This is a genomic window from Clostridiales bacterium, assembly GCA_015243575.1.
GTDB lineage: Bacteria > Bacillota > Clostridia > Peptostreptococcales > Anaerovoracaceae > Anoxybacterium > Anoxybacterium hadale.
The window spans coordinates 3,575,217-3,632,887 of the sequence record CP042469.1; the positions used below are offsets into that span (position 1 = coordinate 3,575,217).

Annotated in this window: 45 protein-coding genes (2 of these 45 cut by a window edge); 4 read left to right on the forward strand and 41 right to left on the reverse strand. The window is 46.3% G+C overall.

Going from position 1 to position 57,671, the window contains the following annotated elements:
* The 6 genes from FRZ06_15775 to FRZ06_15800 form a co-directional block, all read right to left on the reverse strand.
* Nucleotides 1–118, reverse strand: the beginning of a protein-coding gene (locus tag FRZ06_15775; protein ID QOX64698.1) for a 4Fe-4S dicluster domain-containing protein. The gene continues 497 nt to the left of window position 1, outside the view; only the first 118 of its 615 coding nucleotides appear in the window; it begins with the start codon at nt 116–118; the stop codon falls past the left edge of the window.
* A complete protein-coding gene (locus FRZ06_15780; protein ID QOX64699.1) occupies nt 115–2,247 on the reverse strand; it encodes an FAD-dependent oxidoreductase in 2,133 nt (710 codons plus the stop codon). Before FRZ06_15780 ends, FRZ06_15775 begins: the two co-directional genes overlap by 4 nt.
* Nucleotides 2,248–2,258: 11 nt before the next feature.
* Nucleotides 2,259–3,491, reverse strand: a complete 1,233-nt coding sequence (locus FRZ06_15785) for an OFA family MFS transporter (protein ID QOX64700.1) — start codon at nt 3,489–3,491, stop codon at nt 2,259–2,261.
* A 109-nt stretch (nt 3,492–3,600) separates the two neighbouring features.
* Nucleotides 3,601–4,236 carry a 3-oxoacid CoA-transferase subunit B gene (locus tag FRZ06_15790; protein QOX64701.1) on the reverse strand — a complete coding sequence of 212 codons (636 nt, stop codon included), beginning with the start codon at nt 4,234–4,236 and terminating at the stop codon, nt 3,601–3,603.
* Nucleotides 4,223–4,897: a CoA transferase subunit A gene (locus FRZ06_15795; GenBank protein QOX64702.1), complete on the reverse strand. Its 675-nt coding sequence runs from the start codon at nt 4,895–4,897 to the stop codon at nt 4,223–4,225. Before FRZ06_15795 ends, FRZ06_15790 begins: the two co-directional genes overlap by 14 nt.
* A gap of 10 nt (nt 4,898–4,907) precedes the next feature.
* Nucleotides 4,908–6,083: a thiolase family protein gene (locus FRZ06_15800; GenBank protein ID QOX64703.1), complete on the reverse strand. Its 1,176-nt coding sequence runs from the start codon at nt 6,081–6,083 to the stop codon at nt 4,908–4,910.
* Between the two features lie 367 nt (nt 6,084–6,450).
* On the opposite strand from FRZ06_15800, the gene FRZ06_15805 reads away from it, so the two are divergent.
* Entirely contained in the window at nt 6,451–7,383 is a 933-nt protein-coding gene (locus FRZ06_15805) for a LysR family transcriptional regulator (protein QOX64704.1), read from the forward strand.
* A gap of 1 nt (nt 7,384) precedes the next feature.
* On the opposite strand, the gene FRZ06_15810 is transcribed toward FRZ06_15805, so the two are convergent.
* The 6 genes from FRZ06_15810 to FRZ06_15835 all read right to left on the reverse strand — a co-directional run bounded on the left by FRZ06_15810 (nt 7,385) and on the right by FRZ06_15835 (nt 16,990).
* Entirely contained in the window at nt 7,385–8,278 is an 894-nt protein-coding gene (locus FRZ06_15810; GenBank protein QOX64705.1) for a 3-keto-5-aminohexanoate cleavage protein, read from the reverse strand.
* 121 nt (nt 8,279–8,399) lie between these two features.
* The gene (locus tag FRZ06_15815) at nt 8,400–9,068 is read right to left on the reverse strand and encodes a YitT family protein (protein ID QOX64706.1); all 669 of its coding nucleotides are present in this window, start codon (nt 9,066–9,068) and stop codon (nt 8,400–8,402) included.
* 40 nt (nt 9,069–9,108) lie between these two features.
* Nucleotides 9,109–9,540: a MarR family transcriptional regulator gene (locus FRZ06_15820; protein QOX64707.1), complete on the reverse strand. Its 432-nt coding sequence runs from the start codon at nt 9,538–9,540 to the stop codon at nt 9,109–9,111.
* A gap of 348 nt (nt 9,541–9,888) precedes the next feature.
* Nucleotides 9,889–11,373 (reverse strand): glutamate synthase subunit beta, encoded by a 1,485-nt coding sequence (locus FRZ06_15825; GenBank protein QOX64708.1) that lies wholly within the window; start codon nt 11,371–11,373, stop codon nt 9,889–9,891.
* A 13-nt stretch (nt 11,374–11,386) separates the two neighbouring features.
* Nucleotides 11,387–16,033 carry a glutamate synthase large subunit gene (gene gltB, locus FRZ06_15830; protein ID QOX64709.1) on the reverse strand — a complete coding sequence of 1,549 codons (4,647 nt, stop codon included), beginning with the start codon at nt 16,031–16,033 and terminating at the stop codon, nt 11,387–11,389.
* Between the two features lie 285 nt (nt 16,034–16,318).
* Nucleotides 16,319–16,990 (reverse strand): hypothetical protein, encoded by a 672-nt coding sequence (locus FRZ06_15835; GenBank protein ID QOX64710.1) that lies wholly within the window; start codon nt 16,988–16,990, stop codon nt 16,319–16,321.
* Nucleotides 16,991–17,106: 116 nt separating this feature from the next.
* On the opposite strand from FRZ06_15835, the gene FRZ06_15840 reads away from it, so the two are divergent.
* On the forward strand, nt 17,107–17,442 hold the full coding sequence (locus tag FRZ06_15840; protein ID QOX64711.1) for a helix-turn-helix transcriptional regulator: 336 nt from the start codon (nt 17,107–17,109) through the stop codon (nt 17,440–17,442).
* A 144-nt stretch (nt 17,443–17,586) separates the two neighbouring features.
* Here FRZ06_15840 and FRZ06_15845 read toward each other — a convergent pair whose 3' ends face one another.
* The 6 genes from FRZ06_15845 to rpsA form a co-directional block, all read right to left on the reverse strand.
* Complete coding sequence (locus FRZ06_15845) at nt 17,587–19,335, reverse strand: hypothetical protein (GenBank protein ID QOX64712.1); 1,749 nt, start codon at nt 19,333–19,335, stop codon at nt 17,587–17,589.
* Nucleotides 19,336–19,475: 140 nt separating this feature from the next.
* Nucleotides 19,476–22,904 (reverse strand): HAMP domain-containing protein, encoded by a 3,429-nt coding sequence (locus tag FRZ06_15850; GenBank protein QOX64713.1) that lies wholly within the window; start codon nt 22,902–22,904, stop codon nt 19,476–19,478.
* Nucleotides 22,905–23,124: 220 nt separating this feature from the next.
* Nucleotides 23,125–23,724 (reverse strand): hypothetical protein, encoded by a 600-nt coding sequence (locus tag FRZ06_15855; protein ID QOX64714.1) that lies wholly within the window; start codon nt 23,722–23,724, stop codon nt 23,125–23,127.
* Nucleotides 23,725–23,829: 105 nt separating this feature from the next.
* Nucleotides 23,830–25,473, reverse strand: a complete 1,644-nt coding sequence (locus FRZ06_15860; GenBank protein QOX64715.1) for a hypothetical protein — start codon at nt 25,471–25,473, stop codon at nt 23,830–23,832.
* 6 nt (nt 25,474–25,479) lie between these two features.
* A complete protein-coding gene (locus FRZ06_15865) occupies nt 25,480–26,268 on the reverse strand; it encodes an ABC transporter ATP-binding protein (protein QOX64716.1) in 789 nt (262 codons plus the stop codon).
* A gap of 82 nt (nt 26,269–26,350) precedes the next feature.
* Nucleotides 26,351–27,496: a 30S ribosomal protein S1 gene (gene rpsA, locus FRZ06_15870; protein QOX64717.1), complete on the reverse strand. Its 1,146-nt coding sequence runs from the start codon at nt 27,494–27,496 to the stop codon at nt 26,351–26,353.
* 237 nt (nt 27,497–27,733) lie between these two features.
* Between rpsA and FRZ06_15875 the strand changes: the two genes are divergently transcribed.
* The gene (locus FRZ06_15875) at nt 27,734–28,759 is read left to right on the forward strand and encodes a nucleoid-associated protein (GenBank protein QOX64718.1); all 1,026 of its coding nucleotides are present in this window, start codon (nt 27,734–27,736) and stop codon (nt 28,757–28,759) included.
* Between the two features lie 98 nt (nt 28,760–28,857).
* On the opposite strand, the gene xylB is transcribed toward FRZ06_15875, so the two are convergent.
* From xylB to FRZ06_15950, 15 genes are all read right to left on the reverse strand, one after another.
* On the reverse strand, nt 28,858–30,321 hold the full coding sequence (gene xylB, locus FRZ06_15880) for a xylulokinase (GenBank protein QOX64719.1): 1,464 nt from the start codon (nt 30,319–30,321) through the stop codon (nt 28,858–28,860).
* A 13-nt stretch (nt 30,322–30,334) separates the two neighbouring features.
* Nucleotides 30,335–31,648: a xylose isomerase gene (gene xylA, locus FRZ06_15885; protein ID QOX64720.1), complete on the reverse strand. Its 1,314-nt coding sequence runs from the start codon at nt 31,646–31,648 to the stop codon at nt 30,335–30,337.
* A gap of 18 nt (nt 31,649–31,666) precedes the next feature.
* Complete coding sequence (locus tag FRZ06_15890; GenBank protein ID QOX65970.1) at nt 31,667–32,836, reverse strand: sugar ABC transporter permease; 1,170 nt, start codon at nt 32,834–32,836, stop codon at nt 31,667–31,669.
* Entirely contained in the window at nt 32,823–34,385 is a 1,563-nt protein-coding gene (locus FRZ06_15895; GenBank protein ID QOX64721.1) for a sugar ABC transporter ATP-binding protein, read from the reverse strand. The genes FRZ06_15890 and FRZ06_15895 overlap by 14 nt, the downstream gene beginning before the upstream one ends.
* A 149-nt stretch (nt 34,386–34,534) precedes the next feature.
* Nucleotides 34,535–35,632 (reverse strand): sugar ABC transporter substrate-binding protein, encoded by a 1,098-nt coding sequence (locus FRZ06_15900; GenBank protein ID QOX64722.1) that lies wholly within the window; start codon nt 35,630–35,632, stop codon nt 34,535–34,537.
* Between the two features lie 526 nt (nt 35,633–36,158).
* Nucleotides 36,159–37,289 (reverse strand): ROK family transcriptional regulator, encoded by a 1,131-nt coding sequence (locus FRZ06_15905; protein QOX64723.1) that lies wholly within the window; start codon nt 37,287–37,289, stop codon nt 36,159–36,161.
* 127 nt (nt 37,290–37,416) lie between these two features.
* Nucleotides 37,417–38,895, reverse strand: coding sequence for a YdiU family protein (locus tag FRZ06_15910; GenBank protein ID QOX65971.1), 1,479 nt, complete (start codon nt 38,893–38,895; stop codon nt 37,417–37,419).
* 183 nt (nt 38,896–39,078) lie between these two features.
* Nucleotides 39,079–39,387, reverse strand: a complete 309-nt coding sequence (locus FRZ06_15915) for a MarR family transcriptional regulator (GenBank protein ID QOX64724.1) — start codon at nt 39,385–39,387, stop codon at nt 39,079–39,081.
* A complete protein-coding gene (locus FRZ06_15920) occupies nt 39,387–40,406 on the reverse strand; it encodes a DMT family transporter (GenBank protein ID QOX65972.1) in 1,020 nt (339 codons plus the stop codon). Before FRZ06_15920 ends, FRZ06_15915 begins: the two co-directional genes overlap by 1 nt.
* A 211-nt stretch (nt 40,407–40,617) precedes the next feature.
* A complete protein-coding gene (locus tag FRZ06_15925) occupies nt 40,618–41,511 on the reverse strand; it encodes a DMT family transporter (GenBank protein ID QOX64725.1) in 894 nt (297 codons plus the stop codon).
* 188 nt (nt 41,512–41,699) lie between these two features.
* Nucleotides 41,700–43,265 (reverse strand): aldehyde dehydrogenase, encoded by a 1,566-nt coding sequence (locus tag FRZ06_15930; protein QOX64726.1) that lies wholly within the window; start codon nt 43,263–43,265, stop codon nt 41,700–41,702.
* Nucleotides 43,266–43,273: 8 nt separating this feature from the next.
* On the reverse strand, nt 43,274–44,671 hold the full coding sequence (locus FRZ06_15935) for an MFS transporter (GenBank protein QOX64727.1): 1,398 nt from the start codon (nt 44,669–44,671) through the stop codon (nt 43,274–43,276).
* Nucleotides 44,672–44,802: 131 nt separating this feature from the next.
* Nucleotides 44,803–46,014 carry a hypothetical protein gene (locus FRZ06_15940; protein ID QOX64728.1) on the reverse strand — a complete coding sequence of 404 codons (1,212 nt, stop codon included), beginning with the start codon at nt 46,012–46,014 and terminating at the stop codon, nt 44,803–44,805.
* Between the two features lie 284 nt (nt 46,015–46,298).
* Nucleotides 46,299–47,723, reverse strand: a complete 1,425-nt coding sequence (locus FRZ06_15945) for a PAS domain S-box protein (protein ID QOX64729.1) — start codon at nt 47,721–47,723, stop codon at nt 46,299–46,301.
* 258 nt (nt 47,724–47,981) lie between these two features.
* Nucleotides 47,982–48,446 carry a tryptophan-rich sensory protein gene (locus tag FRZ06_15950; protein ID QOX64730.1) on the reverse strand — a complete coding sequence of 155 codons (465 nt, stop codon included), beginning with the start codon at nt 48,444–48,446 and terminating at the stop codon, nt 47,982–47,984.
* A 124-nt stretch (nt 48,447–48,570) separates the two neighbouring features.
* Between FRZ06_15950 and FRZ06_15955 the strand changes: the two genes are divergently transcribed.
* Nucleotides 48,571–48,771: a hypothetical protein gene (locus FRZ06_15955; protein ID QOX64731.1), complete on the forward strand. Its 201-nt coding sequence runs from the start codon at nt 48,571–48,573 to the stop codon at nt 48,769–48,771.
* A gap of 94 nt (nt 48,772–48,865) precedes the next feature.
* Here the strand turns inward: FRZ06_15955 and FRZ06_15960 are convergent, their stop codons facing one another.
* From FRZ06_15960 to FRZ06_15995, 8 genes are all read right to left on the reverse strand, one after another.
* Nucleotides 48,866–49,858 (reverse strand): sugar phosphate isomerase/epimerase, encoded by a 993-nt coding sequence (locus tag FRZ06_15960; protein QOX64732.1) that lies wholly within the window; start codon nt 49,856–49,858, stop codon nt 48,866–48,868.
* Entirely contained in the window at nt 49,858–50,874 is a 1,017-nt protein-coding gene (locus tag FRZ06_15965; protein ID QOX65973.1) for an ABC transporter permease, read from the reverse strand. The genes FRZ06_15960 and FRZ06_15965 overlap by 1 nt, the downstream gene beginning before the upstream one ends.
* A gap of 1 nt (nt 50,875) precedes the next feature.
* Complete coding sequence (locus FRZ06_15970) at nt 50,876–52,381, reverse strand: sugar ABC transporter ATP-binding protein (protein ID QOX64733.1); 1,506 nt, start codon at nt 52,379–52,381, stop codon at nt 50,876–50,878.
* An 89-nt stretch (nt 52,382–52,470) separates the two neighbouring features.
* Nucleotides 52,471–53,502 (reverse strand): substrate-binding domain-containing protein, encoded by a 1,032-nt coding sequence (locus FRZ06_15975; protein QOX64734.1) that lies wholly within the window; start codon nt 53,500–53,502, stop codon nt 52,471–52,473.
* 158 nt (nt 53,503–53,660) lie between these two features.
* The gene (locus tag FRZ06_15980) at nt 53,661–54,707 is read right to left on the reverse strand and encodes a carbohydrate kinase (GenBank protein QOX64735.1); all 1,047 of its coding nucleotides are present in this window, start codon (nt 54,705–54,707) and stop codon (nt 53,661–53,663) included.
* Nucleotides 54,708–54,710: 3 nt separating this feature from the next.
* Nucleotides 54,711–55,694 carry a hypothetical protein gene (locus FRZ06_15985; protein ID QOX64736.1) on the reverse strand — a complete coding sequence of 328 codons (984 nt, stop codon included), beginning with the start codon at nt 55,692–55,694 and terminating at the stop codon, nt 54,711–54,713.
* Nucleotides 55,695–55,703: 9 nt separating this feature from the next.
* The gene (locus FRZ06_15990; GenBank protein ID QOX64737.1) at nt 55,704–57,071 is read right to left on the reverse strand and encodes an SIS domain-containing protein; all 1,368 of its coding nucleotides are present in this window, start codon (nt 57,069–57,071) and stop codon (nt 55,704–55,706) included.
* A 38-nt stretch (nt 57,072–57,109) separates the two neighbouring features.
* Nucleotides 57,110–57,671, reverse strand: partial view of a Gfo/Idh/MocA family oxidoreductase gene (locus FRZ06_15995; GenBank protein ID QOX64738.1) — the final stretch only. It continues 572 nt past the right edge of the window; only the last 562 of its 1,134 coding nucleotides appear in the window; its start codon lies off the right edge, out of view; the stop codon is at nt 57,110–57,112.

A 57,671-nucleotide genomic window follows, 5' to 3' on the forward strand; every position in this document is an offset into this window, starting at 1 on the left:
CATAGGCCTGCCACGTTCCTTCTCTGCACAGGACACACTTTCCGCAGGATTCCTTGCGTGCATCGTCCATCACTCTCTTTGCAGAATCGATGGCGCAAAAGGTTCCGGTGTCACTCATTCTGCTGCCTCCTTAACCTGTTTATAGTGGGCGTCCACCCAATACTTAACTTTTTGAATATCCAGACGCAGATCACATTGCAGGCAGCGCAGTGCTTCTCCGGCTGCATCACATTCGCCGCAAAGCTGCTCTGCTCTCTTTAGCGCTGCAAAATTCTCAACGGTTCCAATCCTCGGATTCTGCTTTTCTCTATCATAAAGAACTTCCTCGATGTTGCCGTCACCGCCCAGATAACTGTCAATACTCATGGCAGCTCTTCTTCCGGATTCAATGGCGTCCACCACCGACTTTGTTCCTGTAACCGCATCTCCGGCCGCAAAGACTCCTTCTTTGCCGGTCCCCAGTGCGTCATTTGTTTTTGCAACGCTGCCACGTTGAAGATCAATTCCGAACGCTTCGGTAAGACCAGGCTGCTGTCCTGTTGCAAACACCAGAGTATCAGTCTTTAGAACCGTTTCAGAACCTTCTTCGGTTTCCAGCTCAAGTCCTTTATCCCCAAAGCGAAAACTCACCACATTGATCAGCTTCAGTCCTGTGACTGCATCCAGCACGGTGTCTGCATTCAACCCGGTTTTCTTCCCTTCCGTGTCCGTACTCGTTTCTTCCAGCCCTAGCATGGATTTGCTGTTCAGGATTTCAATGCCTTCCGCTAAAGCGCAGGTCACTTCTTCCTTGTCCGCCAGCATCTTATCCCTCGGTTCCAGGCAAACAACCCGAACAGTGGAAACGCCTTTCATCTTTGCTGTTCTGGCGCAGTCGAAGGCGACATTTCCTCCTCCATACACTGTTAGGGTTTCACCCAGATCGGGTAGATTTCCCTCATTTGCCAGTCTGCAAAAGTCCACTGCGTCCAAAGCATTCTTCCAGTTTCCGCTGTAAGCTGGGGGCCGTTTCCCTTTTTGAGCTCCCACTGATACCAGTACCGCATCAAACCCTTTCGCGAATACTTCATCAACAGAAGCAACGTTGGTGTTTGGCACCATCTTAATTCCCACTTCTACAAGGGTTTCAAGCTCTTGATTGACAATATCCTGTGGGAGGCGATACTTGGGAATTCCGTAGGAAAGCATTCCCCCTGCCATAGGCTGCCGCTCAAAAACCGTTACTTCGTGACCCTTTTTCGCAAGGTAATAGGCAGCCGTCATTCCCGCTGCTCCGCCACCGATGACTGCGGCTTTTTTTCCAGTGGGCGGATTATGAAAGGCTCTTTTCTTCCAGCTTTCTTCTTTGTCATGCTCTACAGAAAAGCGCTTTAGCTCCCGTATGGAAACCGCCTCATTTACATGATTTCGTTTACATCCCGATTCGCAGGTATGGGTGCAGACGCAGCCCAATGAATGGGGGAATGTGAGTTTTTCTCGGAACACGCTTACTGCATCAGAATATTTTCCCTGCTGCGCAAGGCGCACGTACATCGGAATGTCCGTATGGGCAGGGCATTTGTCCGTACAAGGAATCAGAGCCAGGTTTCGAGGGGAATCCTTAGCGAAGACTCCTTTCACATCCTGAATGGCTCCTGTGGGGCAGACCTCCACACAGGCACCGCAAAAGCGGCAGTCTGTTTCGGACAAAGGAACATCGTCTTTCGTACCGATATAAGTTTCTCCGCCTCGTTTGTTATATTGTAGGGCGCCGATTCCGCGCAGTTCCTGACAGGCCCTAACGCAGCGACCGCATTGGATGCAGCGATACATCTCTCTTTTGATCAACTGATCCGATGGTATGATTCTCGTATTTTCCTTGTCGATTTCCCGAAGCCTAGAATGGGCCACTCCCATGTACTGCATCAAAGCCTGCAGTTCGCAGTTGAGGTATTTATCACAGGAGGTACAATCCTTTGGATGGCTGGCCAGCATGAGCTCCAATGCGACTGCACGGTGGTGCTTTACCTTCTCAGTCTTTGTTTTCACCTGCATCCCCTCAGCTACGATGGTTTCACACGACTGAACCGTACCCTCAACGCCTTCGATCTCCACGGTACAAAGTTTACAGCCTCCCTGCGGTGTGAGATCGGGATGATAGCAAAGATGAGGAATATAGATTCCCGCATCCAAAGCCGCCTGAAGGAGGTTCTGACCCTCCTCTGCCTCAATTGTGTATCCGTCTATATTGAAACGTATTTTTTTCATAACTGACCCCTTTATCGTTTCTTTCCAGCTGCGGCTTTTAAATAAAGTGTCAGTGCAAATCCCACGACACTCAATATCGCCACTGTCAGAAATGCAAGGTTATAACCGTCTCCCATAGCCTTTGTTCTGGCTGCAAGCTGCGGCCCGATTACGCCGGCGAATCCGTAGGCAACATATAGAAAGCTGTAGTTGACTGCCAGATTTTTTATCCCGAAATTGTCTACACAAATCGGTGAGAACATGGAAGTAAATCCGCCGTAGCAGGCACTGATTGCAAAGAGTGCAATAACGAACACCGTTCCTTCCGACTTAGTCAGCACCAGCATGGAGCCCCCGATCACAGTAAACAGCAGCAGCATGACGTTATATCTGCCCAGACGATCTGAGATAAAGCCGAAGCCCAAACGCCCAAACGCGTTAAAGATAGAAATAACACCGATGATCACTGCCGCCTTTTCCGGCGTAAAGCTTTGAACCTCCTGCAGGATTGTGGATGCATGACCCATGATCATGAGCCCGGCTGTGGCTCCCAAAGTCAGTGCGATGACGATAATATAATACCGAGAAGTTCTGAGCATTTCCTGCCAGGTGTAATCTTTCGCTGCTGATCCTACTTTCGGGGTCTTCTTCCCTGCGTGTTCGACTCCTGCAAGATCCTTCTTCCCTTCCGGTCTGAAATCCTCCGGAACCTCACCAATCATGAAGCTGGCAGGAATCATGACGATAGCAAAAATTGCTGCAAACAGGCCGAATACCGGCAGTGCGCCATGCTTTCCGATAAAATTTGCCGCAAGGGGCGCCCATATAATGGACCCTCCTCCATAGGAACAAGCCAGCAGCCCTGCAGCCATTCCTGTCTTTTCAGGAAAGAGCTTCCCGCTGTAAGCCATTAGACAGGGGTACAGCATGCTGATTCCGATTCCGACTACGACGCCGTAAATGATGTATAAATACCCGATCGAGCTCGTAAACATGGTGGCGATTAATCCAACCACATAAATTGCGATTCCGATCCTGAGATAATTTTTTACGCCAAGGGGCTTTTGAAATCTGCCAAGGTAAACCGGCGCCAGTGTTGAAATTAGAACCTGTATCGTAAAGGTAAGGGAAATGGTTTCAATTCCCCATTCAAAATGCTCCATAAGAGGCTTCTGAAAAACACTCCAGGTATATCCGATTCCTGCACAAAGTGCCATTATCATTGCGGCAATCATATGCCGCCATCGAACTTGCTTAAATTCCATTACTTTTCCTCTTCACAATGTCTAATAACGATTCGTTTTCTTTACTGCAGATTCTGCATCTTACTAAATAAAAATGTTCTGATAATGCCTAGTCTGCGGGTCTGTCATTTTATCGAAGTGCCTCAGAAACGATGAGATTCGCTCCGGTTTTTTCAAGAACCTCTTCCAACGTTACACCTTCCGTTAGTTCCTGCAAGACAAGTCCTTCCTCTGTCACCTGAATCACGCAGAGCTCTGTGACAATTTTTGTCACGACACCAACACCGGTCAGCGGCAGACTGCAAGACTCCAGAATCTTATGCTTGCCGCCTTTAGCGGTATGCTCCATGGCGATGATCACGTCTTTCGCTCCGTTGACCAGATCCATTGCTCCGCCCATACCAACAATAACGCCGGGTCTGCTCCAGTTTGCCAGATTTCCTTTCTCATCCACTTCCATCGCACCCAGAACCGTCGCGGTCAGATGGCCTCCACGGACAATGGCAAAGCTCGTCGCACTGTCAAATGCTGCCGCACCCGGATATGCAGTAATAAACTGGGCACCCGCTCCGGTAAGGAATTCGCTCTCTTGCCCCTTTTCCGGTGCAGGACCGTAACCAACAAGCCCATTTTCCGTATGAAGCCAGACTCCATCTTGTATGTAATTCCCCACCATTGTTGGAATGCCGATTCCAAGGTTGACTACGTCGCCGGGTTTGAAGAAGCCGGCAACTTTTTTCGCAATTTTTTCCTTAATATCTGACATGCCGCGAATCCTCCTTCCCGTTCCATACAAATGATACAAATACGCCTGGCGTGTGGATTTCATCCATATCCAGCACCCCCACCGGCACAATTTCATCTGCCTCAACAATGACTGTTTTCCCTGCCATTGCCACCAGTGGATTGAAGTTTCTCTGGGTTCCCTTGTAAACAAGATTACCCAGCGAATCTGCCTTGTGTGCCTTCACAAGAGCGACATCTGCCGTCAGTGGAAGCTCCAAAAGATAAGTCTGTCCATTTACCTCGATTTTCTGTTTTCCTTCTTCGATCACAGTACCAAGTCCCGTCTTGATCAGGACACCACCCATGCCGGCTCCGCCGCAGCGGACTCGCTCTGCAAGCGTACCCTGAGGGGAAAGCTCAAGCTCCATTCTTCCTTCCAGTACCGCCTGTCCCAGTTCTGGGTTCATTCCCACGTGGGAAGCGGTAAGCCTTCTGGCTTGCCTGCTTCGGATCAGCCTTCCGATGGTCAGATCCGGATCTCCGGCATCATTTGAGATAACGGATAGATTCTGCACACCTGATTCTACAACCATATCGATGAGCTTCTTTGGATTTCCCCGATTGGCAAATCCGCCGCACATCAGTGTCATCTCATCGTGAAACAGCTTCATGATTTCACTCTTACTCGCTAACTTATTCATGTTTCCTCCGTTATTCTCGTTCAATTAGTGCGGAGACACCCTGCCCCCCTCCGATGCAGAAGGTGATCAATCCGCGTTCCAGATCTCTTCTCTTCAGCTCGTAAAGCATTTTTGCAACAAGAACCGCTCCTGTCCCTCCCAGAGGATGGCCTAGCGCAATGGCTCCACCGTTGACATTCAGCTTAGTCGGATCGAGATTGAGTCCTTCAATACATGCGATTGACTGTGCAGCAAACGCTTCATTCATCTCAATCAGATCAATATCACTCATTGTCATACCCTTTTTCTTCAGAAGCTTTTTAGTAGCTTCTACAGGGCCATATCCCATATATTTCGGATCAAGACCGGCAGCTGCATATCCAGCAAACCGACCTAGAATTGGCAATCCCAAAGACTTAGCCTTACCCTTCTCCATGAGAACAGAGGCTCCTCCTCCATCGCTCATGGGAGAGCTGTTTCCTGCAGTGACCACGCCATCTTTCTTAAAAACGGGAGGCAGCTTGCCCAGCGTTTCCATGCTGCAATCGCTGCGAACAGACTCATCCTTGCTGATCAGAGCTGTTTTCCCTTTTCCCACAGATACTTCCACAGAAACGATCTGCTCATCAAAGTACCCGGCTTCCCAAGCTGCCGCAGCTTTCCTATGACTTTCTACTGAAAACGCGTCACAGGCTTTTCTCGTAATCCCATACTTTTCTGCCAGGTTTTCCGCGGTCAATCCCATACTGATGCTGTCCTCTTTCGTATAGGCAGACATGATGTTTGCCCATTGCGGAGGCATTACCTGGTAGGATGCTGTAGGCTTCTCCATCACATAGCTTCTTCTGGAATCACTTTCTACACCAGCCGACACCAGAACATCCGCATGGCCGCCTTCAATCATCATAGACGCAAGCCCGAAGGTAGTCAGGGAAGATCCGCATTGACGATCCATCATAACCGCCGGAACGGAGTAGGGAAGCCCTGCTCCCAGAGCTGCCACTCTTGCGATATTTGCATACTCATTTGCCATCAAATTACCAAAAAAAACATCCTCTATTTCAGCGGGATCGATTTGAGCCCTTCTGACTGCTTCTTTAATTGCTAAAGCGCCGAGATCTGCTGCAGGTACTCCTGCAAGCGTTCCTCTCGCTCTCCCCACTGGTGTACGAACCGCAGAGACAATTACTGCTTCTCTCACTGTCATTTCCCCTCTCTGTCTTACCTTTCATTGCTGTATTTTTTTTAACAAGCAAAAGCGTCTCCATTGCGATTCTGCGCTGAAGTCTGCCCGCCAGATTAGATCGGTTGATTTTACCTGTCAATTTACCTTTAGTTTAATTCACGATTTTGATGGTTGTCTAACGCAAAGGAAACATTTCAGTAATCTGTTTTGCGCATTAAAAGCGGCGCTTTATAGAAAAATTCGAAATCATCCAAAAAGTGGCGCTTTACAAAAAAAAGCCGAAGCCACCCATGTTGACCTCGACTGCAATTCAATGCTATTATGAAACTACTAACCACCTGTCACAAGATGTCTCTTATTTTGAAACAATCAGTTGTACCTGTAACAAATGAAAAGAATTGGTGATATTATGGAAATAAAAAATTTGGAAGCCTTTCTCCTGCTTGCGCGAAGTTTAAACTTTACGAAATCCGCAGAGCAGATGTTTCTTTCACAATCCGCTTTCAGCAGACAGATCATTCGCTTGGAAGAAGAAATCGGCTGTCAGCTGTTTACGCGAACAAAGCGCAGCGTAGAGTTGACCAATTACGGCAAGCGATTTCTCGAACATGCAGAAGTCATTGTTTCAGAGTACAACAAAAGCCTGATCAATCTCAAAGATTCTCAGAATAAGAACGAACATTTGCGTCTTGGACTTCTAAACGACCTGTTAGAGGACAACTTTCCCAAAATTATCAATCATTTTGTCACGTCATATCCGGAAGTGGATGTTATTTACAGCGATAACAGTATGTCTTCCTTGGTCAGCAATCTACTCCACGATGAAATCGACTGCGCATACACCCTCTCCCATGACGCGAAAAATGTACCCGGTATCTCTTCCTTTACCATATGGTCAAATTCTGTCTACATTGCAATGTCCTGCAACCATCCGCTTGCAGGAAAGTCATCCCTTGAAATTAAAGATCTCGCCGGCACTCCAGTGGTTATCCCAACGCCAGACACTTACAATCTAGGCGTTCTTCACATGAACTATCTCTGTAAAAATGCCGGATTTGAGCCAAACGTTGCGGCTATGGTTTCTAATATCAACAGCCTTCTGATGCTGGTAAGCAGCAATGTGGGTGTTGCTTTTACCGCACGTACCGCTCAGAATAACTGCCCACGGGGAGTTAAATTTCTTCCCATCGAATCTGATGAATACACCCCATTGGAAACAGATATTACTGTTCTTTGGAAAGCAACAAACACCAATCCGGCAATCAAAAAGTTTCTGGCTTCTGCTGAGCTTTTCGCTGTTAAACCGAATGAGAGCGTTTAGGTTATTCTATACCGAGCTTTGTACAAACCGCATCGCGATCAAAAGCAGGGATCCCCAAGATTTGACGGGCTTCCGCCGAAGTCGCTGGCTGGTTTCCGTATGCCTTTACAGCAGAAACCGCACGCTCTACCAGCATTTTGTTTGTAGCCATAATTTTATTGCCGCTCTCATCTTTTCCGTAAATAACATTATCCTCTAGACCAACTCGAATATGTCCGCCAAGAGCCAGGGTTGCAAACATGATCGGCAGATGCCCTGCACCGACACCAAAGGCTGACCAAGTGGACCCCTGAGGCAGGAGATTTTTCAGATATAGTAAATTGTCAACCGTGGCAGACATCGCCCCCAGCACGCCAAGGCAAAGCTGGTAATGATTCTGAGCAGGCAAGTGACCTTTCTTCACATAATAGTCAGCAACGCCCAGCATACCAGCATCAAAAATTTCTATTTCAGGCTTGATGCCGCGTTCCATATAAACATCCCCCAGCTCCTTAAGGAACTGTGGTGTATTCATAAAAACACCGCCTGGCATCCAATTAAACGACCCCGCATCATAGGAGCCCATCTCGATTCCGTCTATTTCTCTGTGGTGCTCCATGCGCTTTGCGTTTCCCGCAGGATCTCCACCGGACACTCTGTTGTCGCCAGAGGAGGTACAATTTATAATTACATCACAATCTTTATGTTCACGAATCAGACGGATCGATTCCCGAAACTTTTCTTTGTCCATCACGCCGAGGCCCTGTTCATCTCTCATATGAAGGTGCACCACTGCTGCCCCCAATTTCCAGGCCTCATATGCGTCTGCCGCAATCTGCTCCGGTGTCTCTGGAATATTGTAACCAGCGGGAGTAACCGCACCGGTCAATGCTGCTGTTATAATTGTTTTCGCCATCGTTTCGTTTCTCCTTTTATCTTTATCTTTCCTCTTCAACCAGTATTTTTAAATTCCTGTCTGGTTTCATGGTAACAATAATAAACGGTGAAATCTAACGCAAAATAAACATATCAGTAAATCACATCCTGCATATAACCGGCTCTTTCCCAGCGATAAGTTTCTCCAAAAATGACAGCTTTCTTTTCAGAAAACGTGCAATCAAACCCACAAGCAGCGCTGCAACTGCCGTGCCCTCTCGAACTCCCGCCAATTTGCCAAACAAAAGGAACCCAAGAGCAGCGGCAATGAGCGTCATAGATAGATCGACAGCCACCTTGGTCTTTCCAAAATCCTTTTGATAAGTAACCGCAATGGCATTCACAAAGGATTCCCCCGGCAGCATCACTACATCACCAAGAATCTCCAGATAAACACCAATGCCCAGAACCAGACAGCCTCCAATTAAGAGAATCCACTTCATTTCATAGCTCCCAGTTTCCTGAAAAGAGAGCCAATTCATCGTCAAATCGATAAACCACGACAAGAGAAACGATACCGGAATTTGCATCAGCGCCTGTTTTTTGAAATTTTTTCGAAGAATTAAAATCTGCGCCGCAATCAGCGCAATGCTGAGATAGAGCGTGAATAGTCCAAGGGTAGGGGAAAAGGCAAAGCTCAGGGTATAGGGAATGCTCGAAATCGGAGAAGTTCCCAGCTCCGCCTTTGTTATGAGGCTAATCCCTAAAGCTGCGGTAAACAGCCCCAACGTCAGGATAAAATATCGAAGTAGCAGTTCTTTCTTACTCATTGAAATCTCCTTATGTCTATTACGATAATGTTTGGGGTGTTCATTGGTTTACCTCTGGTTCAGTCATATTGCAGAAAATTTTATATAGTGTCCTGATCAATTGTGTTTGTTCCTCTTGTCCGATTCCCTGAAACAGTTCAGATTCCTGCTCCAAAAAAACCTGCTTGACTTTTTCACTTTTTACTCTGCCGGATTCAGTCAGATATACATAGCTGGAGCGACGATTACCTTCTTTTGCCTCTCGTTTTACAAGCCCCTTATCCTCCATTCGCTCCAGAATTCCTGTCAGAGTCGCAGGGTCGATCTGACACCCATGGGCGATGTCCTTCTGTATGCTGCCATCGTGATTGCTAAGGTAATCCAGTACCTTTGGCTGACCGGGTGTCAGCCCATCCTGCGCCAACGCATTCAAGACTCTTTTTTGCAATAAGGAATGATTTACCATGATTAAATTATGAAAATTCTGATCCATAGCGCCTCCTATATCAGTTTCAATTTCGCTTATGAACTTTTGATCAAGATTGTTTTTCTAAATTAGTTGCACTCCGTAACTATTTGTAAGCCAACTGTTTTTATGCTAACTATTTGTATGCTAACTGTTTGCACTATAGAAAGTATAATGACATTTTTCTTTGTCGTCAAGTGGCTGAAATCACCCCCTTTTCAAATTCACCTTATCAAAAAAGAAAAATGTAGACACATACTCTTTTTGTACATGTCTACATTCAGTTTTAAGATTCAGCTCAAAGTGAAGTACAGGTCATTTTTATTTCAATCTTTCAGTATCTGTCCGGTCGGATGACACATGAAAATCTGTAGATTATCTAATAACGCTCTTTCCTGTAAGGTATTTATCAACTGCTTTTGCGGCAAGCTTACCCTCCTGGATGGCCCAAACCACAAGGCTCTGTCCACGCCGCATGTCTCCGGCGCTGAAAACCTTATCCACATTGGTTTCAAAGACATCATACTCAGCCTTGATGTTGCTTCTTGCATCCCGTTCCAGCTTCAGTTCTGCTGGAATTTGATCCTCAGGCCCCAGAAATCCCATTGCAAGCAGGACCAGATCCGCCTTCCAGATCTTTTCACTCCCCGTTATTTCCTTTGGCACAAGTCTGCCCTGAGCATTTTTATCCCAGATCACTTCTACCGTGTGAACCTCTGTGACCTCGCCCTTATCATTCCCAACGATCCTCTTTGTGGACAGGCAGTAGTTTCTAGGATCTTTCCCATAGAGAGAAATTGCCTCCTCCTGCCCATAGTCCACCTTGACCTTCACAGGCCACTCCGGCCACGGATTCTTTACATCCTGCCTATGCTCTGGTGGTTTGGGCATGATTTCAAACTGAACAACGCTCTTGCAGCCGTGGCGTATGGACGTCCCTACGCAGTCCGTACCCGTATCTCCACCCCCAATGATTATGACGTCCTTGTCCTTCGCGCTGATATATGCTCCGTCCTGAAGACCGGAGTCCAGCAGGCTCTTGGTATTGGCTTTCAGGAAATCTACCGCATAATGGATTCCTTTCAGATCGTTTCCTTCGACCTCAATGCCCCTGGCCTTTGTTGCTCCGCCGCAAAGAACGACTGCGTCATACTCGTCGATGAGTCTCTGGGCTTTAAAGTTCTTGCCGATCTCTGTGTTCATTACAAACTGGATACCGGATTCTGAAAGGAGCGTCAGCCTTCTTTCCACCACATCCTTCTGCAGTTTCATACTTGGGATTCCATACATCAGAAGACCCCCAGCCCTGTCGGCTCTCTCGTAGACCGTAACCTGATGGCCGACGGAATTCAGATAGTAAGCTGCTGACAGCCCTGAAGGGCCCGATCCTACTACGGCAATCTTTTTCCCGGTGGACTTTGCCTTTTTCACCTTTACCCAACCTTCTTCAAAGGCCTTTTCTATAATGGCATATTCAAGGCTGTTGATGGCTACCGGCTCCATGATGTGACCTTCCGTACAAGAACCCTCACAAGGAGCGGGACATACTCTTGCTGTAAACTCTGGAAACGGATTGGTTCTGACCAGCCGCTTATAGGCTTCTTCCCAGCGTCCCTGATAAACCAGCTCGTTCCACTCGGGGATCAGGTTGTGCACCGGGCAGCCTGCCGCCATTCCGGCAAGAAGGATGCCGCCGTGACAGAAGGGTACCCCGCAGTTCATGCACCTTGCTCCCTGTATTTTTAATTCTTCCTCTGGATGAGGAATTTTCAGTTCATCCCAGTCCTTGATGCGCTCCTTTACGGGACGCTTCTTCTGATCTGCTCTTTGATATTCTAAAAACCCTGTTGCTTTTCCCATTGCTTTGCACCCCCTAGTTCCCTACTGCCTTTGATACATCTCCATGATTCTTTTCAAATGCCATCATGATAGCTTCCTCACCGGACAGGCCGGCTTTGTAAGCTTTATCAATGTTTTCCAGCATTCTCTTGTAATCCTTCGGTATCACTTTGGTGAAGCGGTTTACGTAGGTTTTCCAGTTCTGCAGGATTTCCTTGCCAAGGGGGCTGCCCGTGTGCTCTACATGATTTTTGATCATATTCTTGACCTGATACATTTCATCCTCTGAGGTAATCTTCTCCAGCTTGACGATGGATTTGTTACAGTATACCTCATCAAAATCAAGAATATAAGCAATGCCTCCCGACATACCTGCGGCGAAGTTTCTTCCGGTCTTGCCCAGAATGACAACCTTGCCTCCCGTCATGTATTCACAACCATGATCTCCCACACCTTCTACAACGGCCTTCACACCGCTGTTTCTGACGCAGAACCGCTCACCGGCAATTCCGTTGATATAGGCTTCTCCGTCAGTTGCACCATAGAAAGCAACGTTTCCGATCAGAATATTATCCTGGGGCAGATAGCTGGCGGTCTTAGGAGGATAAACGATGATCTTTCCGCCGGAAAGACCTTTTCCGATATAGTCGTTGGAGTCTCCCTCCAGCTCCAGCGTCATGCCCTTGGGAGCAAAGGCGCCGAAGCTCTGACCAGCAGAACCAACAAAGGTCATTTTGATGGTGTCCTCTGGCAGGCCATGTTCTCCATACTTTTTTGTAATTTCGCTGCCCACAATGGTTCCCACAACACGGTTGACATTGTTGATCGCAAGCTTTGCTCTCATGGGCTTTTTACGCTCTAATGCCGGTTTGCACATTCTCAGAAGCTTACTCATATCCAGCGACTTTTCCAGAGAATGATTCTGCTTTGTGGTGCAGCATCTGCCTACGTCAGCACTGACATAGGGTTGATATAAAATCTGGGTCAGGTCAAGATGTCTTGCCTTCCAGTGCCTGATATTGTCCTTGCTGCGGATCATGTCTGCTCTGCCAACCATCTCGCTGATGGTGCGGAACCCAAGCTTCGCCATGATTTCTCGCATTTCCTGAGCGATGAACCGCATAAAGTTTTCCACATACTCAGGCTTTCCTGCAAAGTTTTTACGGAGCTCTTTATCCTGGGTTGCAATGCCTACCGGACATGTGTTGAGATTGCATACACGCATCATGACACAGCCCAGTACGATGAGGGGCGTTGTGGCAAAACCGAATTCCTCCGCACCAAGCATCGCTGCGATGACCACATCTCTGCCGGACAGCAGCTTACCGTCTGTTTCCAGTACAACTCTATCTCTCAGTTTGTTCAGCAGCAGGGTCTGATGTGCTTCCGCAAGCCCCAGTTCCCACGGGAGCCCCGCATTTTGGATACTGGTTCTGGGGGATGCGCCGGTTCCTCCATCGTATCCGCTGATCAGAATAACGTCGGCCTTTCCTTTGGCAACCCCTGCGGCGATGGTTCCTACTCCAACTTCTGATACCAGCTTTACGTTGATTCTGGCATCTCTGTTGACATTTTTTAAATCATGGATCAGTTCTGCAAGATCCTCAATGGAGTAAATATCATGATGAGGCGGCGGCGAAATCAAGCCTACACCGGGAGTGGAATGTCTGACCTTCGCAATCCATGGATAGACCTTTCTGCCAGGGAGCTGCCCCCCCTCTCCGGGTTTTGCACCCTGGGCCATCTTGATCTGGATTTCCTTTGCATTCACCAGATAGCTTGAGGTTACGCCGAACCGTCCGGAAGCCACTTGCTTGATTGCGCTGTTTTTGGTATCACCATTTTCCATAACTTTGAAGCGCTCTTTATCTTCTCCGCCTTCCCCGGTGTTGCTCTTTCCTCCGAGCCGGTTCATGGCAATCGCAAGAGCTTCATGGGCTTCCTTACTGATGGAGCCGTAGGACATAGCTCCTGTCTTGAATCGCTTCACGATGCTCTCTACAGATTCGACCTCTTCGATGGGAATGGTGTCACCGGAGTGATAGTTGAAGTCCATCAGACTTCTCAATGTATAGATTTCTTCGGAGTTGATCTTCTTGGAATACTCCTTGTAAAGAGAATAATCTCCTTCTCTGCACGCCTTTTGGAGCAAATAGATTGTTTCCGGATTGTACATGTGAATTTCACCGTCATCCTTGCACTGAAAATACCCGCCCACCTCATAAGTGTCACGGTAGGGTGACGCTTCGTTGAATGCACTTTCGTGACGCATTCTGTTTTCTGCTTCAATCTCTTCCAGGCCAATGCCTTCCAGTCTGGATGCGGTCATGGTAAAGTATTTATCGATGACAGCCTTTCTGATTCCAACGGACTCAAAGATCTGCGAACCGTGGTAGCTGCGCATCGTTGAAATGCCCATTTTGGTGAGAACCTTCATGATTCCTTTTACTGATCCTTTGATATAGTTCTTGACTCCCTCTTCTGGACTTAAGCCGGAAAGCTGGTCTTTCTTCGCCAGATCTTTGATGGTCTCATAGGCGATGTACGGATTGATGGCAGTTACGCCATAGCCAATCAGGGTGCAGAAGTGATGAACCTCTCTTGGTTCCCCGGATTCCAGCACGAGACCCATATTGGTTCTGATCTCTTTTCGAATCAGATGATGATGCAAACCCGCAGAAGCAAGAAGCGCAGGTATTGCTGCATGCTCTGCCGACACGCCACGGTCGGAAAGAATGATGATGTTGGCTCCTTCGTCGATGGCCTTGTCAGCCTGTCTGAAGATACGCTCAAGTGCCCGCTCCATAGATCTGACCCCATCGGAAACCTTATACAGTATCGAGAGGGTCACAGATTTAAACCTTGGACCACTGATATTTTTCAGTGCTGCAAGCTGGTCATTGGTCAGGATGGGGTGCTCCAGAAAAACGCTGGCTGACTTTTCATCATTGGGATCCAGCAAGTTTCCAGACACTCCAAGCAATACGCTGCTTGAGGTGATCATTTCCTCCCGGATTCCATCTATTGGAGGATTCGTAACTTGCGCAAAAAGCTGCTTGAAATACAGATAAAGCATCTGGGGCTTTTCTGACAATACTGCCAGCGGGGAGTCCACACCCATGGAGCCCAGGGGATCGTTTCCGTCTGCAGCAAGGGGCTGGATTGTCTTGGTGATATCCTCATAGGTATATCCGAACGCCTTTTGCTGTGTAAATAAATCATCCTTTAGCGGCGTTACGGTTTCTACGGGGACAGGAAGCTCTGACAGCTTTACGATATGGCGGTTGTTCCACTCTTTATATGGATATTCCGCTGCGATTTCCATTTTGATCTCTTCGTCGGAAATAATTTTCTTTTTCTTGGTATCCACCAGAAGCATCTTGCCCGGTTCCAGTCTGCCCTTATATTTGACCTTCTCAGGCTTGATATCGATGACGCCTACCTCTGATGCCAGAATCACCTTATCATCCGTCGTCACGTAATATCTGCCGGGCCTGAGACCGTTTCTGTCAAGAACGCCGCCGATGACGACACCGTCGGTAAAGCCTATGGCAGCAGGTCCGTCCCATGGCTCCATGATGAAGTTGTTGAACTTATAGAATTCCTTCTTTTCCCAGGACATAAGATCATTCTTTTCCCATGGCTCAGGAATCATCATCATGATGGAATGAGGAAGGGATCTCCCTGTCAGATAAAGAAACTCCAGGCTGTTGTCAAACATGGCTGAATCACTGCCGGTTTCATCTATGATCGGATAAACTTTACTGATATCTTCAAACAGAGGAGAGTTAATAATGCCTTTCTGTCTTGCTTTCATCCAGTTGACGTTTCCTCTGATGGTGTTGATTTCTCCGTTGTGGACAATATATCTGTTAGGATGCGCACGCTCCCAGCTGGGAAAGGTGTTTGTACTGAATCTGGAGTGGACCATAGCAAGAGCAGATACAAAATCCAGATCAGACAGATCGAGATAAAAATTTCTCAGCTGTTCTGCCGTGAGCATTCCTTTATAAACAATGGTTTTGGAAGACAGGCTGGAAACATAAAAGGTTCCTCCTTTGTCTTCACACATGGGAATAATGGTCTTCTCCGCCCTTTTTCTGATTATGTAGAGCTTTCGTTCAAAGTCCATGTCGTCCTTGATGTCAGGACTTTTTTCAATGAAGACTTGTATCAGTCTTGGGAGGGATGCCAGAGCAGTCTGCCCAATGGTAGTCAAATCGACGGGAACCTCTCTCCATCCAAGAACCTTCTGTCCTTCCTCAACGGCAATGGCTTCAAAAGCCTCCTGCTGAACAGTTCTGAAGTCGTCGTATTTGTGCGCAAAGATCATGCCCACCGCGTAGTTTCCCATTTCAGGAAGATCAAATCCGATCACTTCACATTCCCGTTTGAAAAAGTCGTGGGGAATCTGAACCAGAATTCCTGCACCGTCTCCGGAATTCTCATCGGCTCCGCTTGCCCCTCTGTGAGATAAGTTCTCCAGTACCGTCAGTGCTTCATCGATCACGTCGTGAGATAGTTCTCCATTGACATTTGCGACAAAACCCATACCGCAAGCGTCATGTTCAAATGCGGGATCATATAGTCCCTGTCTTTGCGGATATCCTCCGCCCTGCTGCAGATCAGCGCTCTGCTGTCGAGGCTCCTTACTCTGCTGCTGATAAGTTTCATTATCCATACTTTCACACCCTTTTCTTTCAGAATATTCAATCTAAAACTGTATTAAACTTTCAGAATATTCTTAAAATCAATCGTTTTAAATGAAATTTTATCACACTATGTCGGATGCGTCAATGGAAATAACTATAAAAAACCCCGCAAACCTTCGAAAACCAATATAAATTAAATGAATTTTCTTTTCTCCTCTGAATCCCATGATCAGTAAGTTCGTATGTTCGTACTTGATCATTTCTCAGGTTTATGAGACGGATTACCATTCAGTTCAAATGTCCGCTTACTCCTGTTACCGATAACAATGCATAAATTGCTCACTCGGTATGCGCTCACTGTTTGGCTGATTCATAATATGAGAATCATCAGCATATCCCAAACATATCCCCATAAAAAGAGAAATGTCCTCGGCAATATTTAATTCCTCATGTAAAATATCACCAAAATAAACTAAGCTAAACGCAGGTATGGATTGTATTCCCCTCTCTGCAGCAGCCAGCATTAAAGTTTGACTAAATGCGCCAATATCATAGAAAGAATATGCTCCGTGAGATTGGTGAAGTCCTAAATATATGCAAACTGGGGCATGATAGAAATCAAGCATCAGATCCATGCTATATTTATCATGTTGTTCGCTGGAAATATCCATTTCTTCAAGACGATGCTTTTTCCAACGAATTATATTTTCGCTGCATCTGGGCACCTTATCCCAATCCTTATGGCCGGGAGCAGCTATGTCAGGACGTGCCGGAGGAATCCCTTGAGAAAATTCTTTTCTCCAGCGCATTTTAAGGGTTGCCAATTTATCGCCTGTGACAACAGATACGTCCCAAGGCTGGCTATTTCCCCAGGATGGTGTCCTTCCGGCCAGTTCAATGAGTTCCTTTATCGTCACAGCTGAAATAGGGGTGGATAACATTGCACGGGTTGCCTTCCTTTTGCAAATCGCTTCATCAACATTCATTTCAATTATCTCCTTTATTTTTTCTGATTTTTTGATATATTCAGTATAGTACCGAGATAAAAAAATGACAGTACGCACATTTTTGTGCCCTAATTGATCGAAAGGAGATTTGCTGCATGAATATGACAAACTGGTATGATGGTTCCTGTGACGTTATTAATGCATTCACTATCATTAGCGGTCGGTGGAAACTCCCCATACTTTGGAGATTATCCTTCGGAAAAACGCGATATAATGAACTAAAAAGACAAGTATGCGGAATCACGAACATCATGCTTACTCGGTCTTTGCAAGAATTGGAACATCATGGACTGGTTGAACGAATCCAATATTCTGAAATTCCACCTCATGTTGAATATGGATTAACGGAACAAGGGAAAAAGCTCATACCCGGATTGACTGCTTTGAGAGATTGGGCAAAAGAGCAAGCGGAATTTGAACGAACACTTTAGTGAAATACTTTTATACTCCTGCTCTGTCCGTTTTGCTTAGCCAACTATTTAATAGATACAAAAAAACAAGTGCAGTCAGCCCCACAAGGGTTCATTGCACTTGTTCTTCTACCCACCCTCCTTAACAAAGAAAGGTATCATCCATTACACTTCGGGAACAGCCAGATAAGACCGGTACAGCACGATGTAGCCTTCCTCCGGAACCGTCACAGTGATTCTGCCGCTCACTTCCGTGTTGCTGCTGATTTTACCGCCCAGAACCGAGTAATATCTCCCCGGGGCCTTTCCTTTTTCCGGAAAGATTTCATATTCGCCCGGCGCGATATCTTTCCCGATTCGATACTTCCCGCTGATAAGAATCCCGCCGGTTATCTTGATAGGGTTGACGTTTTCCACCGATGTGAAACGATAATTACTGGATAAGGTTTCTCCGTCTGCCACCTGAACTGTCATACAATACAGGTCATCACTGAGTGCGGTTTCTCCGTTAATCTCGATGCTGTCCTTTCCAAGCATTTCTCCTGTCCAGAAGAAGTATTCTCCCGCAGGAAGATCTTGTCCTACCCGATAAAACCCTGGTTCGTATGCCTTCGGCTGACTCACAGCAAAGGAGATCATGGGTTCATGCTCCGCCGGATTAATATTTTCAGGATCCAGCTCTTGCGAGGAATCTGGCGTATCCTCCCCGTTCTGCGTTTGCTTGCCGTTCCCTGAATCATCCTGTTCCGGTCCGCCTTCGGCGGCAATCTCAGGGCCGCCCCCCTTCGGAGGTACCGTATCAGAATTTCCAAAACCAGCCTGCCCAATCCATGCTGCAAAGATCACTGCCGCTGTGAGCATTAAAACCACCGCAGCAAGCATTACCCGCTTAGGTCCTCCCTTAATTGAGAAGGGGCGTCTCTCAAAAAGCTTCTTCGCCACAGCATTGGCATCCGCTTCTGTCTCAACTCTTGTCTCAACTTCTTCAGCAAGTTCAATTTGGTCGGCTGCTGGCTCAGCTGCTTCCTCGGCTTCTTCCTCAGCAAGTTCAATTTGTTCGGCTGCTGGCTCAGCTTCTTCCTCAGCAAGTTCAATTTGTTCGGCTGCTGGCTCAGCTGCTTCCTCGGCTTCTTCCTCAGCAAGTTCAATTTGTTCAGTTGCTTCCTCGGCTTCTTCCTCAGCTTCTTCACCGGCTTCAGGCACCACCACTGCAACGCAGATATCACCCTGTGCTTCTTTAATAAAGTATTTTTCGATATTTTCTGTCAGCGCTTCGCTCACCGTTTCTCCGTCATACTCTTTGAGCCAAGCACCAAACGTCCCGCAAGCAGACGAGATTCCTTCTTCGCCGTAATTATAAAGGCTTGCGCAGGCCCCGCTGTTCATCAGAACCAATGTAAAATCCTGATCCATCAGGCCCATAGAGACCTTCAGGCTTTCTGCGCCCGGTTTCGCGGTTTCGAAACCAGCTTGCGGTTGATTGATAACAGACCAGCCTTTCTGCAGATCGCCTTCCCTCAGTCCCACGATGCCGTCTCCGCAGCAGCAGACAAGATATCGTCCGTTCTTCATTGCAGCCATAAGCAGTGGAACACCAACCCCTCTGCGGGCTGATCTTTGTTTCGTGTTTTGTGTGATCCCTTGTATCAGTTCCCGTCTCGCCTGCTCCTCTGTCATGGAATAGAGCTGTTCAAACCGCTCCGTTACGAATTGCAGCAAAACTTCCAAATCAGTCTCATGGTTTGATTTTGGGCTCTTTTTAGGAACTGTGATATTTTTTCCCTGAATCGCGCCCTCTATGGCAATGATAAAGATGCCGTTTTCTTCAGTAGTGACAACACTGCTTCTTAGCAGCGGCATCCCTCCCTGCTCGCTATTGCAGGGAACAGCCGCATACGCATATTTAAATTTCATTTTTACCCTCGTATCTTGTCAGAAATCATCTTTTTTAGATTATACCCCATCATTGCTGAATTTTCATACTGTTTTCAAATAAAACAAAGAACTATTTCAAAACAAAAAGACCGGGATAACCGGTCTTTTTGTCAAAAGGGCTAGTACTTATCTGATTCTCCCCCGAGTAAGATTGTCGGAGAATTTTGCCTGAATTGCGCTTCAGAAGCGGATGTGCCTTTACGATGCGCAGGAGCTGAAAGTTGCTTGTTCTGCGCAGGTGAAGCCAAACCCTTGATTTGGAAGGTTCCCACCATTTCTCTCAAATATTCGGACTGAGAAGATAATTCTTCACTCGCTGCAGCACTTTCCTCCGCCGTAGCCGAATTGTTCTGAATTACCATCGATACCTGTTCGATTCCCTTGTTGATCTGGGCGATTCCTGTGGCTTGTTCATTCGATGCCCCAGCAATATTGCTGACCAGGTCTGCAGCTTCGCCTACCTTGATGACAATTCCCTTCAGAGCTTCAGCTGTTTCCTTTGCAATCTTAGTTCCTGCTCCTGCTTTGGCGACAGAACCATCGATTAGTTCCGCTGTTTCCTTTACAGCTTTGGCACTCCTTGCCGCCAGATTGCGCACTTCCTCTGCAACAACAGCGAAGCCTTTGCCATGGAGGCCGGCCCTAGCTGCTTCCACAGCAGCATTCAGCGCAAGGATATTAGTCTGAAAAGCAATGTCGTCAATTACTTTTATGATTTGTGAGATATTAGCAGAGGATGCGTTGATTTCCTCCATGGAACGCAGCATCTCTTTCATATGCGCATTCCCCTTCTCTGCAAATTCCTTTGCCTCACTGGCGAGTTCATTTGCAAGATTGGCATTGACCGCATTTTGCTTTGTCTGTGAAGCAATTTCCGATATTGAGGCAGACAGTTCCTCCACAGAGCTGGCTTGCTCCGTAGATCCTTGGGACAGGGTCTGGCTTCCGTCGGACACCTGACGGGCGCCCGCATTTACCTGATTTGCCGCTTCACCGATATTCCCAAGTACTTCGCTCAAGGATGAAATAATACCGTTCAGCGAGTTTTTTATCTCCACAAAGTTCCCCTTGTATTCTGATTCAATTGCTAATTGGAGATTCCCCTCTCCGATCTGAGAAAGCACATGAGAAATTTCACCGATATATACCTGAAGATTTCCGATGGTAGCGTTCAGCGCCTCTTTAATCTTTGCGTAATCGCCCTGATAATTTCCTTCCATCAGTACATTCAAGTGACCTTCCGACATCTGCTCCAGGACAGCTGCGGCTTCATTGATCGGCTCGATGACAGCATCCATCGTTCGGTTAATTCCATCAATGATCTTCTCAAATTCTCCTTGGAATCTGCCTGTGTTTCCTCTGACTGTAAGCTGTCCTTTAACAGATGCTTCCGAAAGTGTGCCGGTTTCCTCCACCAGAGCTTCAATGTTCCTCATCATCGTAACCAGAGCCGGTACCAGCGTATCGTTGTCGCTTCGGCTTCCAATTGCCTTGAGTTCCGATAAATCTTCAAGATTTCCTATCGATACATTATTGATGATTCTGATGCTATTTTTTACCCGGTTTGACACTCCGTTTACAGAGCTTGCAATCTCCTCGAAAATGCCTTTATAATCTCCCTGCACCTGTACCGAATAATCGTTGACACTCATCTTCTTTAAGACATCCCTGGACTCCTTTAATCCGTCAAGTCCATCAATGCAAGCGTTAATACTCTCTTTGAGTTCGTTGAAATCTCCTTGGAACGTATCTGTAATCTTTTCTGGAATACTGCCGTTACCGATTTGCTGGATATAACCCGCTGTAATCGTCAAGGGGTTAATGACAGAATCCAGCGTTTCGTTAAAACCTTCTACAATCCTTCGGAAATCCCCGCCGTGCCTGGATCCGTCTGCCCGAGCCTGGAGCCGGCCTTCTTGGGCTGCTGATGCAAGCCCTCCCGCATCCTCGACCAATGCTTGAATTGCCTCGATGCACTTATTGATATCATTTCTAATCTCATTAAAGTCTCCGCGGTAATCCTCTTCAATCTTTTCCGGTATATCTCCCGTGCTGATTCGTTCAATATAGCTTGCAGAAAGCTTCAGCGGTTTGATCAGTGCATCAAGGGTACTGTTGATTCCTGAAATAATCTCCCGATACCCACCACTAAACCGAGTGATATCTCCTCTGGTTTCCAGCTTGCCGGAAGCCGCAGCTGCATTCAGCCCGCCTGCTTCTTCAATCAGATTTTTTAACGTGTCAATTACCGTAGCCATGCTAAATCCAAGAACATCCTTTTCTGATCTTGCCTGAATCTCCACCGACAAATCACCCGCTGCGATTCGCTCAGCAGCCTTTGACTGTTCCCGAATGTTATCCGCCATTGCAGCGAAAGCCCCAGCCAGCTCATCCAGCTCGTCGCTCATAACATTAACCCGATTTGTCTCAACGTCTACATCCCCCACTGCAAGCTTATGAGCAATAAAAGCCAGCTGCCTGATCGGTGTCACAATTCTTCTGGAAACAGCGACGATCATTACTCCTATGATAAGTAATACTGCAAATATGATTCCTAGGGTTACGCTCTGCAACGAATGATATGTACTGTGAAACTCCTGATTGGGCAGTGCCGTTGTTACAGTCCAGCCGGTATTTCCCACCTCCGAAAGGTACCCGTGAATTTCTTGGTTTCCATCGGTGTATTCAATACTTCCTGTCTGATGGCCTAAGATTGCATCCTTCACGTTATCGGACAAATCCGCATCCTTGACATTTGTATTTAGATAGTCTTTGCTCGGATGATAAATGATCTGGCCCGTACTGTCCGCAAGAATAAAGTATCCCGTATCTCCAAGCTGATAGCTCGCAATGGTCTCAGAAATTCCATCAAGCAGGAAATCAAGTCCTGCTGCACCGATAATTTCATTGGTACCCTCCCTGTAAATGGGAGTAACTGCGGTTACAACAAGCTTTCCGGTCAAAGCATCCAGATAGGGAGAGGTCATGGTCGGTGCATTCGCTTCAGCCATTTGAATAAACCAAGGTCTTTTTACCGCTACCCAATCAGGGCTTGAAAAATAACCGCTGGAAAGTACGAGCTGATTAGTATCCACATCAGCCACCCATGCTTCGATAATCGTGTCCGGCTCCATCGCCTTAACACTTGACAGCGAATTCTCAGCCTTTTTGAAGGAAGGTGCAAGATCCGCAGTCATACCTGGCTGCAGTTCCAGTACGATATCCTCCAGTTGACTGCTTTGCGCCATTGTCTCAGTAATTTTAAGGTATTCATTAAACCTTCCCCCGATGTCCTTGGCAGCCGCCTCTGATTCAGAAACCAGCTGTTTCGTCGTCAGATCCGTTATCGTTTTGTTCACCGTGTTTAGTGTAATGAATGATGATACTCCGTATGCCGCCAGAATAGGGACTCCGATATACAGCAGAATTTTTGTAAGCAGTGTCCCCTTGCTCTTGCCAATATTGCTGCTGTCTTTTACTTTTTTGCCGTTTTTTAGATTGAGGGTTTTTTCATTCATAGCAAGTCTCTCCTTTTTAGTAATTGGCATCCCCCTTGGACACCGGGCTCCTCCAAGTTGCCTTTCTCAGAAGAACCAATAAAGGTACCCGCTCTAACCCCCTTTTCAGAACGCATGTCCGCCATTTTTTTGAATAGACGAAGCAGCCCTTTCCGACACCCCTTGTGTAATTATAGATTAACTACCCTCAAAAAGATAGAGAAATCAGAATAATCAAAAATTTAACCAAAATTTAACACCGATTTCCTTTTTAGCAGCCTGTCTTTTGCAGTTCTCTGGCAATAACCCCCCTCGCCATATAGGAGCCCATAATGGAAGTCAGATCAAAAATCCGGTTTAAAAGGTCCATCTCCTTTTGATAGTCTTCCGTTGCGATTGACAAGATCATCTGGACTTTTAAATTTATATATTGGCTCAGCAGGAGATTCCACTGCCTGCTGTCCCAGAACAAATTGATGGTTCCCAGGAAGTTTGCAATGTGATCACCTGTCAGATACCAACCTCTTGTTGCTTGATCAACCATATCTTGGTTATTGGTTTTTATACCATCTACAACATGGGACCCTCTCGCCAGAAAGTCGGTAAACAGATTCGCATAGCGCTGCGAAACCTCTGCCCCGTAAAACATCTGAAACGAATCTTTAAATTCAACCGGCAGCTGGAAAAGCGCGTTCATCACAATTGGTTGATTGGAAAGTTCCAATAGGGAGGAATAAATGGAGCTTCTCATCAGCACTGCCAGCCTTGTCCATAGCCCCTGAAAAGTACTGTTGATATTCATCTGTTCAAAGCTGAAACAGAAATTATCCTGTACCGGCAAGGTTATCATCTCCTGGGTTTCGAAGTTCAAAAGTACCCCCCCTTCATTAAGCTCTGCATGATGCTTGTTTCCTATTGACATCCGATTCCTTCATTATATGAAAGAATTATCCAGACGTTCTATTTCCCGTAATGCTCAAAGAGGTTTCCTCTTTACAGCAAAGGCCTTTCTCCAAAGAACAACGTTGGCCGCTGCGGAAAGAAGGATTACCCCATAGATACCGCCTGACCCAAACCATGCAGAAATCAAGAAATAATGGGCACCTGCCAGCGCTCCAAGAATAAAGAGTGTTGGAATGGCAGCCAACGACCCCTTCTGACCACTGCCAAAGCCTTCTGAAAACGGCAATTTCTTTTCAAAAATATGAAAGCAAACAACGGAAAACAACATAATATTCAGGAAGATGCCAATCAGATTGGGAATGATTCCACTTCCCAGAAGCATGACAAAAATAATGCTTTCGAGGAAAAAAACCGGTAAAAAGAGTCTGACCAGGAGGGCCTTCATAGTGCCTTTGTAAATGGCACCCACATCCTTTACCGGAGCAGTTTTATAAATCCATGCAGCCCTATAGTTTGCTGAGCATTTCATCATTTGTATTACACTTGGCAAAAAAATTGCGCCAAAATACAGATGAAGGCAATAGTTTGGGCTCAAAGGAAGCGATGAAGAACCGTAAGCAATCTCGTTCATAATAAAGAGAAACGGAAAAACAATGGACAGGCCCAGAGAGGGATAAACCTGAAGTTTAAACTCTCTTTCGTTCCGCATCATATCCATTGCAAATCTGTAAAAAGTCCTTTCCTCACGGCTGAAACAAACCAGCCTCGCCATTTTTTCAGACAGCCTAAGGCGGCTCTTGCGTCTGCTTCCGCTGTAACTGGCAAGTTTTTGCAAATTTCTTTCAAAGACTGGCATAAGCCTGAGAAACATTAGAATTGAAATAATCGGCATCAAAAGAGCCAAAAGAGAAAATAACCCAAAATAGCCGTTCTTAGAACCGTTCAAAAGAATCTCAAAAGGTGCGCCAAACCATACAGGAACCACAAAACACTGCCACCATTTCGGTATGAATACAGCACTGAGTTCTGTAAATTGAAATAACCTTCCGATCAGCTGATATCCTATGGCAATCACAATAGCCAGCGCAATTTGAACATAGTTGATAATATCCTTTAGCTTCTCACCGTCAAATACCTTTAAAACCAGCAGATAAATCAATGCCGTAACGGCCACAATAAAAAGATCTGCCAGAATGATCTCACAGACAAAAACCAGCGCAAACAATATACCATGCCTGACCAGTGACACCAGGATGGGGATCCCCGCAAAAGCGACGGAAATAAAGCTCATATAAATAAGAACATGAACGGTTTTTGCCATACTGACAGTTTTCGCATCCACTGGTTTAGACAGCAGAACATTTTTATCCCTCAGATCCAGCAGTACCGAGGAGAAATCAGAAATCAGCGTGGACATAATCATAAACAGATAGATTCCAAACACGAGACTCATTTGGAAAATATAATGATCCCCCATGATGATAAAGGGGACGGTGATTGCCCCCATCAGCGTATAAACCCAAAGAGAGCTTAAGAAATGATTCTTTTCCTTGGTTGCCTCAGCCTCCTTGTTGTTATTTAAAACCGTTGGTATCCGTCTCCCGTCCATAATCAGTTTGATTTCCAGGATTTTTCTCATCAATATGTAGTCTGCACCCAGTATTTTAAAAAGGAACGCAACCCGATCCAGTAATTTTAATACCCGTAATTCTTTCATTTTATCCTACGCCCCCTGAACGACCGCAGTGAATTCTTCCGCAATAGACGCATGTTCCTTAAATCCGGTAAGCTGGTTGAAGATTTCCTCCAGACTCCCCTCCCGCAGCTGATTCTTCAGCTCATCAAAACTTCCATCGGCAGCCACAATGCCATCGTTCAAAAGAACAATCCTGTGGCTGATTTTTTCTACCACATCCATGATATGAGAAGAATAAAACACGGTTTTGCCCTGAGCCGCCAGGCGGGCCAGAATTTCTTTGACCACCAGCATACTGTTTGCGTCCAGGCCGCTTAGGGGCTCATCCAAGAACAGAATGTCCGGATTATGAAGCAGACTTGCGATGATCATTACCTTTTGCTTCATTCCTTTGGAGCATGCTGCGATTTTAGAATCAAACATGTCTTCGATGTCAAAGAGGCGCATCAGCTTCCGGGCCTTTATTTCTGTCGTTTCATACGCTAAGCCGTAAAGCGCTCCAATAAAGGTAAGATACTCTCTGGCGGTGAGAGTATCGTAAATTTCTGCGATTTCCGGTACGTATCCTATCCTGCGCTTGTATTCGATATCGCCCTCAGCAATATCCTTCCCCAGAATTTTTACGTTTCCAGTATATCCTGTGAGCAGGCCGAGCATGATTTTTACCGTGGTGCTCTTGCCTGCCCCGTTTGCCCCGATATATCCGATGATTTCCCCCGGATCAACGTCCAAATTGACACCCTTCAGTACCTCCTTGGCACCGAAATTCATTTTCAAATCCCTTATGGAAAGGACTCCACCTTCTCTACCAACCATAATGGTTCCCCCGTTTCCCTTTTTTGTTATAAGTAGAGCGGATACCCACTCTATGATCAGCTATATTGGTACGACGATCTATTTATTTCTTAAAAAAGTCTTTAAACTTATCTCCAAATAGATCGCCCAGGGTAGCAGACGATTCTTCTGTAACCAGCTCAACATCGTCGTGAACCTGTCCCTCTGCTTCCTTAATGCTGAGGCTCATCTTCTTATTTTCTTCATCTACTTTTAGGATCACCGCCTGCACAGCATCCCCAACTTTCAGAACATCGGAAGGTTTCCGAACACGATCGGAAGATATTTCTGAGATATGCACCAGTCCCTCAACCCCCTCTTCGACTTCAACGAAGGCACCGAAATCCAGAAGACGCACCACCTTGGCTTCAACGTAGTCTCCGACCTTGTAATAATCGGCAACGCCCTTCCATGGATCCTCATCAACATTTTTTAGCACTAGACTGATCTTTCCAGTTTTGTGTTCAATATTAGCCACATAGACGGTTACCTGATCGCCTTCTGAAACCACCTCTGAAGGATCATTGACCCTGTGCCATGCAAGGTCATCAAGATGAATCAGCCCTTCAGCACCGCCCAGATCGACAAAGGCACCAAATTTCATCAGCTTGGTTACTACACCCTGACGCATTTCACCAGCTTGCAGTTCCTTCATCAGCTGCTTTTTCTGCTGATCCCGTTCCGCGGACTCTACCGCTTTTCGAGAGAGAACCACCCGTTTTTTTTCTCTGTCAAAGTCCTCAACAACGACTTCGAGAGTTTTGCCTGCAAATGCAGAAAGATCCTCAACATACCGATAGGATAGGAGTGATGCAGGGATAAAGCAGCTCACATTCCGGTACGTTGCAGAAACCCCGCCTTTCACTGCCGCTGTCACCTTAGCCAGCAGCCTCTTCTTGCTCTTGAAGGCCTCTTCCAGGTCCTCCCAGCCGTCCAGCTCCTCAGCCTCTCTGTGGGTAAGAACCACGTTTCCTTCCGCATCATGGGGATCAAGTACGATGACAGGAATGACATCACCTTCTCGGTATTCAAAGTCTTCTGTCATCCCTTCCCTCCTGATAATACCATCCGATATATAGTTGATGTTAACAAGGACGGTCTCCTCATTAACTGAAATTACGGTGCCTTTTAGCAAATCCCCTTTATAAATTCGTTCCATGGACTTCTCTATCTCATCTAAAAAGTCCATCATGGTGTTTTTTTCTTCCATTAGTTTCTTTCTCCTTTGTTTTTTCTTTCCTGGCTTCAGATTGAAAAATATCAGATTAGATGTGCGCCTGGAATCATTTAGCTTTTCTTCTTATTATATCAAAATATCATCAGGATAAATAATAAAAACCGAAATAATAAAAATACTGAAACCAGGCGGCTGAGATGCTATAATTATGGAATACTGCCTAGCTTAAAAGGTGAATCAAGCCGGATCGTATCTGGCAAACCCCCTAGAATGATCGAAATCAGAGGTATTAAAATGAGTGAAATTATCATAGAAAAATCAATTCTTCATATCCTCGACCCCAATGCTGGAGTGCCGGTTCTTTCCGCAAAGGGTCTGCCCCAGGACGAGTCGCAGGAATTCTTTACAAAGCATATCGAACGTCTATGGAAGGACAGCGAGCTGAAAGAATGCGAGTTTGACGAAGGAGAAAATCCGGTACGGGATGTCCTGGATCAGTCGTCAGGAGAACACTTTGCGGCCTTTAGCCAGCAGCTGTCAGAGGTTCTGTTCAGCATCATGTCAGCCAATGTGGACATTCCTGCGGCAGATGTTTATTTCGCAGTCTTCAGAAAGGATCAGGGCCGTTATTTGGGTATTCTAAAGCTGAATTATAAGGAAGCTTATACTCACAGTCTTGTCAATATGGACGAAGCAAGCAGCACAAGCGTCATCAAATATAGAACGCTTTTTGCAGGAGAATCTCAGAAAATAGATGAATGTGTATTCATTGACCTTTCCAGCAAGAAGCTCTGGATCAAGGAAAGAAAGTATGAGATCAACGGACAAAAGGACTTTTATCTGTCCTCGCTCCTGCTTCGAACTTGTCCTGCCCGTTCTTATAAAGAACAGTACAAGCTGGTAGAAAAGTCCGCTGAGCAGGTTGTAAAGAAATTTTATTCTGGAGATTCACTCAAACAGGCTGAAGTAAAGATGGCAATCAAGAACAACGTAGATGAAAATCTTGAAATCGACGTTGAAGAACTGAGCAAAGCCGCTTTCGCAGACAGTCCGGATATGCAGCGTCAGTACCGAGAGGAACTGTCTCAGAAGGGATTTACAGAGAAAAAGATAAAAATCAACCAGCAGATCTATGAAGACCTGGAGAAGAACCACAAGCTGATCACTGATATCGGCATCAAGATGGAAATTCCCACCGCGCTGCTGAAAGATCCCAGTAAGGTGGAATTTATCGTGAATCGCGATGGAACTATGTCTATCCTGATTAAGAATGTAAACGAGGTTAAGAGCCGGTAAGTCCCAATATTTCCTGCACTAAAAAAAGAGAGCCTCCGGAGTACCGGAGACTCTCTTCTATTGAATGGAAGAATAAATGAAAAGCAAGTGTGTTCCTTTTACAGAACTCCTTTTATTGCAGGATATAATTCCCGGAATACCTGATATTTTCGTGCATAAGCTTCTGTCAATTCCGGCTGAGGCTTTATGGTTTCCTTAACCTTTACGATCGCTCTTGCGGCATCTTCTACAGAAGCATACTCTCCGCAAGCCACTGCCGCAAGGATGGCACCACCTAGAGCGGGGCCTTCTTCTGTCACCAAAAGCTCTACTTCGATATTCAGGATGTTTGCCAGAATCTGCTGCCATACAGGACTCTTTGCTCCGCCTCCGCACAGCTTCGTCTTCTTGATTTCAATACCGAGAGATTCTGCGATTTCGAGAGAATCCTTAAGTGCGAAGGAAACGCCTTCAAAAACAGCTTCTACCATCTGCGCTCGTGTGGTATCCATACCGAGCCCAAAAAACGCTCCACGGACATTTGGATCATTATGCGGTGACCGTTCCCCCATAAGATATGGCAGGAAGTATAGCGGATTATCTCCAAGTCCTTTGATTTCCTGCTGTTCTCCCTGGTAATCGGTAGTTTTTAAAATATCCTCAAGCCACCACTTCAAACAGGAAGCCGCACTGAGCATGCAACCCATCAGATGGTATTTGCCATTCGCATGCCCGAAGGAATGGATGGCGTTGTTTTCTCCGACCCGAAAGCTGTCGCTTGCGATGAATACCGTTCCTGAGGTTCCGATAGAAACATTGCAGCTTCCATCCTCCACGGTTCCTGTTCCAATTGCCGCAGCAGCGTTGTCACCGGCTCCTGCTACTACCGCCACAGATTCCGTAAGTCCCAGCTCACCCGCGAATTCTGGTTTCAGAAAGCCGGAGACGTCATAGCTTTCTTTGACCTCCGGAAGCATCTGCTCCTGAATTCCGCAGATTTCAATCATTTCCTTTGACCAGGCACGATTTTTTACATCCAGCAAAAGCATTCCCGACGCATCGGAAACGTCTGTGGTGAAAGCACCGGTAAGCTTATATACAAGATAATCCTTTGGAAGCATTATCTTTTGGATAGCCTGAAACTTCTCTGGCTCATTTTTCTGCATCCAGAGTATTTTCGGTGCTGTGAAACCTGCAAATGCGATGTTCGCCGTAAAATCAGACAGCTTATCCGTTCCGATTACGGTATTTAAGTACTCTGTCTCCTCTTCTGTTCGTCCGTCATTCCAAAGAATGGCAGGTCGGATCACCTGATCTTTCTCATCAAGCGCCACCAGTCCGTGCATTTGTCCGCCGATACCGATGCCCTTAATTTGATTCTGATCCGCTTCTTCCGAAGCCAGCAGTTCCTTGAGGCCCGCCAAAGTCTGACGGAGCCAATCCTCAGGATTTTGCTCCGACCAGCCCGTTTTCGGGTAGCTGACGGGATAATCTTTGGAAATGGAGGAAAGTATTGTCCCGTCAGCTTTCATGAGGAGAATTTTAACCGAAGAGGTTCCAAGATCTATTCCAATATATTGCATAGTACTTCTTCCTTTAACCAAACATTACTGTGTTCATGATGGCTTCCAGTTTTTCCTGGCGTCCGCTTTCCGGCAGCGCAGGAGCACCCATTTCTTCTGCATATGCAGACAGGCTTTCCAGTGTTGCTTTTCCGGCTCTGATCTCTGCGCCGATGCCGCTCTCAAAGCTGCTGTATCGATCCTTCAGGAAGCCGTCGATTCTACCGTCTTCAATAATCTTTGCTGCCTTCAAAAGACCCAGAGCAAAAGCGTCCATTCCCAGAATGAATCCATAGAACATATCTTCATCTGTATAGCTTGGACGTCTGTCCTTGGCATCGAAGTTCAGTCCCCCGGTGATTCCTCCGGCTTTGAGAACTTCATACATGCAAAGTGTCGTTTCATATACATTGGACGGGAACTGGTCTGTATCCCAGCCAAGGAGATTATCTCCCTGATTCGCATCGATGGAGCCCAGCATTCCGTTGATGGCTGCAATCCGCAAATCGTGCTGGAAGGTATGTCCTGCAAGCGTTGCATGGTTTGCTTCGATGTTCAGCTTGAAATCTTTATCAAGGCCGTACTGTCTCAGAAAGCCTACCGCTGTAGCCGCATCAAAGTCATACTGATGCTTCATAGGTTCTTTTGGTTTTGGTTCAATATAGAAGTCACCGGTGAAACCGATTTTTCTTCCGTATTCCACAGCCATTTTCATCAAATTAGCGATGTTTTCCACTTCAAATTTAACATCTGTGTTGAGCAAGGTTTCATAGCCCTCTCTGCCTCCCCAGAAAACATAGCCTTTTCCGCCAAGTTTAACGGTCAGATCTAAAGCCTTCTTGATCTGAGCTGCTGCAAAACAGTAAATGTCCGCTGAGTTGGAGCTTCCCGCACCATTCATAAACCTTGGATTGCTGAATAGATTTGCGGTCCCCCAAAGGCACTTGATATTTCTGCCCTTCATTTTTTCTGCCATATAGTCAGAAATCTCGTCCAGTCTTCTGTTTGTTTCCTTGATATCATCGGCTTCAGGAATCAGATCCACATCGTGGAAGCAGAAGTACTCGATTCCAAGCTTTTCCATCATTTCAAAACCGGCATCCACCTTCGCTTTGGCATGATCCATAGTGCTCTTTTCTGCGCCGAAGGATTTGTCTGCGGTTTCATCTCCGAAAATATCCTTACCTGCATTACAGAGATTGTGCCACCAAGCCATGGCGAAGGGAAGGTGTTCTTTCATCGGTTTTCCGAGAACGATCTGGTCCGGATTGTAAAATTTGAAAGCCAGATCATTGTTGCTGCCTGGTCCCTCATACTTGATTTTTTCAATATTAAAAAGTTCTGTCATAAGTCTTTCCTTTCTTTTCTAAGCCTTAACTTTTCTCTTGGAAATTACGTCAAACGCTACAGCAGCTACGAGTACAAAACCCTTTACTGCCTTCTGCCAGTTTGCGTCAATACCTAGAATTGACATTCCGTTATTCAGCACACCCATAAAGATCGCACCGATTACTGAACCTCCTACAGTTCCTGTTCCGCCGTATGCGGAAGCTCCGCCGATGAAGCAGGCACCGATGGCGTCCAGTTCATACCCGTCACCAAGGCTTGGTGCAGAAGAATTGAATCTGGCGATACAGACGAGTGCCGCAACAGCACACAGGAAGCCCATATTGGTATAAGCAAAGAACATCATTTTCTTTGTATTGACTCCGGAAAGTCTGGTGGCTTTCTCATTGCCGCCCATAGCGTAGAGATATCTGCCCGGTACGGTGTTGTTCGTAAAGTAGGAGTAAACCAATACGACAATGGCGATCAGAATCAGTACAACCGGGAATCCTTTATAATTACCCAGCAGGTATGCAAATGTCAGCATTACTGCACTGATGATGATCAGTTTTGTCAGCAGATACGGCATACTATCTACGGTATACCCTTTTTTAATTTTGTTTGCTCTTCCAGTAATCTCATAGGCGATATACGCGACGCATATAATTGCCGCCACTACCATGGTTACCGCCAGCAAAAACTCGGCGCTGTCTGTCTTGGGAAGAAAGCTTGTGAAATATTTGAGATATTCATCCGGATACGGTGCCAGCGTCATTCCTTGGAGAATTACTTGCGCAATACCACGCCATAGCAGCATGCCTCCCAAGGTAACGATAAACGGCGGTATTCCTACGTATGCGATGCAGTAGGCCTGTATCGCACCAATACCGGTACCGATTAACAGGCTGATTACTATTGCCAGATATACGTTTACGTGCATGTTAATGATCAGGGTTCCAGCCACTGCACCTGTAAGTGCTACAACGGCGCCGATGGAAAGGTCGATATTGCCGCCCGTTAGAATACAAAGAAGCATTCCTGTGGCCAGAATTACGACATAGCTGTTCTGAGCGATGATGTTTGATACATTCTGTGGTCTTAAAAGAGAACCTTTTCCGGCTGCAATAATCAGAACCTGGAACAGGATAACCACTACGATTAATGCAATCAGCATAGTGTTCTTCTTAAGGAAGTCCTTAAATCTTTGCATTGTCATTGTCATTCTCCATCTTTTTATTTTCTCGCATTATGCTTGACATGATCACTTCCTGACTTGCTTCTGCCCTCGGGAATTCAGCAATCATGCGGCCTTCATACATTACATAGATTCGGTCGCTCATTCCAAGGATCTCAGTCAGTTCAGAGCTGATCAGAACTACAGATTTTCCTTCGGCAACCAGCCGGTTAATAATCATATAAATCTCGTATTTTGCTCCCACATCGATTCCTCTTGTGGGCTCGTCTAGAATCATGATTTCCGGATCCGCAAACATCCACTTGCTCAGCAGCACCTTCTGCTGATTTCCCCCGGAAAGGTTTTCAACATTCTGCAGTACAGAGGGGCATTTTGTATTCAGTTTTTCTTTGAACTCTTTGGCAACCAGCAGTTCTTTATCTTTATCGATTACCAGTCTATGACTGACTTTATCCATTTTTGCCATTGAGTTGTTTATATAGATCGGATTGGATAGAACCAATCCATCGCCTTTACGGTCCTCGGTCACATAGGCCAGCCTTTCATTAATGGCCTGTTTCACGCTGCCTAGCTTGACTTCGCGGCCGTTGATTTTCAGAGTTCCGCTTATCTTTGTTCCATAGCTTTTCCCGAATATGCTCATGGCAAGTTCCGTTCTTCCGGATCCCATCAGGCCGCTTATGCCTACAACCTCTCCTTTTCTTACGTTGAAGTTCACCTGGTCGCAAACCTTGCGCTCTGAGTACAACGGATGGTAAACCGTCCAGTCCTGTACTTCCATGGTAACCTCTCCGATATGGGAGGTTCTCTTGGGGTAACGATCGGTAATTTCTCTGCCTACCATGCCTTTTACGATACGATCTTCATCAATATTGTCCTGGCCCTTGACCAGCGTTTCAATGGTTGAACCATCTCTGAGGATGGTGATCTTGTCCGCCACATATGATATTTCATTGAGCTTATGGGATATGATAATGGATGTGAGTCCATTCTTTTTAAATTCCAGCAGGAGATTCAGCAGATTTTTGCTGTCGTTTTCATTGAGGGATGCTGTGGGTTCGTCGAGAATGAGCAATTTTACGTTTTTGCCCAGCGCTTTGGCGATTTCCACCATCTGCTGCTTGCCTACACCGATATCCTTGATCAATGTCTGGCTGCGTTCCTGCAGTCCAACGGTACGAAGCAGCTCATCTGCTCTGGCATAGGTCTTATCCCAGTCAATGGCATATTTCTTTCCGTTTTCGTTGCCCAGGAACATGTTTTCTGCAATGCTGAGATAGGGTACAAGCGCCAACTCTTGATGGATGATGACAATGCCCTGCCTCTCGCTGTCTTTTATGGTCTTGTACTTGCTTATTTCACCGTCGTAGATAATGTCTCCGTCATAGCTTCCGTAAGGGTAGATTCCGCTCAGTATGTTCATGAGGGTTGACTTTCCTGCCCCGTTTTCTCCGACCAGTGCGTGAATCTCACCCTCTTCCACTGCAAGGTTCACATTGTCAAGTGCCTTGACCCCGGGAAAGGTCTTGGTGATATTCTTCATTTCCAGCAATATATTCGCCACGAAAAATCCTCCCTAAAAGCTAGTGTACTATCCGGTTGAGATTGAAATTTATAATAAAATAATGCCGAGTGAATGGCCGGAAGCACGCTATTTTGATAAAAATGGCAGGCGGTTTGCCGCCGCCCGCCAGAATCCTTAGTTGTTTTAGCTTACTGAATATCAGATTCTTTGTAATATCCGCTGTCGATCAGCAGTTCTTTGTAATTGTCAATTGTTCCAACAACTGGTGCACAGAGATAGGATGGGATAACTCCGGTGCCATTGTCATAAGTTTCTTTATCGTTGATATCAGGCTCGCTGCCTTTTACGATAGAGTCAACCATTCCAACAACCTTGTCGGCCAGAGTACGGGTATCCTTGAATACGGACATGCTCTGGAGTCCCTGTAACATGTTCTTTACGTTTGGTTTGTCGCAGTCCTGACCAGTAACGATAGGCATATCATCCTTGGTGTAACCTGCGGAAACCAGTGCATTTACTGCTCCCAGTGCGGTTGAGTCGTTGGAGCACATTACAGCGTCCAGCTTCTTGCCCTTGGGGCTGTATCCATTGGAAGTGATGAGGTTTTCCATACGGGACTGTGCATTTTCTGTTTTCCAATCCTGGGTGGAGACCTGAGCCTGTGTAGTCTGTCCGGAAGGTACTACCAGAACACCACTGTCGATGTAAGGCTTCAGAACGCTCATAGCTCCGTTGAAGAAGAACGTTGCGTTATTGTCGGCTGGGTCACCGGTGAAGAGTTCTACGTTGAAGGGACCTTTCTGGTTCTTAAGATCCAGAGCGGTCTCGATGTACTGGCCCTGCATTACGCCAACCTGATAGTTGTCGAACGTAGCATAGTAGGATACAGCGTCACTGTTCATGATCAGTCTGTCATAAGCAACAACTGGAATATTCTGTTCCTTGGCCTGTTTCAGAACTTCGGTCAGAGAGGATCCGTCGATGGCTGCGATTACCAGAACTTTGCAGCCTTCAGTGATCATATTTTCAATCTGGGCTACCTGAGTCGGGATGTCATTGTCACCGCCGTATTGGAGGTCAACTTTGTAGCCTGCTTCTTCAAGCTTGGCTTTCATGTTTGATCCGTCTTGGTTCCAACGCTGAAGGCTCTGTGTCGGCATGCTTACACCGATCATAGCTGCTTCATCAGTAGCGCCATCTTCTGGAGCGGGCTTTTCTCCGCCGCCACAGGCTGCCAATGAAAGAACAAGGGCAAGAACCATTAATAAGGCAATCAGTTTTTTCATTTTCTCTCTCCTTTTCTTTTACCAGTTTCTTAAATAACTTTTGAAAAACAGTTTTCTAAAAGTTGGTTTAATGATAGCATCGTGAATTATTCATGTCAACAGTGTTTTTTTAATGTCATCTTCACTTTTTTAATCTGTTTTTCGCTCCGGCATTGATTTTCAATGGCTGCGCAGAATGATAAATTTTTGAGAATTATTTGGATCAAGTTAGCAACCCGCTCGTTTGCTTCTTTCCGTTGCCAGGGAGGAGAGCTTCGCCTAAATTCGTTGAAATTTGAGCGTTATTTCCAAAACATCCAAAATTCCGACGGCAATATTTGTTATAATTTGTCCCAAAAAAAAGAAGACAGTATCAAATTAGATCCTACGTTTTCATTCTTCTCCCTAAACCGAAAAATTATTAAAAACTACCGGTGCTAGAAGCGAAATGTACCGCAATGATTTGTCGATATCGTCTTCGATGATTGCTAATGGAATTGTTGATTTATTTAAGTGTGCGTGCACGGAATGAATCAGCGTTTCCTTACTATACTGATTTAATAAACCGAACCGCAAAATGCAGTGCAGTTCCTATGCCGCTGGCATTGGATCTGTAATTGCTCAGATGGAGATAGTCTGCTGTGCTGTCAAAGACAGCGATTTTTATCAAACGCTCTTTGATGTCATCAAAGGAATCCCCAAGGTATCTTGCAAGTGTACCTCCTAAAATAATATCACAGTCGAAAATGGTACGGATATTATTAATTCCCATACAAAGAAATAACAAATAATCGTTCCAAAGCTCCGCGCAGCCATCGTCGCCCTCTTTCAATTTTTCAAAAAAGACATCGACGGGCTGATCCTTTTCTGAGGCCAAAACGGATGTGGAAATATATGCCTCCAGACAGCCTTTTTTCCCGCAGGCGCACGGCTTTCCTTCCCGGCTTACCACGGACATATGGCCGAATTCTGCACCCCGGTTATTCATGCCGATATAAGCGGAACCATTGTAAATCAGTGCTCCCCCTACGCCTTCTGATACGCTTAGGAAGGCCAGTGTCGTCAGATCCTTTCTGCTGTTCTGCTCTGCGAAAGCACTGGCGTTAGCATCATTTTCAATGTAGGTGTCGTATTTAATAAACTTTGTTAGGGACTCAATGGGCACATACCGGGCTTTCAAGGTAGGTGCGTTAATGATCTGCCCCTTATCCTCGCTTAGCACACCGGGAATGGAGATCCCTACACCAAGTATAATTTCAGGGTCCAGCCCCCGTTCCTCCACATAGCGGTCGATCTCCGCCGCAAGCAGCTCTCCATACCGATCATTGGCTTCGAATGCAATTTCAAGGCGTTTAATAGGAGAGGGATTCCCTTTTAGATCGATGTCCAAAAGGTTAATATGTGTCATTTTAATTTCTACACCGATGACCATCCTGGCATCGGAAATCACGGAAATCTTCTTTGCTTTCCTCCCGCCGCTGGATTCGAAGGTACCGGAATAGCACAAGAGTCCCATATCAAAAAGCTCAGTCAGATTTTGACTCACGGTGGGAAGACTCAGTCCCAGTGCCGCCACAAGATCCTGCTTTGATACTTTATCCTGCTCATAAATATACTGATACACCTTGTTTCGGTTGATCAGTTTTAGGTCTGTTGTTGTTGCCGTTGTTCTTTTCATTTTATTTGCTCTTTTCAAAGGATATGACCGAATGTTTTACAAAACACTTTTATAAAACTATCCCCATTATAGATGATGGCCATGAAAAAAACAAGTATTATTTATCGAGGGTTTCGTCAGGTGTTCATCACGTTCCGCAAAATGTTTGGTATTTGCATCCTGAGAGGTTCGGAACCTCAGCATATTCCTCTTGCGCAGGCGAATAGGCAAAGGGGTCTTTCAGGACATCCATAAGACCCTTAAGTACCTCCAGATCTCCAGACTCAGATGCGGCAGACAGTGCTTCCTCGACCCTATGATTCCGCGGAATGACTGCCGGGTTGCTCTTTTTCATAAGATCCTGTTGCTTTTTTTGTGTGCCCTGATTGTGTTCCTGCCGCTTTTTCCAGCGCTTTTTCCATTCCTCAAATACCGAGATGCTGTTCATGCTCAGCGCTTCGAACTGTTCCAGGGTTAACGCTCTGAAGGTGTTGGTAAAATCAGCTTTATTCTCCTTCATCATAGATAGAAGGTCTCCAATCAGCAGTTCGTCCTCTGTTTCCTCACCGATCAAACCAAGCTTGCTTCTCATTCCGGAAAGCCATTCGCTTCGGAATTTAGGACCAAACCCTTCGAGGACATCCATTGCCTGTTTCTTAGCTTTTTCCTGCTCATTGCTGATGAGGGGCAGGAGTGTCTCAGCAAACCGGGTTAGGTTCCACTGAGCAATGGCAGGCTGATTTCCATAAGCATATCGTCCCTGTGCGTCAATGGAACTGAATACAGTGGCAGGGTCATAGGCATCCATGAAAGCGCATGGTCCATAATCGATGGTTTCACCGCTGACAGCCATATTGTCTGTATTCATTACACCGTGGATAAACCCAATCAGCTGCCATTTGGCAATGAGCCGCGCCTGCCGGGAAGTTACTTCTCTCAGCAAGGATAAATAGCGATTGTCCTCTGCCTCAGCGTTTTTAAAATGCCGTTCCCAGGTATAATCCGCCAGGGCTTTCAGCCCTTCAAGCTTCGCCCATTTTGCCGCAAATTGAAAGGTTCCCACACGAATATGACTGGCCGCCACTCTGGTCAATACCGCACCGGGCAGCGGAGACTCCCTGTAAACCGGCTCTCCCGTAGAAACTACAGCCAGACTTCTGGTGGTAGGGACTCCAAGTCCATACATAGCTTCACTAATCACGTATTCTCTGAGCATAGGACCGAGGGCAGCCCTGCCATCGCCTCCCCTTGAGTATGGCGTGCGTCCCGAGCCCTTCAGCTGAATATCAAACCGGTGTCCTGATAACGTAATATGTTCTCCGAGAAGCACAGCTCTTCCATCTCCCAGCATGGTAAAATGTCCGAACTGATGGCCGGCGTAAGCCTGGGCAATGGGAATGGCGCCCTCTGGGATTTTATTGCCTGCCAGCATAGCGGCACCATTCTGACTTTGAAGCGCCTCAACATCAAGACCGAGCTCCTTCCCGTAATCGACGTTGAAAATAACCATTTCAGGTTGCTTCACTGGCGTTGGATCTGTCATGGAATAAAATATTTCCGGCAGTTTTTTGTAGCTGTTATCAAAGCGCCAACCTGCTTCTTTGATTTCTTCATGATCTCTATTCATTCTCATCCCCGCTTCCTAATGATCTATCAATTTAGGAAAGCGCTTCCGCATTTCCTAAGTATCATTATTATTCCACAATATCCTTGCCGTAATCAAAAAGCAGGGAAGATTCCCTGTTTCCGGAATCTTCCCTGCTGACCATTGCTTCTATTGCGATTCTAAAGGATTGAAGTCAGACCTGCATTACCGAGCCATGGCCTGCTGTGCTTTCCAACTCTTTGGCAGATATTTATTCAACAATCTTGTTCCCTCTTCGCTGATGCTGTAAGAGATACACAATTCGCCGTCTTGATCCAGCTCGGCTTTTGCGTCTTCAATTAGCCCATTTTCCTTCATCGAGACAAGAATATTGCTGACATTGGGTTTGCGGAACTGTTTCTCCGTGCCGTATTCGGTTCGCAGTTCCTGCATCAGCAGATCAACAGTTGCTTCTTTCACTGTCGATAGAAAATGCAGCATCCGGAAGGTCAGCGGTAAAATGCTATGTTTCATTAGGCTTCTCCTTTTTTCTTAAAGACTTCAAGCGGATTTACAACAACCAGCATCGCGCCCAATGTAACAGCAACCGCTCCGATAACCAAATTGGTCGAAAGGGAAACGCCGGTAACAAAGAATGCGAACACCAGACCCCAAAGAGAGTATGTGATGTTCAGCGCCATACCGGAGGCCACGCCGATCATAGCGTTTGCTTTATACCAAGTCAAAAACGAAATTGCTCCCGCAAGGCCTGCCGCAGCCACTACGAGAAGGGTCGCCGGAGTCTTTAGAAGTTCGCCATACATCCCGATACCGGAAATCAGCGGTACGACGATGAGGGTACTTGCCAGACCGGAAGTAATTTCCCGGATGGTAATTGCTACATCAGGGTTGACCATGGACATTCCAAACGTGGCAAGAGCACCTTCCGCTCCCCATCCCAGCGCTGACCCAAAGGCAAACAATAAACCTAAATAAAAGTGCGGAAAATTGCCCTCGGGCGGCGTGAAACTGATTAAAGCCGTTCCGACAATACAAATAAGCATGCCGATTCCTACTCTGGTTGACATCTTCTGCTTCATAAAGATCCTGGCCAGAATCGCCCCCACCACGGGGCAAAGTGCTGATATTGGCATGGTGTACGCGCTGCCGCAGAACTGGATGCCCAGCAGGTAGCAGCCCATTGCCACCGGCCCACCCAAAATTGCTGCAACACAAACCATTCTTCCGGGCGTAGTTTTAAGGCTCCGAACCAGTTCCTTAAAATTTCCCTTCCAGATGTTGTAGATGAGCAGCCACAGTGCGGTCATACTGTCGTTCATTGCAGCCGCAACAAGGGGTGCTACAAAGATTGCTCCCGAACCCAGTGTGAAGGGCTCTCTTGCCAGCGCGATCCCCAGGATAATGCTGTTCACCGCAAAGGTCATACCCGAGATCAAGCCGAACGCTGACCCCATCTTTGCAAAGCGAGACTGAACTTTATCCTGCTTCATTCTGATTGTGACCGCATCATTCCTGTAGACTTGTCCAATCATTTCTGTCATTCTTCATTCCTCCTATAAACAAAACCGCCCAAAAGCCCTGCTTGGAATTCCATCCATAATATTCCAAGAACGTTGATTCTACAACGTTTTAGCTCAAGGACAACATATCATATACTACTCTTATACTAGGAATTTTTATGGCAGAATCGATACTCTTTTCCTGCAAAATATCCCTATTCTTTTGAGAAAAATTGCAGAATCGTTACTTTTTTGCAGAATAGCTCTTTTTCTTTGGGAATCCGCTTTGATGCAAGGCGATTGCGCCCACAATGAGAAGGATGCCGATCCAAAGGGAAGGCGTAGAGGGTTCTTCTAAGATTAGAATTCCCAAGATTGCCGCAAATAGAGCCTCTGAAGAGAAAATGAGACCGGCAGCAGAGGAGGACACAAATTGAATACAGTGATTCATCAGCAGCTGGGCACCAATGGTTGCAAAGAAAATCAGATAGAGGAACTCGATGAAAACAAGACATGAAACCATACGAGGAATGGGTTCTAGCATCAACGCAAACACCGTTGAAATTATCGTAATCACATAAAACTGCAGCAAGGACATTACTTGCGAATCAGTCTGGGAGGAAAACCGTTCGATGGATATAATCGCACCGGTATAAAACAGAGCCCCCAAAAAGGTTAATATCTCACCGACGGAGAACGCCCACGTCTGCGCAGAAGCATCATAAGAGATAAATCCGATCCCGATGACAGCAATGAAAGCATACAAAAAAATCCGATACCCGGGGTTCTTACGAAACAGCAGCCATTCCGCAAGGGGAATGATCAGAATATACGAGGAGCAAAGCAGTGCATTCACGCCTGCCTCAATATAGCCAAGGCCCATGGTTTGAAAGGCAAATCCAAGGCCCGTAAAGCTGCCAGAAATAACGCCGCAGTGCAGATCGCCGCGTGTTATGGTTTTCAGCTTCTTTCTCATAAATAACGTGCAGAGGATGCTTGCTGCAAGGAAGCGGATGGCATTAGAATAATTGGCTCCCATGACAGAGAGAACATCCTTCTCCACGACAAATTCTGCCCCCCAGAAAAAGGAGGCAGTCAATAAACCCATGATACCGATGGTCTTTGAAGGTTGTGTCATCCCTCACCCGCAGTTCATTGAATGTTACAACTGGTTTGTCACGATTCACCAAGTTACGAATCACAGCCACATGGGTCATACTTTGTATGGCCTAAGCCTCCCGGCCCACATGATCGCAGTGAGCAGCACCTTCCTATTCATTGGCTGTGAAATCGCAACTCTATTTTAGCATAGTTTGATTATTGTGATTAATAGCATTTATCAAAATTTACAGTAATCGTCTTTAAGAAGGTGGTTTCTTCGATGGTGTACTTTCCGCCAATTCTGCCGTAGCCCGTTTCTGTTCCCGGTGCTCCGCCAAAGGGCTGATGGGGTTCCCAGAAGCCCGCGGACTCATTGATGCAGACGTTTCCGGCATTGAGTCTGCTGTGATAATAGAAGGCTTTTTTCATGCTGCTGGTATAAACCGACATCTGCAATCCGTAAGGCGTGCTGTTAGCCATCTTGATGGCCTCTTCATCGGTCTCAAACTCTATGATCGGAATTACTGGCCCGAAGGTCTCTTCATCGTGGAGCAGCATTCCGGGCGTTACGTTGTCGACGATGGTAGGCTCAAAGAAGAGGTTGGTATCAAAGCCCTTTGCTCTGCCACCGCCGCAAAGAATCTTGGCGCCCTTTGCGATGCCTTCGTTTACATGAAATTCAACTTTATCTGCTACCGGTGCGTTATTCAGCGGGCCCATGGTAGTTTTATCATCAAGAGGATCTCCCAAGACGATGTCATCTACCGTTTTCATGAGATGCTCAAGGAACTCTTTCTTGACGCTTTTATGTACCAAGACTCTCTGGGTTGAGCAGCATACCTGGCCTGCATTCATCCATGCGCCATAGGCAGCTCCTTCGGCAGCAGCTTTGATGTCTGCGTCTGCACAGACGATTTCTGGTCCCGATCCCCCCATCTCAAGAAGCATTCGCTTCAGTCCTGCAATCTGCGCAATTCTTTTTCCCGTTACGTTTTCACCGGTAAATGCAATGGCATTGACCAGCGGGTGGGAACACATCATTTCACCGATTGTCGGTCCCGGTCCCGTAACAAGGTTGAATACACCTTTGGGGCAGCCTGCACGTTCAATTGCTTCTGCAAAGAAGACTGCCGAGATCGGAGTATAGCTCGCAGGTTTCATGATCATCGTATTGCCTGCAACTAAAATGGGCGCAATGTGCTCTGCCGGCATGACCATGGGGAAGTTCCAAGGTGAGATTGCGGAATAAACGCCATTGGGTTCTCTTATGGTCATAATCTTTCTGTTCGGGTCCTTGGAGTAGAGGATCTCGCCATTCATGCGCTTGATATCCTCGTTGGCGTTTCTGAGATTTTCAGCGGACTCCGTCACTTCTCCTCTGGATTCTGTGGCAATGGGCTTTCCCTGCTCCATAGACATATATTTTGCAATCTTTTCCGTTTCCTTTTCTAGTTCATCGGCGATGCGGCACATGAGCTCTCCCCGCTCTACGATTCCCCAATGTTTAAACGCCTCCTTCTCCCGATCGGCGGCTTTGATGGCCCGTTCCAAATCCTCAGGCGCTGCCTTGGGAACCGTTCCGATCAATTCGCCCGTAGCGGGATTGGTAACCTCAATCACCTCTCCGCTGCTGCTGTCACACCACTCACCGTCAATATACATCTGAAACTTTTCTGCCATTTTTTTCTCCTTTCCTTGTTGCGTAATGTTACGCTTTCTGCTGCCTTCTAAACGGACAATGTTTTTTCTGATTCGCATTTGCTTTCTATTTACTTCACTTTTACTCTGCATCGATATATTTACATTAAATGCTGGAAGCCTTCTACCGAGTACGCTTCGCCCAGTGCTTTCTTTTCCTTCGCTTCAACAATAGTTCTGTATAAGGATTCTCTGATAGGATAGAGGAACTTTAGGATCACAACGCAAAGGATCAAAAGAACCGCGGGCATAATGGTCAGTAGGCTGTCGATTCTGCCGAGCACCTCAGCGTTCATATCCGAAGCACCGTCGTAACCGATGATGGTCAGTGCCAGCCCTAATGTAGCGGCAGAGATTGCCGCACCGAGTTTATATCCCAAAGTCGCAAAGCTGATGACGGAGCCTTCTACCTGTTCCTCTGTCTTCAGGCATGCAACATCGATGATTTGATAGAGCAGTCCGTAGGTAAATGCTGTTGCCAGTGCAAAAGTTCCGCCTGTAACTAGGCCATGGAAAATCATTACACCTGCACTGTTGACGCCAATCAGACCGCAGATCAGGAAGAGAACCGATCCTATCCCCATGGTAATCTGAAGGGATAAATAGGAACCCCATTTTCTGTTCATGGGCGTAACCAGAGGAATAAACAATGCACCAGAGAAGGTGTAGCACGCAACCACCACAGACTGCATCCCTGCATTTAACCCCAGCTTCCCATCGGCTACATAAAGAATGGACGCAAACATCAAGCACAGGTCAATGGTGCAGAGAATATAAACTACAACCACTGACATATAACCCTTCAGCCTGATAATCTTGAGATAGGTCTTAAATATGTTCTCCGATGGTCTGACGACTTTATCGAGAGGTGTTTCCATCCCCTTGGTTACGAAATAAGTGACTAGGAAACCACAGCCGCCGATAACGCCGAGGATTCCCATTACGGCAGACCACGCGGCCATTTCACTGACCCCCATGGCAATTACCGCAGATAATGCAAGGGGAACGATGGATACTGCCAGATTTCCAGCATTGCCGATGAAACCCATTGCAGCTCTCAGCCTCATTCTGTCATCATCATCCTGGGCAATTTCCGGAAGCAGTCCGTAGAAAGGGACCTGCTCCATGGTGAAGCAGAGCCAGAACGCAAGGCATACCACACAGAAGTACACGTACAGGCTCATGCCCTCCAGTCCCGGATTGATAAAGCAGAGGGCAAAAGTGATAATGAACGGTAGGTATGACTTGAGCATCATCGGCCGTCTCCGCCCTTTTGGATTTTTACTGATATCATTGATATAACCGACAACCGGGTCTGTAAAAGCATCCCAAATCATTGCAATAGACATGATGGTTCCTGCGACTGCTGCAGGTATAAGTACGTAGTCAGTCAGATAATACAGAAAATACGTATAAAACAGATAGTAGACGAAATATTCGCCGAGGGTTCCCACAGAGAACCCCCAGACTTTTCCGGTGGATAGCTTCTCCTTTGACATAGCTATTTTCTCCTTTCGAAAATTAAAATAATAACTGCCGTTTGATACAGAACCTCCCTCCAAAGAAATAAATGCTCCTACACTCTTATTTCCATTTCTGCTTATTTCCTGTCTTTTCTATCTTCTGTATTTTAGATTTCTTTCTGTTTGTTGATTGGTTCAAAGCTGTCTATAGAAACGGGATATTCCTGATTCACATAGACGTACATGTCTCTCTTGGCAAGTTCTTCGAAAAAGATCTCCGGATCTACACCCCGTTCTGCTCCAAAAGCTCCTCTTTCGGTGACATCTCCTCTAACGATCATCTGAGCAACGATGGACGGCGGCGCTCCGGTATTTAATTCTGTGGAGGAACACTTCAGTCTTTCGTTCTGTCTGGCAATGGAATCAACCGTATATTTAACCACCCTTCCATCCTTGGTTCCGATCACCTCTGCCCTCAGAATATCGCAGTCCTTCACTTCTGCATTCGCGTCTTTGGGCATGCTTCGGATGACGGCATCCAGCATATCCGCAGGTTTAAGCTTAATTCCCTCCCGGACTTCAATTTCCGTCTGTGAAGCAAAGCCGATGTCTGCCAGAAAGGCTACTTTGTCATGAAAATCCTGGGGAAGAGCAAGCTTAAAATACACATTTTTCAGCCCCTTCTCCTTCCATGCCGCAGGCATGGTAGCTGGCTCGGAATGAATGGTGTAGTGGGCATAAGCAGGACCCAGGGGCAAAGGAAAATTGATGAGCTCAAGCCCTGATCTGGGGTCCACATCCACATGTTTACCGCCTACATATTCCACAGGCCTTATGGTGAATTCCTCCATAATGGTCTTGATCGAATAAGGTACGCTGAATACCTCAGTAGTCTTGGTCCAGTCACCGCAGCCATTAAGAACATTAACCGTCTCGACCGTGTCCAGCCGGTCTACGGCGTATCTGGCCAGAACATTGATGGTTCCCGGCGTTCCCCCCATACTCAGCACAGCAGTAATCCCAGCCTCACGAAATGCCTGGTCCAGTTTCATTTGTTCCAGCGTTATGTAGAAAAGCCCTCCAAGATCGGTGTAATGGATTTTCTCCTTAAGACAGGCATCCATTACATAAAGATTTACTTTATAAGTGCAGCCGTTGATTACGCAATCATAGCCTCTTATGGTTTCTCTTACCTGTTCGGTGTTGTATGCATCGCAGAAGGCGGCTTTACATTTTGGCCCGTTTTCCTCCGCAACAGCTTTTGCTTTTTCAAAATTGAAATCTGCTACTAATATTTCCTTTACGTCGTCGCTATGAGCAAGGTCCCTAACGGTAAGGCTGCTCATCTGCCCGGCTCCGCCCAATACTACAATTTTCATTCTAATCACTCCTCCATTTCAGATGTTGTAATACATCTTCTTATGATAGCAACTTCTATGCCAACTCATATATCGTTGATATTTAAGCATTTATCATCGAGAGGAGATTCCACTCCGCAATATAGTTTCCAATCGGAAACTATATTTATTTAAATTTTCTGAATTATCGGACGAACCAGTTGGGTGAATTGCCTTCAATTAGAGCTTTTGCTGTTTTACCAAATCCATATTACATTTGTTTCTAAACGGAAACGCTTTGTTTCCAAATTGAAACGGATTCTCCTTTACGTTCGGTCGTTGCTGTACTCAATTCCGTATTTTTTTATTTTCTTAGAGATTGTAGATCGATTTACCTTTAGAATTTTCGATGCCTCATAGGCAGATTTGCTTTGGGATAAGACGGTCTCCAGAAGGTTTTTTTCAAAACGATCTACCTGCTGGGAAAGAGACATGGTATCATCAATTCCCGGAGCAGTAAATGCAGTCGAATCATGATATAGCTGGTTTTTAATCTGAGAAGCCGTGATTTCTTCCCCGTCAGAAGTGAGCATGATCCGCTCCGTAATATTCTTCAGCTCCCGGATGTTTCCCGGCCAGTCATATTCCAGCAGCACTTGAACTGCAGCCTTCTGTATCCTCCTTTTTTGTGCGTACTTCCCGTTAAACTGCTTGATAAAGTCCATCACCAATGGAGCAATATCCTCTTTACGACTACGGAGCGCTGGAATCTCAATCGGTATGATGTTGAGCCTGTAGTAGAGATCCTCCCTGAATTTCCCCTCAGTAATTGCCTTTCTTAGGTTGACATTGGTCGCGGCGATAATTCGTACATCGATGGGTATGTTCTGTGCTCCTCCAACTCTCATGATTTCTCTCTCCTGAATCACCCGCAGAAGCTTCGACTGCATGGCGAGAGAAAGCTCTCCAATCTCGTCCAAAAAAAGTGTGCCCTCATTTGCAAGCTCAAACAATCCCGACTTACCGTCGTTGCGGGCTCCTGTAAACGCTCCTTTTTCATAGCCAAAAAATTCTGATTCTACCAGGTTCTCCGGTATGGCGGAACAATTCACTTTTATAAAGGGCTTTTCATTTCTATGACTGTTTCGATAGATAAAACTTGCCATTACCTCTTTACCCGTACCCGACTCACCGGTGATCAGAACCGTGGTCTCCCACCTTGCAATGCGCAGCGCCATATCCACAAGATTGCTCATCGATCTGCTCCTGTAAATAAGCCCTTGATCCGCAGACAGACTTTGCTTTCTCAGGTACTCCAGCTCTCGTTCATATTTCTTATTAATTTTATCCTTTTCCTCCAGGATTTCTTTCAATCTCATGGTTTCAGTGATGTCACGCTCCGTACAGACCACCAGCTCCAGTTCACTATTTCTGATGAACGGAACCCCCGTTATGTATACCTGTCCATCCTCACGAAGCTGCTGAACAATACTTTCCTCAGTTCTGCTGGCAATTGCCTTCAAAGAGGCCGATTCTGTCACATATCCCTCCGCCACCAGGTCTGCCATATTTTTTCCAATCAGTTCATTCCTTCCCAATCCCCCAGTTTTCACAGACTCATCATTGACCAGCAAAGTTTTTCCGTTTTGATCTGTGATGTAAATCCCAACATTGATGCAGTTTATGATTTCCAGCAAGGCTTCATAGTTTTGCTGAATAAAGGCGGCTGCCATTTTACGTTTTCTCTCCATTTCCTTTAGCTTCCTTTCTTCCTACTTATTTCAAACAGCAAACATAATATTTTGTACGATACAAACAAACCGATACAAAAGCCTGTATCGGTTTAGACGCGTGTTTGTTCCGAGCCTTTTTCTTTAGGGTTCAGCATAACATAGGAACGCGTTAAATTCAATAAATTTGTACAGAATATTTTGAATATTTCAACATTAATCACAACATATTTTCAATATGATTCGAGACACCTTTTTTAAGAATATCTTCAGTCAATTCTACCGGTTCATCAAATAAATCGATAAATTCAGGTATCCTGCAAACAGCACCCAGATCAAGTAGGGAATTTGCAGGTAGGCTGCGGTCTTATTCACCTGATAGAAGCTCACAATCATGAGCACAATCATCCCTAACAGAAGGAGGAGCCAGATAAAAGCCAATAGATACATCTGCAGATTGAAGAAAATGATGGACCAGAAAAAATTCATCACCAGCTGAATGGCGTATATTCTAAGAGCTTGATTTCGGTAGGATGAGTCGGAAACATAGACAAGATAAGCGGATATGCCCATTAAAATATAAAGAATCGTCCAGACGATGGGAAACACCCAATTGGGCGGAACAAGGTCCGGCTTTGCGACAGCATCATAGGCCTGCATGCTGTCCATTGTGAGATATCCAGCCAGGGCTCCAACACCCACGCTGATCAGAACGCTGAGTATGAGGGCTTTTATATTTTTCATTAGATTCACCACCTTTCAAGGATAGTAATATCTTATGGCATCCTTTCATACTTATGCATCACAACTGCAGGAAACCTGTGTTGAAAAGGGTTTATTTGTCATAAATTTAAACGAGGTGATTTTTATGGATGCATATGAATTGACTGCACTGATAACGGCCTTTGCCATTGCCATTGCCAAAGCAACCCCCAATAATGAGGAGCTTGCCGTGATTTCCCTTGCCTACAGCCAACTCAGTGATGCCCTTGATTTCATCATTGCAGAACGTGCACTGCTCTCTACCCATCCCCAGAGCGAAATACCGCCGATTATAGCACTTCCATAAAAAAAAGATACCGTAGATGAGATACGGTATCTTTTGCTGTTTATTTATTGAAAAAGGGGGCTTACCTACTCCTTTTGACTCAAAAATCTGCACGCTAGACAGACGAACTCAAAGCCTTATCAAAAGCAAAGTTTGAAGTTGGGAAATTAAATTTTTCTAAATAGTTGATTGCATCCTCTGCCCCATAAAACCGATCCATCCCGCTGTCTTCCCACTCTATGGAGATATTTCCCCTGTACCCAGCCTGATTCAGTTCTCTTATAATGGATTCAAAATCCACGTCGCCGTGCCCCAGAGAAATAAAGTTCCAGCCTCTTCTGGTATCTCCAAATTCAATGTGAGACCCCAAAATACCCGCTTTTCCGTCGTGATTCAGCTTTACATCTTTCATATGTACATTATACACCCTGTGCATGAAGTCTCTCAGGAAGACTACCGGGTTAACCCCCTGCCATAACAGATGGCTGGGATCAAACGTAAGTCCCAAGGTTTCTCTATGTTGAAACTTTTCAAACAACTTGGCAGTAGAATAGTAGTCAAAGGCAATTTCCGTCGGATGCACCTCGAGGGCCAGCCTGACGTTATATTTATCGTACTCATCCATAATAGGGGACCACAGACGCAAAATTTCATCATAGCCCTCTTCAATCATTTCCGTTGTTGCTTGAGGGAAGGAGTAGAGATACCTCCAGATCGGAGAGCCAGTAAAAAAGGATACTACCGAAACGCCCATATTGGCCGCTGCTTTTGCCAGCAGCTTCATTTCTTCAATGGCCCATTCACGGATGGCAGGCCCGTTACCCGCAAGTTCCGGTGGCGCGAAGTTATCCAGCCTCGGGTCATAAAGATCTCCGATGCACTGCCCGATGAGATGGCCTGCGATGACCTTGCATTCCAATCCGTACTGACTCAGCAGCTCCCGTTTACGGTCACAGTACTCCTTACTTTCCGCTGCTTCTCTCACATGAAAATGATCCCCGAGGCACGCAAGCTCGATACCTCTGTAACCCCGCTCCCTCAGTTTCCCGCAGAGGTCTTCCAGGGGCAAATCTGCAAATTGTGCTGATATCAAAGCTACTTTTCTCATTAATGTTTTCTCTCCCTTCTGCTTTGGAATACAACGGCTATGATAATGATGATTCCTTTTACCAAACCATTTAAAAATACCGGTATCTGTGCTGCAATCAGGATTCCCTCAATCATTTGAAGCATGATTGCTCCAATAAAGGTTCCAAGGATTAAGCCGCTTCCGCCTGCCATGGCCGTTCCTCCGATTGCAACGGCTGCAATGGCATCCAGCTCATAGTTCACGCCAACATTGGGCGCTGTGATGGAAGTCAGCCTGGAAGCAAGAAGGAAGGAGGAAATACCCACCAGAAGGCCGGTTATAACAAAGCACAGCGTCTTGACCCGGTCTACATTGATCCCTGTAAGTTTCGCCGCAATCTGATTGGAGCCCACGGCATAGACGTATCTGCCGAATTTTGTCTTCGACATGATGAAGATCATGATGAGAGTGATGGCAATAAACCAAATCGCCATGTAAGGAATGCCTTTGAACCCGCCTCCCCGGAACAAGTAGCCCGCTGCAATCAATCTGAAATCATCGTAAACTTCAGCTTTAACATCAAAGGGCCCGCCCTGTCCCAGCTGAACGATAATGGAACGGAAGGCAACCATGGTTGCCAGCGTAACAATAAAGGGTGCAATTCTGGCTTTCGTAACCAAAAGTCCGTTAATGGTACCCAGGAAGGTGCCAAAGGCCACGCAAAACAGGAACATAATCCAGATGTTTTCCGTGGTGTTAAGGACAACGACCCCCAGACCCCCGACCAATGCCGCCATGGAGCCTACAGACAAGTCGATCATACCGGCAATAATCACCAAGGTCATGCCGCAAGCAATAATTCCCTTGATGGTGGACTGAAGCAGCAAAAGAGACAGATTTCCGTATGTAAGAAATTTCGGGTTGAAATAGGTGGCAATTATCACCAAAACCGCGAAGGAGAACAGGAATGTATAATTATAATAAAAGCGGATGAATTTATCCCTGAAGCTCTGGCCCTGAATGACGGGAGCTTCCTGAGGTTTTTCCTGTAACATCTTAATTTTCATTTCTCATACCCTCCGTATTACATCCTGTTGCATAGTACATAACATCCACTTCATTGAGCTGATCTCTGGAAAGCTCCGCAGTAACCCTGCCTTTATACATGACGAGACAGCGGTCAGCAACCTTATAGATCTCAGGAAACTCCGAGGAAAAGACGAGAATGCTCTTCCCCTGCTCCGCAAGGCTGTTGATGATCTTATAGACCTCAAACTTGGCGCCTACATCAATTCCCTGGGTCGGGTTATCCAATATGTACAGTTCCGAATCCACTTCCAGCCATCTTGAGATGATTACCTTCTGCTGGTTCCCACCGCTCAAAGAGGTGATCAGATCGTTTCTGTCTCCCACCTTGATCGCGGTTTTCTTCTGGTTTTCTTCAAAGATTCGGTCAGTATCTCTTTTACTAATGAAGAGTTTCTTATGTTTGGCTACAAAATAAGCTGTGGCCATGTTATTGACAATGCACATATCCTTTATAATGGAACGCTCTTTACGGTTTCTGGGAACCATGCCAATTCCCCTGCGAATGACCTCGCTGATATGCTTATAGTTAATTTTCTCCCCTTTGAAAGTTACCTGTCCGCTGTCCAGCTTTCTCGCTCCGAACAGCGCCTCCGCAAGCTCTCCTCTGCCGTCACCGTGGAGGCCTGTAATAGCCAGTACCTCGCCCCGCCTGACCATAAACGAAATATCTTTAAAGCAGCTATTACAGGTGATATCCTCGACCTTCATCACAACTTCCCCTGTAACCTCTTTTTTCTGAATCTCTTCTTCTACGAGAGACCGTCCCACCAGCAGCTGCGTTGCAATCTTTTCATCGATATCAGTGAAGTTGCCCGACTGGATGAACTTTCCGTCACGCAGAACCGTATATCGATCGCAGATGGCAAAGAGTTCCGGCATTTTATGAGAGATATAAATAATGGATACACCATCTTCTTTCAGCTTTCTCATAATGGAAAAAAGATTCTCAATTTCCCTGTTAGTCAGCGCCGTAGTGGGCTCATCCATAATGATAAGCTTACAGTCAAACAGAAGCGACCTGGCGATCTCTACCAGCTGCTTTAGGGAGGTATCCAGATAAGCAACCTGAAGGTCAGGATTGATCTCCAGATTCATTTTCTTTAGAATCTCTCTTGCCTTTTCCCTCATAAGAGGCTTGTTCAGCGTACCCCATTTATTTTTAATTTCTTCTCCGAGAAATAAATTTTCATACACTTTAAGATCGTTGATCAGGTTCAGCTCCTGATGTACAAAACCGATGCCCGATTGGAAGGCTTTTCTGGCATTCATGTCTGTCATCTGCGTCCCGTTCAGCCAAACCTCACCTGCGGTGGGCGGAAAAATTCCACCCAGAATGTTCATCAGGGTTGACTTCCCCGCCCCATTTTCTCCAAGCAGTCCATGAATTTCACCCTTCTCAACAAAAAAACTCACATCATCCAATGCGATTACCGGCCCAAACTTCTTGGTAATATTCTTCATTTCTAAAAACATAGCACTACCTACCTGTATCTTTATTGGTGAAGCAACAGCGATGCCGGCTGCTGTGCAGGCCGACATCGCAACAATTTTATTATTGTTTCTTATTTAGGCATTTCAATGCTGTATCTTGTCACATAGATATCGTTATTTCTGAAATCCTTTTCGTTGCTGTTATCCACTTCTACGGTTGGGATCAGAATCAGTCCGGATGGCTTTTCCTTTCCGAGAACAACATCAGCACCAAGTTCAACCGCATCTCTTACCATGGCCGGTGAGAATGCGTATGTAACCTGCATTACGCCTTTGTCTGCCCATGGAGCAAAGGTGTCCAGATTTTCTTTTCTCGCACCTACTCCGGAAACCAGCTTGATATCCAGTTTGGCCGGTCCGTCATAGTTTTCGATCGCATCAAGCACGCCGAGAACAACTTCGTCATCATGGGTGAAAACTGCCTTCAGTGCTTCTACGTCTTCCTTACTGGAGCTGGACAGCCAGGTTTCCATCTGTTCCATCGCTTTGGCTCTCTGCCAGTCTGTTGAGAACTGCTGTACAATATTGATGTTGGGATCTGCTGTTGACTTAAAGCCAGAGGATCTCTGCTCCGGAACGGTTGAATTGTCACCCTTGAATTCAAGGATATTCACTTTTCCTGCCTTCAGGTCTTCTGCAAAGAACTTGTTGAAGTATTCTCCTGTCATTTCTCCGATTGTTACGTTATCGCCCATTAATTCAGCTGTAGGTTTAAAATCATTGATGAGTCTGTCATAGATGATGAGAGGAATTCCTGCGTCCATTACATTCTGGGCGGATGATCTTACTTCATCACCGTTATGCGGCCACAGTACGATACAGTCAACTCCATCAGCAATAAGCTGATCAATCTGATTGTTCTGCTCTGAAGATTCAGCGGATGTCAGGAACTTGACGTCCATACCGGTTTCCGCAGCGATCGCTTCTGCTTCAGCCTTTGCATGTGCAATACTTTCACCCAAAAAGCCGTGGGTGGCGTTTGGCATAACAACGCCCAGAGTTCCTGCTTTTTCTTCTTTGTCCGCAGACCCTCCACCGGCGCCGCATGCAACCATTGAAAGAATTAATGCCATTACAAGGACTATCGCGAATACTTTTTTCATGATTCTCTCCTCCTGTTATTCGGCTGTTTTAACGTAGGCCCCAATTGATTCATCGGTGCCTTTCTCCTTAAAATTAGCATATTGTCAGATTAATGTCAATAGCCATAAACCCGATAATTTCAATATGTTAATCGTTTACAACAGTTTTCTGTAATCGTTTACAATTTTACTGAAAAAAAATGCTTTTTTTCATACATTCTTGCTTTTACCTGCTCTCTGGTAGCCGTTCCTGTTACGCCGATTTGCTCGATTGTAACGGATGCGACACAGGCTCCCAAAAATGCTGCTTCCTTTTTTCCAAGACCAAGGGTTAGTCCTAGCATAATGCCTGCATTGGTCGCGTCCCCCGCTCCGCATATATCAAGCGGCGGTTTAGCAGGGAAGCTTGGAATATGGGTCTTTTCATTTCCTTCGCAGAGCAAGATGCCCTTTTCCCCCATGGTGACAATCCTTAGTCCCGTAAGTTCTGTCCCGCCAAGCTCATGTTCGTTACATTTTCGGATCACATTTCGGTACTCGCTGATAAAGCCCCGGGAATCTGCATAAAAAAATACATCCGGATACTTTAATGCCAGCTCGGAAATTCCGTCCCTTACCCGGTCTGTGACCGCAGAACAATTTCGCTTTAGGAACTGATCGGTAATAATAACACCCTGTGATTGCTGCACTGCCTGTTCCAGATTCCTTAGCAGCCTGTCTTCCAATTCCCGGGGTGTCTCTTCAAAGTTTCGGAAGTCCAAACGATTCATTTCGGAAGCCGAACCTTTTGCCTCCCCTCTCATGGGTTTCAAATAGGTATTTGTGAGAAGCTGCTCGGATGGAATCATTAGGCGTGTATCCGCCCCTATTTTTTCCAGCTGTTCCATCAGCTCAAAGCCATGCCCGTCAATTCCCAGAAGTCCGATGCAAATTACCTGAGCGCCAAGACTCCGGAGATTGTTTGCCACCGTTCCTCCGATTCCCGCATAGGATGCAGTTTCATGAATCTGATAAGCAATGAGGCCGGTCTCAACAGACTCCTCATCCCTTGATGGCTTGCTGTAGACATACTTGTCGAGACTATAGTCGCCGAAGACGGTAATCACGCTTTGTTCGGCATGTTCTAAGACTCGAATGATCCTGTCGATATCAAAGAAATCCCCTTGCAATCTGTCCAGTTCTTGCATTCTGTCCGGCTCTTGCATCCTGGTATTTTCCTCATTCATTGCTTACCTCCCGGTTTCTTCCCGATCCAGCTTGATGACTCTTGCAGCCAGGTTGGGGACTGTCACAGAATGGTCTCCGCAGATGTAACAGCTTCTGCCTCCGTCGGCCACGGTTCTGCTCAGGATGGTTTTCCAGGGTCTAAAATAGTACCGGGGGTCCGTCTTCGGAGGGGCTTCTTCAAAGTCCTCACTTTCAATGGGCAAAAGGTCAAATACCGCTGTAGTAAAGTCTGTAATTCGCACGCCTTGCTGGTGCGCTGCATTTCTTGCCATAGCCAGCGCCTTAAGATAAACCTCCGGTCCGGCAACTGCCGATCCAAAATTTAAAAATACACCATGCGCAAGACCCGTCACGCTTTCCGTGTAAATCAGGAAATCCCGGTAGGATGCTTCGCCTATGGCAGCACCGTCACAATTAGGGTGTTCATTTGTGATATCGCTTCCAATCCCGATATGAACGGTGCAGGGAACTCCTAGATGATATCCCATTGCAAGCACACTCTGCTCTCGGCCCGGAAATTCATTTTCCCAGATGCATCTTCCCACTGCTTCTCCAAAACCCAAACCGTCCTTGACGCCCTGATTTACGGCCTCATTCAGCAGCCCAGTTTCATTCCAAAGTCCGAATTGCCCCTCGGATATGTATTTGGCAACGCTTTCACAGGTTGCTCCGATCATCGCCATTTCAAAGTCATGGATGGCGCCGGCACCATTGGTTGCAAAGTGGGTTACAAGGCCTCGTTTCATCAGCTCGATCATGAGCAGGCCATTGCCGGTTCGAATCACGTGTGCTCCGTACATCATGAGAACCGTCGCCCCTTTGTGCTTCGCATTGAGGATGGCCTCTGCAAGCAGATCATACTTGGGATCATCCTTCCACTGTATTTCTCCGTCAACCGCCTTGATGACCGTCTGCTTGACGTCATGGATTCGTTCTACCAGCGGCCTCAATTTCAGCTTGTTTCTGTCAAATTGTTTGTACGGCATGGCAACTCCTTATCTAATCAACTCCATGATTTTGTCTGTATCTTCAAAATCAGGGATAATGGCATCAGCACCAGCCTGAATCAGCCGTTCCCGCTTCCACTGATTGATGCCTTTCTGCCGAACCTCATCGCTGGCAACGCCAAAGGTATAGCCTCCCAGATTCTTCACAAGCTCAATCTCCACATATCCGTCTCCGAAGGATATCAGTTGATCGGGGCTCAGCTGGTTCTCAGAGATAATTTTCCGGATCACCAGTTCCTTGGAGCAGTCGGTTACGCCATCCAAGGCACCGTAGATGCCTCCGTCAAAATAGTCCTCAAGCTGCAGCAGCCTTACCTCCATCAGCACATCCTCTTCGTCGGTCCCGCTGGCAAGATAGGTTTTAATCCCGCATTCCCGCAATGCTTTGAGAAGCCTTCTTGCTCCGGTCACCGTGTATTTCTCGGGGTCACAGCCTGCTTTCAGTTCCTCGTGCCGATGCTCGATTCGCTCCCTTAGTCTTCGAAGGTACTCCGTCTTATATTCCAGAGCCTCTCTTGGCTGCCCTCCTCTTGCCGCAACCTCTTCCGCCAAGCGGATGCACTGGAAGATGGTCTGCTTTCCCGTAAGCGTATCGACGAAGGTCCGGACAGTTTCCTTGATCTCCTCTTCCTCTTCGGCCTTGGGAGTTTCCTTCAGCACTTCAATAAAGTAGGGGATCATGACATCCTGCCAGCCTTCTCTGATGAGACTCAGTGTTCCATCGAAGTCGAACAGGGCTGATTTGATCTTCGCATTCTGTTTCGGATATCGTCTGATTTCAACACCCCACATATCCATCAGCTCGTTTTGAATCGCACAGGACATGGCATGTTCATAGATCATATGCATATCCTCAAGCTGCTCCATGTTGTCCGTAGGTGCGATGAGCAGAAGGTCACATAGTCCGGCAAGCTTTCCTCCGTCTCTACCGGAAAAGCCTATGGTGAAGATGTTCATCTCCTTTGCGGTTTCCACCGCCTTTACGATATTGGGTGAGTTGCCGCTTCCGCTGAAGACCACTAGTACATCCCCGCGCTTCCCTTGGGTGCGAAGCGGTATGGAAAAGATATCTTCATAGGAAAAGTCGTTGGCCAGACAGGTGACGATGGGAGTGGAATCAGCAAGGCAGATGATTTTGAAGCCCTCCCGATTATGTACACGGCAGCCCTTTGTGAAGTCATTGGCCATGTGGGAGGCGGTAGCTGCACTTCCTCCATTTCCGGCTGTGAAAATCGTGCCGTCTTTTCCTTTTGTCTCAATCAGCTTCTGGATGATTTCTTCCAACAGTTCAAAATCGGTTTTTAGTAACTTTTCTGCGATTTCTGTTGAGTAATTTGAAAGGTATTCTTTCATCATGGTTCCTCCTTTGCGCTTACTGCCAATGAAAGAAGCTGTTATTCCTCTACGGAAACCCACTTTTGCGTCATGGCACTTTCATGGATTTTCTCACATAGAATCATTTCTCTAAGACCGTCTGCAAAGGTAGCGTACTCGATTGGGGCGCTTTTGTCGGTGATGGAAGCATAGATCGCTCTGAAGTTGTTCTTAAATGCATCGGGAAAGCCTTCGGCATGGCCGCCGGGGTAGGAAATCTGTCTTGCCGTTTCGCTTGACATGAGCGACGGATCTTTGGTCAGCAGCTCGTTGGCCGAATCCCGGTGCCCGATCCACAGGTCGTTGATCTCATCATTGGTCCAATACAATCCCTCTTTGGAGCCTGTGATATTGAACGTGATCCGATTCTTTCTTCCTGCTGCCACCTGGCTGATTACAGTACTCCCAACGGCACCCCCCTCAAAGCGAAGAAGGATATGCGCCAGATCCTCCGTGTTAATGGTGACGTCTTCATAGTCACGGAAGGTTTCTTTACTGAACGCATGGGTGTTCGCCGCTTTTTTTCTAACCGTATGAAAGGTTGCAAAGTCTGCAAATACTTGGGTGACTTTCATTCCGGTG

What these genes read in the sequence shown, in the direction of transcription:
- FRZ06_15780 (QOX64699.1), bottom strand. Translation starts at nt 2,247, where the DNA reads ATGAAAAAAATACGTTTCAATATAGACGGATACACAATTGAGGCAGAG.
- FRZ06_15825 (QOX64708.1), bottom strand. Translation starts at nt 11,373, where the DNA reads ATGGGAAAAGCAACAGGGTTTTTAGAATATCAAAGAGCAGATCAGAAG.
- FRZ06_15800 (QOX64703.1), bottom strand. Translation starts at nt 6,083, where the DNA reads ATGACAGTGAGAGAAGCAGTAATTGTCTCTGCGGTTCGTACACCAGTG.
- xylA (QOX64720.1), bottom strand. Translation starts at nt 31,648, where the DNA reads ATGACAGAACTTTTTAATATTGAAAAAATCAAGTATGAGGGACCAGGC.
- FRZ06_15980 (QOX64735.1), bottom strand. Translation starts at nt 54,707, where the DNA reads ATGAATGAGGAAAATACCAGGATGCAAGAGCCGGACAGAATGCAAGAA.
- FRZ06_15890 (QOX65970.1), bottom strand. Translation starts at nt 32,836, where the DNA reads ATGCAAAGATTTAAGGACTTCCTTAAGAAGAACACTATGCTGATTGCA.
- FRZ06_15845 (QOX64712.1), bottom strand. Translation starts at nt 19,335, where the DNA reads ATGAAATTTAAATATGCGTATGCGGCTGTTCCCTGCAATAGCGAGCAG.
- FRZ06_15805 (QOX64704.1), top strand. Translation starts at nt 6,451, where the DNA reads ATGAAAAGAATTGGTGATATTATGGAAATAAAAAATTTGGAAGCCTTT.
- FRZ06_15795 (QOX64702.1), bottom strand. Translation starts at nt 4,897, where the DNA reads ATGAATAAGTTAGCGAGTAAGAGTGAAATCATGAAGCTGTTTCACGAT.
- FRZ06_15970 (QOX64733.1), bottom strand. Translation starts at nt 52,381, where the DNA reads ATGTTTTTAGAAATGAAGAATATTACCAAGAAGTTTGGGCCGGTAATC.
- FRZ06_15815 (QOX64706.1), bottom strand. Translation starts at nt 9,068, where the DNA reads ATGAGTAAGAAAGAACTGCTACTTCGATATTTTATCCTGACGTTGGGG.
- FRZ06_15960 (QOX64732.1), bottom strand. Translation starts at nt 49,858, where the DNA reads ATGAGAAAAGTAGCTTTGATATCAGCACAATTTGCAGATTTGCCCCTG.
- FRZ06_15940 (QOX64728.1), bottom strand. Translation starts at nt 46,014, where the DNA reads ATGAAAATTGTAGTATTGGGCGGAGCCGGGCAGATGAGCAGCCTTACC.
- FRZ06_15950 (QOX64730.1), bottom strand. Translation starts at nt 48,446, where the DNA reads ATGAAAAATATAAAAGCCCTCATACTCAGCGTTCTGATCAGCGTGGGT.
- FRZ06_15810 (QOX64705.1), bottom strand. Translation starts at nt 8,278, where the DNA reads ATGGCGAAAACAATTATAACAGCAGCATTGACCGGTGCGGTTACTCCC.
- xylB (QOX64719.1), bottom strand. Translation starts at nt 30,321, where the DNA reads ATGCAATATATTGGAATAGATCTTGGAACCTCTTCGGTTAAAATTCTC.
- FRZ06_15905 (QOX64723.1), bottom strand. Translation starts at nt 37,289, where the DNA reads ATGAAAAGAACAACGGCAACAACAACAGACCTAAAACTGATCAACCGA.
- FRZ06_15910 (QOX65971.1), bottom strand. Translation starts at nt 38,895, where the DNA reads ATGAATAGAGATCATGAAGAAATCAAAGAAGCAGGTTGGCGCTTTGAT.
- FRZ06_15820 (QOX64707.1), bottom strand. Translation starts at nt 9,540, where the DNA reads ATGGATCAGAATTTTCATAATTTAATCATGGTAAATCATTCCTTATTG.
- FRZ06_15865 (QOX64716.1), bottom strand. Translation starts at nt 26,268, where the DNA reads ATGGTTGGTAGAGAAGGTGGAGTCCTTTCCATAAGGGATTTGAAAATG.
- FRZ06_15915 (QOX64724.1), bottom strand. Translation starts at nt 39,387, where the DNA reads ATGAAACATAGCATTTTACCGCTGACCTTCCGGATGCTGCATTTTCTA.
- rpsA (QOX64717.1), bottom strand. Translation starts at nt 27,496, where the DNA reads ATGGAAGAAAAAAACACCATGATGGACTTTTTAGATGAGATAGAGAAG.
- FRZ06_15860 (QOX64715.1), bottom strand. Translation starts at nt 25,473, where the DNA reads ATGAAAGAATTACGGGTATTAAAATTACTGGATCGGGTTGCGTTCCTT.
- gltB (QOX64709.1), bottom strand. Translation starts at nt 16,033, where the DNA reads ATGGATAATGAAACTTATCAGCAGCAGAGTAAGGAGCCTCGACAGCAG.
- FRZ06_15930 (QOX64726.1), bottom strand. Translation starts at nt 43,265, where the DNA reads ATGCAGAGTAAAAGTGAAGTAAATAGAAAGCAAATGCGAATCAGAAAA.
- FRZ06_15925 (QOX64725.1), bottom strand. Translation starts at nt 41,511, where the DNA reads ATGACACAACCTTCAAAGACCATCGGTATCATGGGTTTATTGACTGCC.
- FRZ06_15955 (QOX64731.1), top strand. Translation starts at nt 48,571, where the DNA reads ATGGATGCATATGAATTGACTGCACTGATAACGGCCTTTGCCATTGCC.
- FRZ06_15945 (QOX64729.1), bottom strand. Translation starts at nt 47,723, where the DNA reads ATGGAGAGAAAACGTAAAATGGCAGCCGCCTTTATTCAGCAAAACTAT.
- FRZ06_15900 (QOX64722.1), bottom strand. Translation starts at nt 35,632, where the DNA reads ATGAAAAAACTGATTGCCTTATTAATGGTTCTTGCCCTTGTTCTTTCA.
- FRZ06_15785 (QOX64700.1), bottom strand. Translation starts at nt 3,491, where the DNA reads ATGGAATTTAAGCAAGTTCGATGGCGGCATATGATTGCCGCAATGATA.
- FRZ06_15790 (QOX64701.1), bottom strand. Translation starts at nt 4,236, where the DNA reads ATGTCAGATATTAAGGAAAAAATTGCGAAAAAAGTTGCCGGCTTCTTC.
- FRZ06_15965 (QOX65973.1), bottom strand. Translation starts at nt 50,874, where the DNA reads ATGTTACAGGAAAAACCTCAGGAAGCTCCCGTCATTCAGGGCCAGAGC.
- FRZ06_15835 (QOX64710.1), bottom strand. Translation starts at nt 16,990, where the DNA reads ATGAATGTTGATGAAGCGATTTGCAAAAGGAAGGCAACCCGTGCAATG.
- FRZ06_15975 (QOX64734.1), bottom strand. Translation starts at nt 53,502, where the DNA reads ATGAAAAAAGTATTCGCGATAGTCCTTGTAATGGCATTAATTCTTTCA.
- FRZ06_15935 (QOX64727.1), bottom strand. Translation starts at nt 44,671, where the DNA reads ATGTCAAAGGAGAAGCTATCCACCGGAAAAGTCTGGGGGTTCTCTGTG.
- FRZ06_15875 (QOX64718.1), top strand. Translation starts at nt 27,734, where the DNA reads ATGATCGAAATCAGAGGTATTAAAATGAGTGAAATTATCATAGAAAAA.
- FRZ06_15920 (QOX65972.1), bottom strand. Translation starts at nt 40,406, where the DNA reads ATGATTGGACAAGTCTACAGGAATGATGCGGTCACAATCAGAATGAAG.
- FRZ06_15985 (QOX64736.1), bottom strand. Translation starts at nt 55,694, where the DNA reads ATGCCGTACAAACAATTTGACAGAAACAAGCTGAAATTGAGGCCGCTG.
- FRZ06_15850 (QOX64713.1), bottom strand. Translation starts at nt 22,904, where the DNA reads ATGCCAATTACTAAAAAGGAGAGACTTGCTATGAATGAAAAAACCCTC.
- FRZ06_15840 (QOX64711.1), top strand. Translation starts at nt 17,107, where the DNA reads ATGAATATGACAAACTGGTATGATGGTTCCTGTGACGTTATTAATGCA.
- FRZ06_15990 (QOX64737.1), bottom strand. Translation starts at nt 57,071, where the DNA reads ATGATGAAAGAATACCTTTCAAATTACTCAACAGAAATCGCAGAAAAG.